The organism is Marinobacter psychrophilus, from assembly GCF_001043175.1.
GTDB lineage: Bacteria > Pseudomonadota > Gammaproteobacteria > Pseudomonadales > Oleiphilaceae > Marinobacter > Marinobacter psychrophilus.
Genome location: NZ_CP011494.1, coordinates 1,959,015 through 2,016,685 on the forward strand (window position 1 = coordinate 1,959,015; position 57,671 = coordinate 2,016,685).

45 protein-coding genes and 4 pseudogenes (2 of these 49 cut by a window edge) are annotated in these 57,671 nt (G+C 50.8%); 27 read left to right on the forward strand and 22 right to left on the reverse strand.

What is annotated here, in order from left to right; all coding sequences use genetic code 11:
• Nucleotides 1-1,863, reverse strand: partial view of an ABC transporter permease gene (locus tag ABA45_RS08800; RefSeq protein WP_048385423.1) — the 5' portion only. The gene continues 762 nt to the left of window position 1, outside the view; only the first 1,863 of its 2,625 coding nucleotides appear in the window; the start codon lies at nt 1,861-1,863; the stop codon falls past the left edge of the window.
• Complete coding sequence (locus ABA45_RS08805) at nt 1,853-2,506, reverse strand: ABC transporter ATP-binding protein (RefSeq protein WP_048388864.1); 654 nt, start codon at nt 2,504-2,506, stop codon at nt 1,853-1,855. The genes ABA45_RS08800 and ABA45_RS08805 overlap by 11 nt, the downstream gene beginning before the upstream one ends.
• 492 nt (nt 2,507-2,998) lie before the next feature.
• Here ABA45_RS08805 and ABA45_RS18500 point away from each other — a divergent pair, with 492 nt between their 5' ends.
• Together ABA45_RS18500 and ABA45_RS08815 are read left to right on the forward strand one after the other, a co-directional pair.
• The gene (locus tag ABA45_RS18500; RefSeq protein WP_084708301.1) at nt 2,999-3,178 is read left to right on the forward strand and encodes a DUF1289 domain-containing protein; all 180 of its coding nucleotides are present in this window, start codon (nt 2,999-3,001) and stop codon (nt 3,176-3,178) included.
• A 41-nt stretch (nt 3,179-3,219) separates the two neighbouring features.
• Nucleotides 3,220-4,260: pseudogene (locus tag ABA45_RS08815) on the forward strand (CobW family GTP-binding protein).
• Here the strand turns inward: ABA45_RS08815 and ABA45_RS08820 are convergent.
• The 3 genes from ABA45_RS08820 to ABA45_RS08830 all read right to left on the reverse strand — a co-directional run bounded on the left by ABA45_RS08820 (nt 4,253) and on the right by ABA45_RS08830 (nt 7,233).
• The gene (locus ABA45_RS08820; RefSeq protein ID WP_406564658.1) at nt 4,253-5,512 is read right to left on the reverse strand and encodes a peptidoglycan DD-metalloendopeptidase family protein; all 1,260 of its coding nucleotides are present in this window, start codon (nt 5,510-5,512) and stop codon (nt 4,253-4,255) included. The pseudogene ABA45_RS08815 and the gene ABA45_RS08820 sit on opposite strands and share 8 nt — an antisense overlap.
• Nucleotides 5,513-5,689: 177 nt before the next feature.
• Nucleotides 5,690-6,496 (reverse strand): metal ABC transporter permease, encoded by an 807-nt coding sequence (locus tag ABA45_RS08825; RefSeq protein ID WP_048385429.1) that lies wholly within the window; start codon nt 6,494-6,496, stop codon nt 5,690-5,692.
• Nucleotides 6,496-7,233 (reverse strand): metal ABC transporter ATP-binding protein, encoded by a 738-nt coding sequence (locus ABA45_RS08830; RefSeq protein WP_198147096.1) that lies wholly within the window; start codon nt 7,231-7,233, stop codon nt 6,496-6,498. Before ABA45_RS08830 ends, ABA45_RS08825 begins: the two co-directional genes overlap by 1 nt.
• A 139-nt stretch (nt 7,234-7,372) precedes the next feature.
• On the opposite strand from ABA45_RS08830, the gene ABA45_RS08835 reads away from it, so the two are divergent.
• Nucleotides 7,373-8,377 (forward strand): zinc ABC transporter substrate-binding protein, encoded by a 1,005-nt coding sequence (locus ABA45_RS08835; RefSeq protein WP_048385431.1) that lies wholly within the window; start codon nt 7,373-7,375, stop codon nt 8,375-8,377.
• Nucleotides 8,378-8,402: 25 nt separating this feature from the next.
• Here the strand turns inward: ABA45_RS08835 and ABA45_RS08840 are convergent, their stop codons facing one another.
• The 3 genes from ABA45_RS08840 to ABA45_RS08850 all read right to left on the reverse strand — a co-directional run bounded on the left by ABA45_RS08840 (nt 8,403) and on the right by ABA45_RS08850 (nt 13,943).
• Complete coding sequence (locus ABA45_RS08840) at nt 8,403-9,665, reverse strand: tyrosine-type recombinase/integrase (protein WP_048385433.1); 1,263 nt, start codon at nt 9,663-9,665, stop codon at nt 8,403-8,405.
• Between the two features lie 115 nt (nt 9,666-9,780).
• A complete protein-coding gene (locus ABA45_RS08845) occupies nt 9,781-11,952 on the reverse strand; it encodes an EAL domain-containing protein (RefSeq protein ID WP_048385435.1) in 2,172 nt (723 codons plus the stop codon).
• A 17-nt stretch (nt 11,953-11,969) separates the two neighbouring features.
• On the reverse strand, nt 11,970-13,943 hold the full coding sequence (locus ABA45_RS08850) for an HDOD domain-containing protein (protein ID WP_048385437.1): 1,974 nt from the start codon (nt 13,941-13,943) through the stop codon (nt 11,970-11,972).
• A 357-nt stretch (nt 13,944-14,300) separates the two neighbouring features.
• Here ABA45_RS08850 and ABA45_RS08855 point away from each other — a divergent pair, with 357 nt between their 5' ends.
• On the forward strand, nt 14,301-15,620 hold the full coding sequence (locus ABA45_RS08855) for an AAA family ATPase (protein WP_048385439.1): 1,320 nt from the start codon (nt 14,301-14,303) through the stop codon (nt 15,618-15,620).
• Between the two features lie 112 nt (nt 15,621-15,732).
• Here ABA45_RS08855 and ABA45_RS08860 read toward each other — a convergent pair whose 3' ends face one another.
• The 4 genes from ABA45_RS08860 to ABA45_RS08875 form a co-directional block, all read right to left on the reverse strand.
• Nucleotides 15,733-16,695, reverse strand: coding sequence for a Brp/Blh family beta-carotene 15,15'-dioxygenase (locus ABA45_RS08860; protein WP_048385442.1), 963 nt, complete (start codon nt 16,693-16,695; stop codon nt 15,733-15,735).
• Between the two features lie 195 nt (nt 16,696-16,890).
• Nucleotides 16,891-18,459, reverse strand: coding sequence for a phytoene desaturase family protein (gene crtI / locus ABA45_RS08865; RefSeq protein WP_084708302.1), 1,569 nt, complete (start codon nt 18,457-18,459; stop codon nt 16,891-16,893).
• A 19-nt stretch (nt 18,460-18,478) separates the two neighbouring features.
• Nucleotides 18,479-19,477 (reverse strand): polyprenyl synthetase family protein, encoded by a 999-nt coding sequence (locus ABA45_RS08870; RefSeq protein ID WP_048385444.1) that lies wholly within the window; start codon nt 19,475-19,477, stop codon nt 18,479-18,481.
• A 162-nt stretch (nt 19,478-19,639) separates the two neighbouring features.
• Nucleotides 19,640-20,452, reverse strand: a complete 813-nt coding sequence (locus ABA45_RS08875; RefSeq protein WP_048385446.1) for a bacteriorhodopsin-like — start codon at nt 20,450-20,452, stop codon at nt 19,640-19,642.
• Nucleotides 20,453-21,106: 654 nt separating this feature from the next.
• Between ABA45_RS08875 and ABA45_RS08880 the strand changes: the two genes are divergently transcribed.
• A complete protein-coding gene (locus tag ABA45_RS08880; RefSeq protein WP_048388870.1) occupies nt 21,107-22,507 on the forward strand; it encodes an aminotransferase-like domain-containing protein in 1,401 nt (466 codons plus the stop codon).
• A gap of 180 nt (nt 22,508-22,687) precedes the next feature.
• Nucleotides 22,688-24,094, forward strand: coding sequence for a cytochrome c oxidase accessory protein CcoG (ccoG, locus tag ABA45_RS08885; RefSeq protein WP_048385448.1), 1,407 nt, complete (start codon nt 22,688-22,690; stop codon nt 24,092-24,094).
• A gap of 83 nt (nt 24,095-24,177) precedes the next feature.
• Here ccoG and ABA45_RS19325 read toward each other — a convergent pair.
• Nucleotides 24,178-24,324: pseudogene (locus ABA45_RS19325) on the reverse strand (IS3 family transposase); the annotation flags it as partial.
• 233 nt (nt 24,325-24,557) lie between these two features.
• On the opposite strand from ABA45_RS19325, the gene ABA45_RS08890 reads away from it, so the two are divergent.
• A complete protein-coding gene (locus ABA45_RS08890; protein WP_048385450.1) occupies nt 24,558-25,061 on the forward strand; it encodes a YgjP-like metallopeptidase domain-containing protein in 504 nt (167 codons plus the stop codon).
• A gap of 184 nt (nt 25,062-25,245) precedes the next feature.
• Here ABA45_RS08890 and umuC read toward each other — a convergent pair whose 3' ends face one another.
• Nucleotides 25,246-26,523, reverse strand: coding sequence for a translesion error-prone DNA polymerase V subunit UmuC (gene umuC, locus ABA45_RS08895; RefSeq protein ID WP_048385452.1), 1,278 nt, complete (start codon nt 26,521-26,523; stop codon nt 25,246-25,248).
• A gap of 22 nt (nt 26,524-26,545) precedes the next feature.
• Nucleotides 26,546-26,989: a LexA family protein gene (locus tag ABA45_RS08900; protein WP_048385454.1), complete on the reverse strand. Its 444-nt coding sequence runs from the start codon at nt 26,987-26,989 to the stop codon at nt 26,546-26,548.
• Nucleotides 26,990-28,231: 1,242 nt separating this feature from the next.
• Between ABA45_RS08900 and ABA45_RS08905 the strand changes: the two genes are divergently transcribed.
• Nucleotides 28,232-29,011 carry a hypothetical protein gene (locus ABA45_RS08905; RefSeq protein ID WP_048385456.1) on the forward strand — a complete coding sequence of 260 codons (780 nt, stop codon included), beginning with the start codon at nt 28,232-28,234 and terminating at the stop codon, nt 29,009-29,011.
• A 645-nt stretch (nt 29,012-29,656) separates the two neighbouring features.
• On the opposite strand, the gene ABA45_RS08910 is transcribed toward ABA45_RS08905, so the two are convergent.
• Nucleotides 29,657-30,784 carry a zinc-binding dehydrogenase gene (locus ABA45_RS08910; protein ID WP_048385458.1) on the reverse strand — a complete coding sequence of 376 codons (1,128 nt, stop codon included), beginning with the start codon at nt 30,782-30,784 and terminating at the stop codon, nt 29,657-29,659.
• A 135-nt stretch (nt 30,785-30,919) separates the two neighbouring features.
• On the opposite strand from ABA45_RS08910, the gene ABA45_RS08915 reads away from it, so the two are divergent.
• The 4 genes from ABA45_RS08915 to ABA45_RS08930 all read left to right on the forward strand — a co-directional run bounded on the left by ABA45_RS08915 (nt 30,920) and on the right by ABA45_RS08930 (nt 36,338).
• Nucleotides 30,920-31,351, forward strand: coding sequence for a hypothetical protein (locus ABA45_RS08915; RefSeq protein ID WP_053076151.1), 432 nt, complete (start codon nt 30,920-30,922; stop codon nt 31,349-31,351).
• Nucleotides 31,352-31,655: 304 nt separating this feature from the next.
• Nucleotides 31,656-34,730 (forward strand): EAL domain-containing protein, encoded by a 3,075-nt coding sequence (locus ABA45_RS18275; RefSeq protein WP_227506209.1) that lies wholly within the window; start codon nt 31,656-31,658, stop codon nt 34,728-34,730.
• A gap of 539 nt (nt 34,731-35,269) precedes the next feature.
• Nucleotides 35,270-35,899, forward strand: a complete 630-nt coding sequence (locus ABA45_RS08925; RefSeq protein WP_048385460.1) for a hypothetical protein — start codon at nt 35,270-35,272, stop codon at nt 35,897-35,899.
• A gap of 64 nt (nt 35,900-35,963) precedes the next feature.
• Entirely contained in the window at nt 35,964-36,338 is a 375-nt protein-coding gene (locus ABA45_RS08930) for a hypothetical protein (RefSeq protein ID WP_048385462.1), read from the forward strand.
• A gap of 236 nt (nt 36,339-36,574) precedes the next feature.
• Here ABA45_RS08930 and ABA45_RS19690 read toward each other — a convergent pair whose 3' ends face one another.
• Both ABA45_RS19690 and zapE read right to left on the reverse strand, forming a co-directional pair.
• The gene (locus ABA45_RS19690) at nt 36,575-36,781 is read right to left on the reverse strand and encodes a tyrosine-type recombinase/integrase (RefSeq protein ID WP_088558288.1); all 207 of its coding nucleotides are present in this window, start codon (nt 36,779-36,781) and stop codon (nt 36,575-36,577) included.
• 240 nt (nt 36,782-37,021) lie between these two features.
• Nucleotides 37,022-38,503, reverse strand: coding sequence for a cell division protein ZapE (gene zapE, locus ABA45_RS08935; RefSeq protein ID WP_048385465.1), 1,482 nt, complete (start codon nt 38,501-38,503; stop codon nt 37,022-37,024).
• Nucleotides 38,504-38,695: 192 nt separating this feature from the next.
• Between zapE and ABA45_RS19775 the strand changes: the two genes are divergently transcribed.
• The 13 genes and pseudogenes from ABA45_RS19775 to ABA45_RS09000 all read left to right on the forward strand — a co-directional run bounded on the left by ABA45_RS19775 (nt 38,696) and on the right by ABA45_RS09000 (nt 51,764).
• The gene (locus tag ABA45_RS19775) at nt 38,696-39,337 is read left to right on the forward strand and encodes an IS30 family transposase (protein ID WP_157035536.1); all 642 of its coding nucleotides are present in this window, start codon (nt 38,696-38,698) and stop codon (nt 39,335-39,337) included.
• Between the two features lie 1,790 nt (nt 39,338-41,127).
• Nucleotides 41,128-41,330: pseudogene (locus ABA45_RS18525) on the forward strand (IS21 family transposase); the annotation flags it as partial.
• A gap of 416 nt (nt 41,331-41,746) precedes the next feature.
• Nucleotides 41,747-42,991 (forward strand): transporter substrate-binding domain-containing protein, encoded by a 1,245-nt coding sequence (locus ABA45_RS08950; protein WP_048385471.1) that lies wholly within the window; start codon nt 41,747-41,749, stop codon nt 42,989-42,991.
• A 59-nt stretch (nt 42,992-43,050) separates the two neighbouring features.
• Nucleotides 43,051-43,944, forward strand: coding sequence for an urea ABC transporter permease subunit UrtB (gene urtB / locus ABA45_RS08955; RefSeq protein ID WP_048388876.1), 894 nt, complete (start codon nt 43,051-43,053; stop codon nt 43,942-43,944).
• Nucleotides 43,944-45,065: an urea ABC transporter permease subunit UrtC gene (gene urtC / locus ABA45_RS08960; RefSeq protein ID WP_048385473.1), complete on the forward strand. Its 1,122-nt coding sequence runs from the start codon at nt 43,944-43,946 to the stop codon at nt 45,063-45,065. Before urtB ends, urtC begins: the two co-directional genes overlap by 1 nt.
• Nucleotides 45,062-45,817, forward strand: coding sequence for an urea ABC transporter ATP-binding protein UrtD (gene urtD / locus ABA45_RS08965; protein WP_048385475.1), 756 nt, complete (start codon nt 45,062-45,064; stop codon nt 45,815-45,817). Before urtC ends, urtD begins: the two co-directional genes overlap by 4 nt.
• Entirely contained in the window at nt 45,817-46,512 is a 696-nt protein-coding gene (gene urtE, locus ABA45_RS08970) for an urea ABC transporter ATP-binding subunit UrtE (protein ID WP_048385478.1), read from the forward strand. The genes urtD and urtE overlap by 1 nt, the downstream gene beginning before the upstream one ends.
• Nucleotides 46,513-46,533: 21 nt before the next feature.
• Nucleotides 46,534-46,989, forward strand: a complete 456-nt coding sequence (ureE, locus tag ABA45_RS08975; RefSeq protein WP_048385480.1) for an urease accessory protein UreE — start codon at nt 46,534-46,536, stop codon at nt 46,987-46,989.
• Nucleotides 46,990-47,014: 25 nt separating this feature from the next.
• Entirely contained in the window at nt 47,015-47,707 is a 693-nt protein-coding gene (locus ABA45_RS08980) for an urease accessory protein UreF (RefSeq protein WP_053076153.1), read from the forward strand.
• Nucleotides 47,708-47,745: 38 nt separating this feature from the next.
• A complete protein-coding gene (locus ABA45_RS08985; protein WP_048385482.1) occupies nt 47,746-48,444 on the forward strand; it encodes an urease subunit beta in 699 nt (232 codons plus the stop codon).
• Nucleotides 48,445-48,447: 3 nt separating this feature from the next.
• A complete protein-coding gene (ureC, locus tag ABA45_RS08990; RefSeq protein ID WP_048385484.1) occupies nt 48,448-50,160 on the forward strand; it encodes an urease subunit alpha in 1,713 nt (570 codons plus the stop codon).
• Nucleotides 50,157-50,828 (forward strand): urease accessory protein UreG, encoded by a 672-nt coding sequence (gene ureG / locus ABA45_RS08995; protein ID WP_048385486.1) that lies wholly within the window; start codon nt 50,157-50,159, stop codon nt 50,826-50,828. Before ureC ends, ureG begins: the two co-directional genes overlap by 4 nt.
• A 213-nt stretch (nt 50,829-51,041) precedes the next feature.
• The gene (locus ABA45_RS09000; protein WP_227506210.1) at nt 51,042-51,764 is read left to right on the forward strand and encodes an urease accessory protein UreD; all 723 of its coding nucleotides are present in this window, start codon (nt 51,042-51,044) and stop codon (nt 51,762-51,764) included.
• 160 nt (nt 51,765-51,924) lie between these two features.
• On the opposite strand, the pseudogene tnpC reads toward ABA45_RS09000, so the two are convergent.
• The 4 genes and pseudogenes from tnpC to ABA45_RS09020 form a co-directional block, all read right to left on the reverse strand.
• Nucleotides 51,925-53,450, reverse strand: a pseudogene (gene tnpC / locus ABA45_RS09005) (IS66 family transposase).
• Between the two features lie 149 nt (nt 53,451-53,599).
• Complete coding sequence (gene tnpB / locus ABA45_RS09010; protein ID WP_198146947.1) at nt 53,600-53,863, reverse strand: IS66 family insertion sequence element accessory protein TnpB; 264 nt, start codon at nt 53,861-53,863, stop codon at nt 53,600-53,602.
• Nucleotides 53,863-54,213 carry an IS66-like element accessory protein TnpA gene (gene tnpA, locus ABA45_RS09015; protein WP_048385488.1) on the reverse strand — a complete coding sequence of 117 codons (351 nt, stop codon included), beginning with the start codon at nt 54,211-54,213 and terminating at the stop codon, nt 53,863-53,865. The genes tnpB and tnpA overlap by 1 nt, the downstream gene beginning before the upstream one ends.
• A 282-nt stretch (nt 54,214-54,495) precedes the next feature.
• Nucleotides 54,496-55,038, reverse strand: a complete 543-nt coding sequence (locus tag ABA45_RS09020) for a helix-turn-helix domain-containing protein (RefSeq protein WP_048388883.1) — start codon at nt 55,036-55,038, stop codon at nt 54,496-54,498.
• Between the two features lie 501 nt (nt 55,039-55,539).
• Between ABA45_RS09020 and ABA45_RS09025 the strand changes: the two genes are divergently transcribed.
• Both ABA45_RS09025 and ABA45_RS09030 read left to right on the forward strand, forming a co-directional pair.
• Nucleotides 55,540-56,325: a formyltransferase family protein gene (locus tag ABA45_RS09025; RefSeq protein ID WP_053076155.1), complete on the forward strand. Its 786-nt coding sequence runs from the start codon at nt 55,540-55,542 to the stop codon at nt 56,323-56,325.
• Nucleotides 56,322-57,671, forward strand: partial view of an amidase gene (locus ABA45_RS09030; protein WP_048385490.1) — the 5' portion only. The gene runs 207 nt beyond the window's last position; 1,350 of the gene's 1,557 nt are visible here — the first part of the coding sequence; its start codon is at nt 56,322-56,324; its stop codon lies off the right edge, out of view. The genes ABA45_RS09025 and ABA45_RS09030 overlap by 4 nt, the downstream gene beginning before the upstream one ends.

A 57,671-nucleotide genomic window follows, 5' to 3' on the forward strand; every position in this document is an offset into this window, starting at 1 on the left:
TAGATCTTCCGGATTTCCTGACAAATAACTGAACTTGTACTCATCACCCATGGCCTCGCGTCTGGCTTGCGCGTTGTCTGCCAGAACAGCCGCGATTGGCTCGTTGTTGATCGCTGCCAGGCGGCCACGAACCAGTGGCAGGAGTTCAATCCGGCTGGCCGGATCAAGGGCTTCGAGGCCAGTCTTGAGCGGGTCAATCTGATCAGAAAAAACCTCATACAGAATCAGGGCAGGGGCTTCAGTCGGTATTGTGGATTCCAACGCTCGAAGTAGGGTGCCCACAAGCAGAGTGCAAGCCACCACAAGTGTCAGCGCTGTACCCAGCGAGAGCAGGGTTGCCCGCAAGGGTGAATCTGGCCGGTGCAAATTGGCCAGCGCCAATCGGCGGGCAAAATTTCGACCGGCAAAGCCGCGGTTTTCCAGCGCCCTGGCAGCGCGTTGCAGTCCTTTGATCAAACCTTCAAGTAAACCCCAGAGCAGAACGACAGCCAGCAAAAAAAGAAGCCCCAGTTGCGGAGAGGGCAACCAGAGTAGAGTGGCCGCAATGTAGACCGCTAGCAGAATATAACTCGCTACCCGCCAGCTGCGAGGCTCATGACTGGCCGCCTGAACCCGGCCTCGGAACAGCCCGGCCGGCGACGCAGCGAGTGCTCTGGCCAGCTCCGGAAGTGCGAAAACATAGGCCGTCAGCACGGCAAATAGCCAGCTCAACAGCAATGGCGCAAGCCAAAGTGCTATCCACTGGCCAGTCATTCCAGTATCGCCAGATCCGGGCAGCGCAAAGGCATCGCCGGCTAAACCAAGTGCAGCAGCAGACAGTGCCAACCCGATGGCGCCGCCGATGATGCCTGCCAGACTGCCCAACAGGCCGATCTGAAGAAGGTAAATGGCCACCAAAGGCCTGCGCCGTAAACCGAGAGTTTGCAGTGTGGCGATGGTGCCAAGCTTCTCGGTCAGGTAGGCGTGGATGCTGTTGGCGACACCTAGGCCGCCAATGAACAGCGTAGTAAATGCGATCAGAATGAGTGCCGTTGCGATCTGGTCAAGCCGTTCAGACAGGCGCTCGCTGCGCTCGGCAAAGGTTGTGGTATCCCAGCGGGTTTTGGGAAACGCCTGCTCGAATTCATTCAGCCAGACGTCCAGGTCGCGGTCAGTCTGAACCCGGTATTCGTAATCAACACGGCTACCAGGCCGAATCAGCCCGGTTGCCTCTACCGCTGCTTCGGAAATCATGATCGGCAAACCGCGCCAGTTGGCCATCAAGCTACGATCCGGCTGCAGCTGAATAAGGCCGCTGATGCGAAAGATTGCAGCGCCAATCTGAATTTGATCGCCAACGGACTGGCCCAGACGCTCAGCGAGCATAGGGTCAATAATGGCCCCCCAAAGACCATCTTTGCGTGCTGTGAGTTCTGCCAGTGGTTGGTCCGGCATCAGTTGTAGCTCGCCGTAAAGCGGATAGGCGGCATCAGGAATCAGTATCTCGGCTCTGACAAAGCTTGCGCCGCTATCATCACCCGCTTCATCAGCACCACTGACGGTTACCCCACTGACCGCCACTCCATTGACCATAGTGTCGAGCTCTCGAACCAGCGAAAGGTTGCCCGTTGCACGGATCCATGCAAGCACTTCATCCGGCAGAGGCTCACTGGCTTCTAACTCGACGTCGCCGCCCAGAAGCGTGCGGGTATCCGCTAGTAGACTCTGCTCGATAACCCGGTAGAGACTGGCCGTGGCAGCCACCAAGGTAATGCCCAATATGAGGCAGGCCAGAAAAACCTTGAGCGCAGAGATACGCGAGCGTAGATCCGAAATCGCGAATGTTAGCATCCAGAACGGTCTGGTGGATTTTTCAGATTTCATAGAGGTGCCCTCCGTCCATCTGAACCCTGTGCTGACAGCGCTCCGCGACACGCTTGTCGTGGGTCACCAGCACCAGTGTAGACTTGCTTTTCTTATGCAGGTCGAATAGCAGCGAAAGCACTTTCTCGCCGGTTTCCTGGTCCAGATTGCCAGTAGGCTCGTCACCCAGCAGCAAACTCGGCTGATGTACCAGTGCTCTGGCAATCGCTACACGCTGCTGCTCGCCACCAGACAGCTGTGCTGGATAGTGCTGCAATCGATGGCTCAGCCCAACCGCTTCCAACATGGCACTCGCTTGCTCACGGGCTTGGGCTTGCCCGGCAATTTCAAGCGGTAGGCTGACGTTACCCAGCGCGCTGAGGCCCGGCAGCAAATGAAACGACTGAAAAATAATGCCCAGGTGTTTGCTGCGCCAGTCGGCCAGTGCATCTGAGTCCATGTCGCCAAGGCGCTGGCTACCAATCAGGATCTCGCCCTTGTCTGGGCGCTCAAGACCAGAAAGAAGCAGAAGCAGGGAGGTCTTGCCGCTTCCAGATGGGCCCATAATCGCCAGGGTCTCGCCGGGTGGAACCTTGAGTGACGCGTTATTGAGCACAGCGACAGCACCTGAATCCGTTGGATAGGTAAGGTGAATGCCGCTCATTTCGACGCTGGTGGACACAGAGGCTCCTTGTTTTTTGATTAACGCGAATCTGACCCGTTCATCATGTTACTGTATAACACTATGAAGCCTAATAAACGTGAACTTAAACACATGGAACGCCAGTTCGTTGTGGCGCTTACCGAAGCCTGCGAGGCCGCAGAAGCTGAAGTACCCGGCTTTTGTTGGTTAACCCACGATAACGGTACACATCAGTTTCCGGCGGGCCTTCGGGTGACCTGGATTTTCGATACCCGGGCTAACCTTGAGTACGCGCTTGTCGATGGTTTTAAACAGTACGCGCATGAGCGGACCCTTGACGCGCTTGAACAAACCGGCCTGGACCGAGGGATAATTTCTGATTGTCTTCAGTTCGACAGCGAGGAAGCTTGCACGAACTCCCAAAAGGGTAACTGGTTAGCACGGCTGACGCAGTTACGGCGCTCCAGACATTAGGAAGAGCAACACCTGACTATTCACAGGCACATAACCCCCATGGCGAAGGAAATAGAAAGCCCCTGTAATTCTGTTTGTCAATTGGACGGCGGCGTCTGCCGGAGTTGCGGCCGCACACGGGCGGAAATCAAAGCCTGGAAAGGAATGAAGCGGCCCGAGAAACAGACGACGACAAAAACGGCTGCATTGAGACTGAAAAAACAGCGGAAGGTTTCATAGGAAGCGCCCCCTGAGCCGGCAGTATTAACGAGAGTGCAAGTATGAAAATAACCAAAGCAGTGCCAACCAATATCATCACCGGATTCTTGGGGGTGGGCAAAACCACTGCAATTTTGCATCTGTTGGCCAGTAAGCCTGCCAATGAACGTTGGGCGGTATTGGTCAATGAGTTCGGCGAAATAGGTATCGACGGCGGTTTGATGGCTGGAGGCCAGGGCGCTCAAACTGGCGTTTTTATCCGTGAGGTACCCGGCGGCTGCATGTGTTGCGTTTCAGGTTTGCCCATGCAAATGGCGTTGAACAGATTATTGATGGACGCAAAACCAGACCGGTTGCTCATCGAACCGACGGGGTTGGGGCACCCGCAGGAGGTGATTGAGTCGCTGAGCTAGCCGCATTACGCCGCCGTTATTGATTTGAGAGCGACGCTGACCCTGGTAGACCCCCGGCGCACACGAGATTCGCGTTATACCTCAAACGCCACCTTCATCCAGCAAATTGCGGTAGCCGATGTAATCGTGGCAAGTAAGTCCGATCAGTGCACAGATGAAGACTTTTCTTCCTTGAATGCTTACCTTGTGGAAAAATCCTGTCACGAAAAACCGTTGTATCGCGTGCGTTTCGGGCAGATTCCGTTCAAGGCCCTTTCGGCCCCTTCTGCCCACGCAACGTTCGAGCCTGACCCTCCCCGGCGCTTCACGATGCCCGCGTTATCAAAAAACGCCTTTGGGCAACACGAATCCACAGAGCGCCCAGATCACAGGCCCTTGGCTGCTGGTGATTACATGACAATCAAAAAACAGGCTGATGGTTTTACGTCGATTGGCTGGCGTTTTCACGCCAGCATTTTGTTTGATAGAGGCCGGTTGTTTGCGTTCTTTTCCGGTCTTACCCCACAGAGGGTAAAAGCCATATTCATTACGTCAGACGGTGTTTTTGGCTATAACTTCAGCGACCAGGCGTTAACTGAGGTGGAGTTGGACGAGGCCAAGGAGAGTTGCATCGAAGGCATCGACAATGACGAAATGGTTTTTGAAGGCTTCGAAGCGAGCCTTCTAGCCTGTAAGGCCTGCGTCAGTTGATGTCGTGAAGCCCCTCATTTTCTTTAGTGGTTCGAGTGGGTTGCGGCGAACCGGTTGCCAAAATAACATCTAAGCTGATTTGGGACTGCATGGACGCCAGTTGTTTGCTGACTTGTGCTTTAAAGGAAGCAAGTTTGACGTCAGGCACTTTGGCGGCCGTCGGAATATCCGCGGTCAGCGGATCAACGGGTTGGCCGTTCACATGAAACTCGAAATGCAGATGGGGCCCTGTTGAGCGCCCCGAATTGCCTGTTAGTGCTATTTTTTGGCCCCGCTTTATTCTTTGACCCTGTTTAACCAGAACTTTGCTCAAGTGGAGGTAGCGTGTTTCAAAGGTTCCGCTGTGATTGATATCGATATACCGCCCGGCAAAGCGATGGTTGCCAACACGCGAAACGACGCCATCGCCGGTGCTTACAATGGGTGTTCCAACAGGTGTTGCGAAATCGACACCGTTATGGGGTGATCGTCTACCGGTAATCGGGTTGAGACGATCAGAACTGAACGAGGAACTTATTCTGAAACGTTTTTCGGTGGGCCAACGCAAAAAAGCCAGCAAAACGCTCTCGCCGGTCTCGTTATAGTAGTTGCCATCGTCGAAGAGAAACGCGTTGTAGGCTTTAAGCCCGCGGAGCAGGGATACCGCTTCAATTCGTTGGCGGCCTGTTGGCGAATCGTGAGTCATCTCGCGACCCGTGATAACAGTGAAAGTATCCCCGGACCTGAGGTCGCGCCGAAAATCAATTTTGCTTTTTAGAAGGTTAGCCACCTCCGCCACCTCGGCGTCACTGAGTCCAGACTTGACAGCAGAGGCATAAAAACTTCCCTTTATAGCCCCGCGGGTAATGGCAGAGTACCAATGGGTCTCGGATTCCTCTTTGCGGGCAACAAATGCGCCATCGTCCTGGATGGCAAAGGTAATGGTTCTGGCCGCATCAATGCGCAGTACTAATGCCTCAAGCGCTCGGTGTCTGTCGTACTTGAACGTGACCCGTTTTCCGGGTTGCAGTGTTTCAAGGGATAGATACTCGACGTCAGCTTCAAGAACCTGGTGCAGCACAGACGCAGGAATACCTTTTGATTCGAAAATGTCACTCAGGGTATCTCCCTTTTTGATTAGGTAACTCTGTGTTTCAGGCTCGCTGGCCGGCGGAGATTGTGGAGATTGTGGAGATTGTGGAGATTGTGGAGATTGTGGAGATTGCGGAGATTGCGGAGATTGCAGAGATTGCAGAGATGTGGGCTGAGACACGGCGGCCAAATTCCTATCTGGCTTAGCATTCAGGGTGTCTGGGTTGTCCAGTTGGATTAATAGGGCGACGGCAACGAAAAAAATTGCCAAGGAAAGAATGATCTTGTGGGTACGTGTAAAAAAGTGTCGAAATAACATAGTTATGAACTGTCTCCGCGAGCTGCTCAGAATCGCCGGTCAGGCATGAGTTTTTTGTGGCTGGATGAAGTATCGGAAAGCGCTGGACACACCGAAGAGCACTGCAACAGTACAAACGATTGTTGGGCCTGTCGGGGTGTTCATTAGGTAAGACGCTTGCAAGCCGGCAAGTGAGGCACCGCACCCGATAATCGCTGCAATGATAGCCATTGCTTCTGGCGTTCTACTAAAGGGTCGAGCGGTCGCTGCCGGTATGATCAGCATGGCGGAAATCAGCAATACACCCACAACTTTGATGGCGACAGCTACAACAACCGCTAACGATAAGGTGAGAATCATTTTCTCTCGCTTAGGTAAAATGCCACTTGCGCAAGCGAGTTCAGGGTTAACGGTTGATGTAAGCAGAGCTGACCAGCGCCAACAAACCAACGTGAGAACCAGTGCAGCACCGCCCCAAATCACGCCAAGGTCAAGGGTGCCTACAGACAGGATGTCACCAAACAGATAAGCCATCAGGTCGATGCGGATACCCGACAAAAATGAAACTGCCACCAGGCCGAACGCCAGCGAAGAGTGCGACAAGACACCAAGCAGAGTATCCATGGCGTAACCGCGTTCACTCAGAGTTGTAACGGCCAGAGCCATTAATAGCGATACCACCAAAACCCCTGCAAATATTGGCATGGATAACGTAAGTGACAAAGCTACCCCTAAAATGGCGGCATGTGCGGTTGCATCGCCGAAAAAAGCCATACGCCGCCAAACAATAAAACAGCCAAGCGGCGCTGCGGCGATTGCGACACCAAGGCCGGCAAGGGTAGCACGGAACATAAAGTCTTCGAACATTAAATCGCTTCCTCGTGCCGGGGAGTCGCAGGGTCATGATGGTGGTAACTAGCGAACATTTCGGCATCATCGAGGCCAAATAATAATCGATATTCGGGGGCGACCTTAACAACCTCAGGCGCGCCTTCGCAACAAATGCTGCCATTAAGGCAGATAACGCGATCTGATGTTCGCATCACAGTGTGCAGCTCATGGCTTACCATCAGGATGGCGCAACCCAGTTCCTGCCGCACCCGCTCAATCTGTCGGTAAAAGTCTGCTGAGCCAGAATGGTCCAACCCCTGGGTGGCCTCATCCAACAAAAGCAGACTCGGTTTCTCTATTAGGGCTCGGGCCAGCAAAACGCGCTGGAACTGCCCTCCGGACAGAGTACTTAACGGCTGTTTGCCAAGGCCGGACAACCCCGCTTGCTGAAGAGCAGCGTCCATGTCACCTGGTTGCTGGCGCCTGGGCAGCGATAGGAACCGATAGACCGTCATTGGGAGGGTTTCATCGATATTGAGGCGTTGTGGTACGTAGCCAATAATCTGCTTACTGGTAATTTCAACCTTGCCGGACGTAGGTACCTGGGCACCGATAATCGCGCGCAGAAGCGTCGATTTTCCTGACCCGTTCGGCCCGATAATCGTCACAATTTCGCCTTGCTCTATATGGATATTAATATCTTTCAATACTTGGTTCCCGCCAAAACTGACGGACAGGTTTTTGGTGGCAAGGACTCTCATTTGTTTTTCCATTGAAAACAGGTCACACACATCCGCGCAGGTCTGAAGCATTTTTCAGCTTTCACAACATAAACCTCTTTTCTAGTTAAATAGGATGTTATAACATATCATTAAAGCAATAAAGCTTCCATTAAGAAAAGGCAAAAAGAACATGAGTAAGCGGGAAAAATTAATGGCTACCGCGTTTATAGCGACCTTGCCGTTTAGTGCAAATGCTGTGCCCAATGTTGCGACTGACATCACACCCATTCACTCCCTCGTGTCGCAGGTAATGGCTGGAGTAGGCAGACCGGATCTGCTTGTTCAGTCTGGCGCTTCGCCGCATAACTATTCGCTCAGCCCGTCGGAAGCTCGGGCACTACAGGAAGCGGACGTCGTGTTCTGGGTAGGAGAGGGCCTGACACCCTGGCTTGAAAGGTCTCTGGATAAACTGTCTCCCGATTCAACGAAAGTCGAGTTGTTGGAGGCGATGGGCACAACGACCTATGCCTTCAGAGAAGGAGCCACTTTCGATGCTCATGGTGATAGCGATCACGACGAGGAAAAGGAGGGTGAACACGACACTCATGATGACCTCCAAGATGGGAAAGAGAAAGACGATGAGCATAATGAAGGCCATCATCACGAACACAGTGGTACTGACCCGCATGCGTGGTTAGACCCCGCCAACGGAAAGGTCTGGCTTGATGTGATCGCAGCGGCTCTGGCTGAAGAAGATCCTGAAAATGCCGCTCAGTACCTTGAAAATTCAGCGATTGGAAAAGCTGACATTGATGCTGCGGTCAGTCGTATTGAAATCACCATAGCGCAACTCGAAAATAAACAATTCATTGTTTTCCATGATGCTTACCAATATTTCGAAAAACGCTTTGGCATTCTGGCAGCAGGGGCAATCTCGATCGGGGATGCATCAAAACCAAGCCCGGCCCGGATTGCAGAAATCAGAGCAGTTGTGACAAATTTAGACGTAAGCTGTGTGTTCACTGAGCCACAATACAACCCAGGTATCGTTAAAGCGGTTTTTGGCGGAACGGGTGTTAACACGTCTGGAGTTATTGACCCATTAGGATCAGGCCTGGCGACCGGCGCCAACCTGTACCCAGACTTATTGATCGAGATCGCGGACGGGCTCCAATCATGCCTTGGAAAGAAATAGGGGGGTTACAAACCCTCAACTTTTCTCATACTTTTCGCTCGCGGCCTTGAAACCGCTTGCGGGCCTGATCCGAGTTAACGTAAACCGACTCGGTAAAAGCCGCGCTGGCATGGCCGAGTTCTTCACTGATGTGGCGAATATCCGCGCCGGATTCGATCGCCTGGCTGGCGCCGGTGTGGCGCAGGTAATGGGTTTCTGACCTTATCGCTTCAAGCTGTCGGGCTTCGTCGACAAAACCGGCTTCCTCCATTCGCGTAACAGCGAACATAACGGCCTGCTCGTAAATGCGTTGAACCTGACGTTTGCCCAGCGCTATGCCATGGGTTGAGGGTAGGATAGGGTGATAATCGCCCGGGTCTGGCATAGGCGATAGTAAGTCCAAGTAGGCACGCCAACGTTTCAGGTAAGGGAGATAGGCATCGGGTAGGGTGACTGAACGGGCTTTGTCGCCTTTACCAAACACAAAATACGACCAATATTGCTCGCCCTGAATGACTTTCCGGCGGAAATCACCAAAAACTGGAATCCGGTCTGCGCCATCGTCAAGAGGACGCGGCGCCAACTCGCCAACCCGAAGAAACAACGATTTCATGGTAACAATCACAAACAAATGTCGTTCACATTTGGGGTTTTGATCTGCTTCGGTAACCAAGGTTTCTAGCAACCAGGACCACTGCCAATCGGTTAGCCGGCGCACAGCGACTTCGAGATCTTTGGCCATTTGCGGTTTGGCGCGACGATCACGGCGGCGTAAGTCGCTAAGCGGGTCTGTTAGCAGATATTGTCGGTAAACCAGATATTTAAAGAATGTTTGTAAAGCCGTTCGACTGGCGTTCAGGCTTGCTTGGCTGGCATTGTAAACGGCGTTTTCATCGCTGGAGCGCAGCGCAAACGGACGCCATTGGCGGTTTGGTAGGCGTAAACCGTTGGCATGGGTGAAAGCCGAAAATACACCGCGGGCAATCCAGCTATGGGGTGGATTCTTCAAGGTCTTGAAATACGCGGTCACAACATCGGCATCGGTTTGCGCCAACGTGCGTTTGGTGGTTACCCAAAGATAATTCAGAAAACGCTGAACCTCACCACGAAAGCGTGAAAACGTTCCCGGCACATCGGCGTATTTCATCAGAAATTGGCGACTAATTTCATAATCATCGCGCAGTGTAGTCAAGGGCTGCGGTAGAGACGCCAGAAATGTCGGTATGGATGGGTGGCAATGAAAGTCTGACAGATCTTCAAGATAGTGAGCAGTATCGAACAGCGGCTCACCGGTAAAGGGTACTGACACGTTAGTCCTTGATAGTGATGATTTTTGGATTGGACCGCTAATCTAATCCTTTTAATGTTCGATTTGGCCATTATTTTCAATAACAGCTGTTTTTACCACCTTGATGGGACATTCGTCAGACTACGGCTCTTACTCGCTGACCATCCAACATCCTTGAAATGGCTTCGGGGGGCTGAGCAGGACCGTAGAGGAAGCCTTGTATCTGCTGGCAGCCAAGCCCTCTCAAATAAGCCAGTTGCGCATCTGTTTCTACGCCTTCTGCAATAATGTCCAACCTCAGGCCGTGAGCCATGGCCACGATAGCATTGACGATGCAGGCGTCGTCTTCTCCATTTCCAATTCCGCGGATAAACGACTGATCTACTTTTAACGTGTGGATAGGCAACTGGTGAAGGTAGTTCAGCGAAGAATAGCCGGTACCGAAATCATCGATTGCAATGCGGACTCCATGGTCGGCCAGTTGTTGGAGCTTTTGGCTGATCTGCTTAAGGTCATTCATAATGACATTTTCGGTAATTTCGATTTCCAGATGGCTGGCTGGGAACTCTTCATTTTTGAGTTGCCTGATTAGGTTTTCGACAAATCGCGGGTGCTCTACTTGAATCGGCGACATGTTTACTGCCAGCCTCAAATCCCTGTTGCCATCCAATATCCACCCTTTGACATGCCGGCACGCCTGGGCCAGTACCTGCTCGCTAAGCGCTACAATCAGTTTGGTTTCTTCGGCCAATGGAAGAAAATCTTTGGGGTAGAGCAGTCCTCGATCCGGGTGTTGCCAGCGAACCAGCGCCTCCAGTCCCACAATGCGTCCGCTTTTGGCGCAAACTTGCGGCTGGTAGTAAACCCGCAGTTCGTTGTTCTCGAGAGCCTGCCTGAGATCCCTTTCCAGACTGAGACGGTTGACGGTGTCGATGTTCATGGATTCGCTGTAAAAGCGGTAGCCATCCTTGCCCCGGGCCTTTACGTGATACATGGCAATATCTGCGTTCTGGATCAGCTGATCCATTGAGGTGCCGGCCTCCGGGTAAAGGGAGATGCCGATACTAACTCCGACAAAGACTTCGTGTTCGCCCAATTGAAAGGGTGCTTTGAGGGCATCAATCAGTTTTTTGGCAATACGCCGGGCATCGTTACTGCTGTTAATGGCGGGCAGCAACAGTGTGAACTCGTCACCGCCAAATCGTGAAAGTGTGTCACCTTTGCGGAGACAACTTTCCAGACGTTGGGTGACCACTTGCAACAAAACGTCACCCATGGCGTGGCCTAACGTATCGTTAATTACTTTGAACCGGTCCAGATCCAGAAACATGACTGCGAGTTTCTGTTTGCTGCGACTTGCTTGGGTGATTGCAAGGCTCAACCGGTCGGTGAACAGTGCCCGGTTGGGCAACCGGGTTAACAAATCGTGGTAGGCCTGGAAATTTATGAAGGCTTCCGCTTCCTTGCGTTCAGTCACGTCTCTCGCGGTGCCGTAAAACCGCGCCTTGGGACCAGAGGTGCGGGCATTGAAATCGGCCCCCAGAGGCAAGGTTCCGTGATCAATCGGAAACGCAGTGATCTCGAAATAGCGATTGGCTTTTTGGCTACCTCGGGTTTTGAGTTTCACTTCGAAGGTGCGGGGATTTTCAGGTGTAACGCTTGGGTCTCGGAGGGGATGAGTACCGCGAGCAATGTCCTGTTCGTCAAGTAGGTGCCGGAAATGCTTTCCGTTGAGCTCTTCACTGTTGTAGCCCAACAACGATTCAATCTTCCTGTTGATGAAACAGAAGCGCCCTTGGTCATCAAGCATGAAGACAATGTCTGGGGAGTTGTTGACGATGTAACGGTGCAGTGCCTCGGACTTTTCAAGTCGCTGTTGCACATCGGTATGAGCTCTGACCAGAGACTGTTTGCCCAATACAGCTTCCAGCGTGGTAAGCATTTCGTCCGGGTCAAAGGGTTTCTTGATGTAATCTTGAGCTCCTTTGCGCAGCGCACGACTGACAGAGCTGAAAGAACTCTCTCCACTGACGACGATAATGCCGCATTTGGGCTGAACCTTTGCGGCATGGGCCATGACCTCAAAGCCGTCTAATTCAGGCATTCTCAGGTCGAGCATGGCGAGGTCAAAGGTGCGCGTGTTCAGCTGTCTGCAGGCTTCTCTTCCGCCCAACGCCGACGTTACAAGATAACCCTGTTGCGCCAGCAGAGAGGAGAGGCTGCTCAGCAGCCTCGGGTCGTCATCGGCGACAAGTATCCTGGCCACGATAGAGTCAGTCACTGGCGAGTGGATTAGTTGCCGTGTCATCGCGCGCCGCTCATGATTTATGTCGGACCTTTGCTGGAATCGGATGCTGCAGGCAGGAGAACCCTGAAACTGGTGCCAGAGTTCCCCGTGCGGTATCCAATGATGCCCTCCATGTCATCGATGAGTTGTTTGACAATGCTTAACCCTAGCCCGCTGTGGGTCACGCCCTTACTGGACTTTACAGGCTTGAACAAGCTGCTTTGTATGGCTTTCGGTAAACCTGGGCCGTTGTCTTCGATCAGCATTTCGATCCACTGCCGGCCTTGTTGCCATACGGGCGAGGCGCTTTCAAGCCTGAGCCCCCCCCCATCTGGCATGCACTCGACCGCGTTTCGGATCAGGTTCAGAATCACCTGGCGTACCGGCGCCCTGCCAGCAGCTAGGTCTGTTGATTCTTCGCTCAAAACTAGATCGCAATCAACATCGCCATCTCTGAACAAGCTATCTTGAAACAGGGCGTGCAGGGCTCTCAACTCTTGATTAAGATTTGTTGGCTCGTCGGTGTTCAGGTTGGGTTCTTGGCTCTCACCCATCTGCACCAATAGATTGCCGGCGCGCTCAAGCTCTTCCCGGATAATATCCAGCTGTTCCCGAATCTGTTCATTTTCAAGCCGTCCCCGCAGTTGAAAAATGTACTGCCGAATGATGGTCAAAGGATTGCTGATCTCATGAATGTGACGCCGTATATTGTCACGAGCAAGGGCTTGGTCAATATCAGCTGTTGTCACGTCGTTCTGATTTTTAGCCTCTTTGCTCTCACTGAGATGTGACAATCGCGCGCAGAACATTTCTGCCAGTTCCAACGTTGACACGCTGTTTTCGGCATCGGTGCCAATCACAAAAACGCCCTGACAAACGTCTTTGAACAGCACCGGAACAGCCATGAGGGACGATGTGTTAAGTAGCGCCAATAATTGTTTGTCGAGCACGTTGGGCGAACGTTCAGCCAGCAGTAAAGCTTTTTGATCCCTGAAGCTTTGCGTCAGCACACTGCCTGTGGAAGCGGCAACAATCGTCATGTCGGGCGGTTCGCCTTGACTATCCGATGCCAGGATCAGAATGCCATCGTCAACTCTGAAAAATAGGCTGGGGCAACCTGTTAGTAGAGTGAGGTTGACCACTGTGTTCGCTAGCGCCGGGCCTGAATCGTTGGCCGGGCTGAGAGCCTGGTCGGTCATTGCTTGGCGAAGAACGGTATTGCGCAATGTCTGGCTTGCTTTGTGGCCGTCATAGATATGTTCAAGGGTGACCCCCAACGATTGCGCGAGGGCAGCAACTTCATGATTGATACGCAGTGATAATTCCCGGGTAAGATCTTCACTGAGACTGAAAATGGTGCCTGCTGCAGCAATACCGGCCGCATCGGACTGAGCCAACCGCGTTGACAGATTAATCAACTTGACCAGATGGGCCGCATCACGGATTTCAGACGCCGGCGCCTTTTGATAACGCATGGCATCTGCTGCCATCTGCCCCAGCCCCCAGGCCTGAGCAAGCTGCGCTCCGATCTCTGCCTGATGATCGAGATACTGCTGTTGAAGATCACCCGGAGTCATTTTCAGAGCAATCAGTTCGCCAATGTTATGGAGCATTCCTAACATAAAGGCTTCGTCCGCCGAGGGGTAGCGGGTAAGCGTGGCGAGGGTTTTGGCGGTCAGTGCGGTGGTGAGAGAGTGGCGCCAGAAATCACGAAGTTGCTGCCACTGGTCTGCACCAAGATCGAACATCAACTGCCGGAGTGCGGCAGTGAGAATCAGTGTGCGTAAACGTTCAGTGCCAAGCCGGAGCAGTGCTTGCTCAACCGAGCGAATTTCTCCTGACCGGCCGTAGAGTGATGAATTAGCCATGGCCAGTACTTGCGTGGTGAGGGCAGTGTCGGCCGAGATAATATTGCTGATATGACGGTAGCTGTCTTCCTTTCGACACGCTTCCAGCGCCCTGAGGGTGACTTCGGGGAGGCTGGGTAATTCTGTATTAGGAGATATTTGCATAGAATTACCGGTCATTTACATCTGACACTTCATTTATAATTACCATAATTATGAGAGTTTAAACAATCAATTCCATAAAATAAATACAGGCTATTGAAAATTTTCCTAAATTCTGAATGGATTAAAATCCGATTTGAGTCTCACAATTTTGGCAATCGAAAATCCGCTAATTAGACTTATGCTGTGTGATCTACCTGATATTGCCACTCAAAAGATTGTCAGAAATACAACGAAAGTACCCGAAGTGTCGTCTCGCTGGCTATATTGTCTTGCATGTTCGCGGTAGAATTAATGTCATAAATTAGTCTGTTTTACTTCTTTGGCCGTGGTTTTGAGGTCAGTATCAAAGAGAGGCCGATGACGGATTCGAGGCATGTTTCAACCCAGCCCAGGGTTATTGCTGTCACCGGCGGTAAAGGTGGTGTCGGTAAAACTTCTGTTGCCATCAATCTTGCGTTGGCCCTCACGCGCGAGGGTCACCGCGTGCTGCTGCTCGATGGAGACTTGGATCTTGCCAATGTTGCCATCATGCTGGGTCAGTATCCGAGACACACTCTGGAACACGTCCTTCGCCGGGAATGCACACTTGATGAGATTATCATGGAGGCACCGCTGGGACTGCATGTGATTCCTGGTGCATCGGGTGTGCAACGCTGTATGGACTTAGGTGTTGCCGGCAGTCTAGATTTGCTCAAAAGCCTTGCGGCACTTGAACGCCGTTACGATTATGTTCTTATTGATACTGCCGCTGGCCTGCAGCCAGTTGTACTTCACATGATTGCCTCCGCTGCTATGGCATGTGTGGTGGTTACTCCTGACCCGGCTTCTCTAACCGATGCATTTTCGCTCATCAAGGTGTTGCAGCGGCAAGGCTACCGGCGTACCCCGAGTGTGCTGGTTAACATGGCTCATGGTGCCAGTCAGGCACAATCGATATTTCAGCGCTTTGCAGCGGCATCGCAAAGTCACTTGAACGTGCAGCCACACTATCTGGGCGCCATCTGGCGTGACGAGACACTGCGCCGATCAGTGATCACGCAGCGCCCGGTGGCCTTGCTGGCTCAGTCAGACCCGTCCTGTCAGCAGTTTCATTCACTGGCAGACAGGGTGAAGATAAGGTTGGAACAACTGCCGCCCAGAAAATCCGGAATTGCAGCCTATTGGTACAAGGCCGTTCGGAGATCGGAACAGGATAGACCAACAGCAACGCCCTCTAGCGAACCCACGCCGCCGAAAGCAGACCTTGGGACCCGGGTTCGGCAGGCTGTTGTCGAATTCGATGACCTTGTCTCTGATCCGTCATTACCGCCAATACTTCGTAATGAGGCATTGTCGGCTTGCTTTGCATTGCTTGGGCGCACGATGGACGACGACACTATAGAAATTATCCAGACTGGACTGGCAGCACTTGACTGGGAAGCCCTTAGCATTACTCAACGAGCCCACTTGGCCACCTATTTACGAGATATAGCAAGCCAGGTTGCGCCCGGGTCTTCGAGGCCGGGAAGCGTCCCATCTGTAACTCGAGGCTACGACCGTGAGCCGCGTTACGATCAGGTCATATTTGGCGACCAGGAGTGTCTGCTGAAAGCCCTTCGCGAACAACCCCGCAACATTTCTCTGGACCACTTTTTGCGTGGATTGGCAGGTAAGACGGACAACCAGTTCGAGGGTTGAAATCCAGCATTTCTTAAATAGATTAGCGGAACAGGTTGAAACTGTTTGCGGAGAAAATTATTTGGGGGGCAGTAACCAAAGGGGACAGATTTCAAATCTGTCCCCTGCTTTCTTACTCAGCAGGCCGCTGATCCCACCACAGTCTGACGATGATCGCATGCGGAAACGTTAACGCTGCCAACGCCCAAAACATAACTCTGATTGCCTCGGTCAACAAGCTCGGGGAAGGCTCTATCCATACAATTATTCCCCAAGCAACAATAGCCAACACGAGGGCACCCAGTGTTGACGGTATAATTTTGCGGGCTGGAAAAGCCTTAGCCAGGCTTTTCTGATTCGATAATAAGCAATGCTCTGAAATTGCCAGAAAGTGACGCATGCTGTGAATAACGCAGAAGTAAAACGCAAAGCTCAGAAGCGGCGGCAACACAATCAAGGTCGCTCCAACCAGACACCATTCAGCCAGAACTCTCAGCGAGGGTCGATTGGATTTTCTGAGCATCATATATGCGAAGCCCAGCAGCCAAAGTCCTGCCAACAAGGGTCCCATCCATACCAGTACGTCAAGCACCGCCGACGTTTCTATTTTAATCAGCCAGGAAAATAACTCACTTGTTTGCTGTGGATGCCCAAGTATCGGGCCCAGAACAGCCATGCTTCCGCTCAAACAACGCAACAGAAGATCTCGTTCGGAGCTTAAGAAAGCTTCGTCGGTGTAACCAAAGTGCCAGACCGACATTCCCAGAAACACCAACAGTGCCACCAATGGCAAGGTCCAGATGAGCGCAACAAACGCTAGTGAGGCCAACATATAAGCGAGCAGAAGAAGTAGCACGTTGCTCTTACTCGTTGCTGTCAGCTTTTTAAGAATAGACGTGTCAGCGCCGCCGTGGGACAGTCCAAACACACCGATTGGCACGATTACAATCCAGAACTGCTGCTCAATTGACAAGACCGGCAGAAAAAAACTGCCGCCCAGTGCCAGACAGGCAATAACCAATATTGTGAACTGGTAAGAGCGCCCAGCAGAACTCCAATAAAGCAGATTTCCACTGTTGGCGGTGTTCGTTACCATGGTAGTACTCCTTTCATGAATGGTTCTAGCGGAAAGGCACTGGCACTGGCCGTGGCCGGGTCATCTATGTTGCGGCGCAGTGGGTTAAGACTTGCCGCACTCCCTAGCTGATTTTCGGTCAACAGCTGGCCAGCGCAATAAAAGCTTTAAGCTCTACGCCGCAAAACATCAGCGCCAGTTTCGGATGAGTCTGACTCAGTCAAAGATCCGCTCATTTTTTTTGCCGCTTGCGCCTGACTTGCTTGCGTATTTGCCTGTGTCGGCTTCAAAGGTTCTGACGACCAGACGCTCAACCACGCCGGCTGAGCACACCACCCCGGGCACACCAGCGCCGGGGTGAACACCCGCACCCACGAAAAACAGATTTCGGTAGCGTGGAGACTGGTTATGAAAACGCAGCCCGGCCGATTGGGTAAGCGTGGGGGCAATCGAAAATCCACTGCCAAAAGGACTGTTCAGTTCGGTGTGGAAATAGGTCGGCGAAATGCTGCGTTTGGCGCGAATCTGCTGCGGAAGATCGGGCATCAGTCGCTGCGTTAGTATGCGGATAATATGCTGTTCAACATCCGGCGTAATTTTGTCCCAATCCTGGTCGCCCTGAAGGTTCGGCACCGGCGCTAATACATAGAAGGCGTCACCGTTTGCAGGTGCCATAGTCGGATCTGTTGCCGCGGGGCGATGCAGGTACAGGCTCAGATCATCAGGGATCTGACGCTGCTGAAAAATCTCGGTCAGAATTTCGCGAAAGGTTTCACCAAACACTATCGTATGGTGCGCAAGGTCTGAGTAAACTCGTTCGGTGGTGAAATACAGTACGAACAGCCCCATCGACTGCTTTAACCGCCCCCTATGACTGTCAGCCAGGCGTTGGCGAGTAGTTCGTTCAATCCACTGATCGTAAACGTACAGTGGATCTGCGTTGCTTACTAACAGGTCGGCGCCAAAGCGTTTGCCCTGGTCGGTTACTGCGGCACTTACATTCAGGCCATCCATTTCCAGATACTTCACCGACTGCCTCAGGTGCAGACCGCCGCCGTGCCGCTGAAACAGTTCCGCTAATGCCGTAACAAGCGCACCGGTTCCGCCTTGTACATACCATACGCCGCTTTTGCGCTCCAGTGCATGAATCAGAGCATAGAGCGCTGAGGTATGAAATGGATTGCCGCCAACCAGCAAAGAAGGTACCGAGAACGCCCTGCGCAAACGTTCATCTTTAAAAAACCGGGACACAAATTGATAAATACTACGGTCGGCCCTGAGCTTGATAAGGTCTGGCAAAACCTCCAGCATGTCTGCAATACGCGTAAATGGCCGCTGCGCCAGTTCGGTAAAGCCACGATCGTACATGGCGTCGGCAGCTTTCAGGAAGTGCAAATATTGCTCGCCCTCGCCCGGCGACAAACGCTCAATTTCCTCAATCAGCGCCTCGGTGGTGCTTTGATAATCGAAGTGGCTGCCATCGGCAAAGTCCATGCGGTAAAACGGTGAAACCGGCAACAGCGTTACGTGGTCTTCAAAAGATTCACCAAAACGCTCGAACAATTCTGCGAAAAGAAAAGGTGCCGTAATAACCGTTGGCCCGGCATCAAAGCTGTGGCCATCCAGCGTTAAGGTTCGGGCCCGCCCGCCCATATCGTCGTGCTTTTCCAGCAGGTCAACGGTATAGCCCCGCGCCAGCAGGCGCAGCGCGGCAGCCAGCCCGCCGAATCCGGCACCTACGACAACCGCTGTTTTCGCGGCATTTACCTCAGCTGTTTGTTTCATGGCACTGTTCTCCGCATAACTAAAAAGAGTGGCTGTGTGCTTGCACTCGGTGCTCTAATTTCATCAGCAATGGGCCTAATGTCGGCGTAATGGGCACGGGTATCTGTTGTTCAAGACGCTCTAGCTGACGTTGCCCACGCTGCAATAATGCTTGCGCGTGGCGGGTCGCTCTCAGAATTCTTTGCCGCGGGCTGTCGCTTACTGCAGCGCGATGGTGGTGCCACGCATGAAACGGATGAAGTGCTTTTGACTGACTGCGTACATCGGTGCCAGGCTCTGCCAGATCGTCAAGGTCATCGATAATCTGATAGGCCAGACCTACGGCATCTGCGAACCGCTGTATGGTGTCAAATACGGACTGATCTGCGTTAGCAGCTATGGCGCCGGTCATCATCGGAAGCTGAATCAGTGGTACCGTTTTTGCCCGCGCTGCTTTTATATAGGCCATAAACCGGGGCCGGCTATTGGGGCTGAGCGGAGCTATTTCGATGCTTTGTCCAACAATCACTCGGCTGGTCATTGTGGCTAGTTGTCGCGTCAAAACCCGGCACTTTTGAGGATCCTCAAGACCAGCGGCCAGAGTAAAAGCCGCGCAAAGAAGCAAGTCGCCGGCGCACAGAGCGACACCTTCGCCGTGCTTTTTCCATACTGTCGGGTGTCCCCTGCGAAGCTGGTCGCCGTCGAGGAGGTCATCGTGTACCAGAGACGCATTATGGATAAGTTCGCAAGATGCCGCAGCGACAAGCGCGTATTCGTGTGAACATTGAAAACTTCTGCAACTGGCAAGCGCCAGACGCGCCCTTATCAAACTACCGCGGGTGCTGATTTGATACAGACTGGCATCGCTCGCGGGCCCTTGCATGACGCCCTGCAAACCGTTGAGCATCATTGCTCTGACTTGCACCAGTTCCTGGGCATAAATAGCTTCATCGGCCGATGTGGTAACCTGGGCCGAAACAACAGCAGCGTTTGTATCTTTTTTCAAAGGTACACCGGCGACTAAGGCAGAAACCGCCATCGTTATTCTCCCTACGCGGGGATGAGCGCTGTCAGTTGGTTGTTCAACTCCTTCCATCTGTCAGGAAAGAAGGCGTGGCCGGCACGGATACAAGCTCCGTGCCGGTTTGATCACGATAGCTGACAATTAGTGATCACTTGTCAGAACGTCTTCCAACTGCGTTCAGGAGCCTTTTTTTACCGGGCTTGCCTGCTCTGCTGGAGCAGCTTCTACTGCGTTTACGTCTGCTTCTGCTTCGCTCTTGCGAATGGCAATAACAAAGATCAGCAATCCAAATACAGCCTTTGCCATAATGTCGGCAATCGTATAACCCGTTTCTACAACAACAATTGCAGATCCACCTGTTACGCCAAGCAGCGGCAGCAGGTACACAATTGGGTAGAAAGCCCAAGACGCAACAACCAGAATAGCTGCCTTGCTGATCAAGCCTTTAACGTTGTCTGGCTGCTTAGAAATCGACTCTTTCAGGCCAATAACCAGCTCGCGTACAATGTAAATAAACGGAATCATCGACAAAATCCAGAAGATCGCGCGGGTTCCCACGTTTCCAGCTACTTCACCGGGATAGCCAAGAACGATCATCAGCGCGGCCGCACCGCCAAGCCTAATTGAACGGCTCAGTGTCTCAGCCTTGCTAAGCTTCATAACCAGAATCAGTTCAACTAGCAGCAACGGTACGGTCAACAGCCAATCTACATAACGATAGGCGCGGTTGAAGCCTTCTCCAGAAACAACCACCTCACCCGACGCTACCGACGCGGCACCGTCCCAAGACAGCATAATTTGGAGATAATGGTAGGCTGCGATAGCCGTTACCAGACCGCTGATCGTTATCGCCATGCGATACGTCGGCGCAGCCGACGACATCATTAGCCACAAAAACAGCGTTGTCGAAGCCATAACGGCCAGACCAAAAGAAAAAACATTTCCTATGAAACCATACTGATCAATCGATAAACTTTGGAGTTCTAACATGTTTCTATTCCTTTTACATACCGTGCAAGGAAACTAGCAATTGCCTAACTCTAAAAGCCAGTAAACATAACTACTAACCTCAAGAGCCAGACATTCCTAATACTACTATAGTGCAATGCTTTTTCGTACATATCTGAAGCATATTGAATGTTTTATTTATGGAATTTATTTACCATATGAGAAGTCGATGTATTATTATTTTAATATTAAATTATTTAGTAATTAACCCTGAATTTTTATTTAAATGCTTGATGCAAGTCAATATCAATGACAGCTAAACATGGTTCAGGTGGCGCCCTCAAAACATACTTTGACTGATCAGAGCCATCGGGCTGTTCAATCTGATCGAGAAACCGCGATGATGCAGTTCAGTTGCTCGAAACGTGCGAGCCGATACACCTTCCCGCGTTGGAAGATTCCATGCAGGCAATTCTAGAAATTGCACGAAGCGGCAACGATGGAACTGTGGCCGTGTTCAAAGAAGAACAGTTTCACTACCGTAAGAGTGCTTGACCTGTCCCGCGGGCACGTCACTTATGTGTCAGTAACATGCTACGTTGCACGGTGAACGCGTCGGAAAATGATCAATAATAGATGAGTTTTTCGAAGTTTTCGGTTGATTTCAAAATGAATTTTTCCAACGGGCGAGATCAAATGGCGTCGCAATACCGCTACCAAGAATTAGAGAACTGGTTACTGCGGGGTATTTCTGAGCACCGTTGGCGACTGGGTGAGCGTTTGCCATCGATTCGTACATTATGCATCGAGCAAAATCTATCGAAAGCAACGGTTCAACACGCTTTACAAAGGTTGGAGGCGCAGGGTCTAGTAGAGGCTCGACCTAAGACAGGTTACTTCGTTACTTTACCGCCTACCCATGTAAAAAAATCTCTCAACGTTGGCCAAGTTGAGGCGCCTCGCCCTGTCACTGTGAGTGACCTGTTTCTCGATATTATGAAGCGCAGTGCTGCTTTTGACCTGTTGCCTGATCTGAGTCCCGGTCGACTCCCCCCCGGAATCGTGAGTTTAAATCGTTCAATTGGCAGAGCTCTGCGGCGTCAACAAGGCGAGCATCACCAGTATTACGATGCGCCGGCGGGGGTGCCTCGTTTTCTTGAGCAGCTTGCGTCTAGCTACGCTAAACGGGGCTGGGCTGCAAGACCTGAACAGCTGTGCGTAACTTCCGGTTGTCAACATGCGTTGTTTTTAGCGTTGATGGCGTGTTGCCATCGTAATGATGTAGTGGCGGTTGAGTCACCAGGATTCTACGGCGCTTTACAGCTCTTGGAGCAATTGGGCCTTCGCGTGGTTGAGGTACCGAGTTCCATTGAGACGGGTATGAATATTGATGCTCTTGAGGAAGCTCTGAAGCGTTGGAAGATCAAAGCCTGTATTGTATCGCCGGCTTACGCCACCCCCGGTGGCGCATTAATGCCCATCAACGCGAAAAAGCGTCTGATTGAGTTAGCAGAACGTCACGACTTCGCAGTGATTGAGGATGACATATACGCTGACACCGCGCTAAATGGCACGCCAGACCCTCTCAAGGGAATGGATCCGAATGAACGAGTCATTCTCTGCAGTTCATTTTCCAAAAGCGTTTCCCGTGACCTCCGACTGGGCTGGGTGTCAGGGGGGCGTTGGCATGACCGTATTGTGCATCTTAAGTTAGTGACCCAGTTGGCCACCAGTCGCTATCTGCAAGAGGGAGTGGCAGAGTATATGGCTGATGGAAGTTTAGGTTCACACCTTCGCCGTCAACGCAACGAACTTCGAATCAATCGGGATTGTTTGATCGCATCTCTACAGACTTGGCCCTGTGAAACGCGCATTAGTAGTCCTCAAGGCGGGTTGGCGATTTGGGTCGAGTTGCCAGAGTACGTGAACACGTTGTCTGCGTATCTTCCAGCGTTGGACAACGGCATCGTAATAACTCCAGGACCGCTGTTCTCAACCTCTGACCAGTTTCGAAACTGTTTGAGAATTAGCTATGCACATCCCTGGAATAGCGCCCGTTTGGGGGCGTTGGCCAAACTGCGAGGCCTGCTGTTGTAGACGTGAATCAAACCATACCTTTTTTGTTTCGATCTCCCCTTCTTAAAATCAAGCTCATTGCCAAAGTAGTTGAAACCAATCTGTACCTATTGAATTTTAAAAAGTTGAGCCTGTACCGGTCTTGATCCCGAGCGTATTCTCATCGAATTAAAATTGGCGTTACGCCGGAGAGAGTGCCCAATGAGTAAACCCATTCAAGTACATAATATTGAAACGCTTGAGGTTAAGAGTCACATTAGCGATAAGGTCTATACTCGGAGTTTTAAAGGAGTTTTTCGGCGCCTACGTATCGGAGGCGGGGCGCTCCTCTTCCTTCTTTACTTCGGAACGGTTTGGTTAACCTGGAATCAGCGTCAAGCTGTTTTATGGGACTTATCGGCAAAGAAATTCCACATTTTTTCGAGCACTTTCTGGCCTCAGGATTTGGTTCTGTTATCGCCAATTTTAATCGTTTGCGCGTTTGGTCTGTTTTTCTTGACAGTGTGGGCGGGCCGAGTTTGGTGTGGTTATACCTGCCCACAGAGCGCTTGGATGTGGGCATTTATGTGGGTAGAAAAGATTTCAGAAGGTGACAGGAACCAACGTAAAAAGCTGGATCGAGCTCCTACAAGTCTTCAAAAAGTATATAAAAAATCGAAAAAACATGGGCTTTGGTTGCTTATCAGCGTGGTCACCGCTGTTACTTTTGTTGGTTATTTTGCGCCTATTCGTGAGCTAGTACCCTCGTTACTGACTTTTCAAGCAGGTGAGTTGGCCACCTTCTGGGTGTTTTTCTTTACGCTTGCTACCTATCTCAATGCAGGCTGGTTACGAGAAAAAGTGTGCCTTCATATGTGCCCATACGGACGTTTTCAATCGTCTATGTTGGATAAAGACTCGTTGGTTATTAGCTACGATGTGGCTCGCGGAGAAGCGAGGGGGGCCAGGAGTTCAGGATTGGATTATAAAGCTGAGGGATTAGGCGACTGTGTCGATTGTCAGATGTGCGTACAAGTATGCCCTACAGGAATTGACATCCGAGACGGCCTTCAAATGGAATGCATCGGCTGTGCGGCGTGCGTCGATGCTTGCGACTCCGTTATGGAGAAGATGGGTTATGAAACAGGCCTCATCAGGTACACCAGTGAGCGAGAACTCAGTGGCGAGCCTTTGAAAATTGTTCGTCCCCGGCTCGTAGGCTATGGCGCCGTTCTGATAGCGATGATAATAACGTTGACCTGGGCCATAGCTTCGAGGCCTCTCGTGAGCTTGGATGTCGCCAAGGACAGAGGCCTATATCGCTTAAATACGCAAGGCGAGATAGAGAATAGCTACACATTGAAGGTCATCAATAAAAGTCATCAAAACAGAAGATATAATGTTAGTGTAAAAGGATTCGAAGGCTTGAATCTAATTGGCCCAGCGTATGTCAACTTAAACCCCGGAGAGCAGCTGACGTTTCCATTATCCGTGAGCGTAGCGCCTGGTGCTCTAAAAGTTGATGTCACGGAAATTGCATTTTATCTGACTCAACTTGGGCAAAACGATTCAAGTTTAATGTCGACAAGCAGGTTTACGGGTCCATTAGACAACCACAGAAAGTACTGAATTTCTGGAGTCTGTAGGCGTGTGGACCTAACTGTTTACAGATCAGCCCCAGCCCACTCATCAATCGGCGAACCTTGAATCGCCCGTTCCGGCCGCTCACAACGAGCCTCCAATTCCTGAATTCGCTGCTGCTCCAGAGTCAGAGCTTTGGATTTGGGGGTAAAGGCGTTTTCGCCGACATCTAGGGAGCGGCTGGCTTTGGCAATAGAATGCCTTTGGTCAAGCGCCAGACAAGCCGCTTCCTACTTGAACTCCGGCGTAAAAGATCGTCGTTTCCTGGTCATCAGATACCTCGCTTATAGCGGCAATATTACCAGCTACGTGGTATTCGGAATCGTTGAACCACTACAATATCTATCCTGCACGAGGAAAACGTGAACAGAAGGTGTGAGGGAAATACGCTACAATTCGCAGATATTGCTTTTTCGACTCACTCCATATGCCTAATATAAAGGATTAGTCAGTGACTACCTTAAAGTATATAGCTCATTACTCTGAGCAAATTAAAACACAAGCAGGTTTGCTGATTACTAGTGGTCGATTAGGTAATTATCTCGAAAAAAAATATCCAGACCTTCATGAAATACAAAGCGATAAGATGCTGTACCACTACGTAATTGAGCTAAAAAATCAGTATATGCGTAAGGGTGATCCTATTTCTCAAGTCAGCTACAACAGCAAACTCAAGGTGCTTAAAAATGCGCTAGGTGTTCATACTTATCAATCACGAGTGCAAGGCAGTAAGTTAAAATCACATAACAGCATCATGGTGGCCAGCTTATTCAAAGAGGCGCCGCCTGAGTTTTTGCGAATGATCGCAGTGCACGAGTTATCGCATCTAAGACAAAAAGAGCATAACAAAGCTTTCTATCAATTGTGCTGCCATATGGAGCCTGATTATCATCAACTTGAGCTAGATACCCGTTTGTGGCTGCACTGGCGTGAACAACAATCTATCCGTTTCTGAACTTATAACAATCACAAAAGGAGCTGTCTCCAGGACAATGCGGAATTTTTCTTCGCTACTCCATTTGTCAAGAATGGCTGAATTGGTTGGCAGAACGGGTGGTGTTCTAGCTTGTTAGTAGATACTACTCTCGACATTCGGAATAACTCGACCTAAATCCTCAAGCAAGGCCTCTTTATAAGTTTCAAGTTACCCCGGGTAACTGCCTCCAATCTGTCGTGTAAGCCGGCGACAAATGCTCTTTTCGCATTGCATAAGCCGCGGGGCCTGCTTGCCTGGCACTGCACACCTTTGTCCGTGATCTTCGGTTGATCTCGTCCATCACGGACATCAACCGGGCGGCTCTGTCATCCTGATCAGGTGACGGGTTGGCAAAAAAATCCTCTTGGATGATCGCCTTGTTAACTAAGTCACTCAACATCACGCCGGCTTTCGCATAGCCGTAACCCGGCCGATACATAGGCCTGAGTAAACTTAGAACCTGCTGAACGATGACTCTCGAGTCTTGTGTGGGTGTGATCAGCCCTACGGATGCGCTATTGGAATACTGAGGCAGCTCCGTTCGGAACGAGTTGGTTCGAAAAAACACCATCAGTGTGCCGGCGTACTGTCCCCCTTTCCGGAGTTTTTCTGTCGCTCTCGATGCAAACTGGACAACGGCTTCTTCCAGGTCGGGTAAGGCTTTTACCGGGGAACCAAACGAACGGGAGCACATAATCTGCTTTTTCGGCTGAGGGGCATCCTCCCAGGGTATGCAGGCAATGCCATTCAGTTCACGAATTGTGCGTTCCAGTATCACGGAAAACTGTTTACGCAACGTTGCAGGGTCAGCGTCAGCGAGTTTGAGTGCGGTAGTGATCCCCATTGCCTGGAGCTTGGCTGATATTTTCCGGCCAACACCCCAAACTTCATCCACGGGCGCCAGAGCCATTAATCGTCGCTGCCGTCCAGTATCGGTCAAATCTACAACACCCTCAGTTGCCCGGTATTTTTTAGCCGCATAGTTGGCGAGTTTCGCTAGAGTTCGAGTGGGCGCGATGCCAACACAGACTGGCAGGCCGGTATTCTGAACAACGATGTCTTTCACCTGGTGCCCAAAATCTCTCAGGGGCACAACCCGCTCAACGCCTGAAAGATCCAGGAAAGCTTCATCAATGGAGTACACATCTACCCGCGGCGCCAAAGCTTCCAGGGTCGTCATTACACGCCGGCTCAGGTCACCGTAAAGAGTGTAATTGGACGAAAACAAGTGAATGCCATGCAGTCGAATTTCCGACCGTATGTGGTGTACCGGAACGCCCATTTTAATGCCAAGCGCTTTAGCCTCCCGTGAGCGGGCAACCACGCAGCCGTCATTGTTGGACAGTACGATCACTGGGGTATCCCGCAAATCTGGTCGAAATAGCTTTTCACAGCTGGCGTAGAAGTTGTTGCAGTCAACAAGGGCGAACACCGTTTTCATGCAGTTGTCTCGGTGGACGTCATTATGACTTCCGTCCTCGCTTAAGCGATCGGACGACATTGGTGACCACACCAAACACTTCTAACACCATGCCGTCTTCGATAAAGATTGGCTGATAAGCCGGGTTTCTTGGAAGCAGGCACACTGGTGGAGGTGTGAGATGTAGCTCCTTAACCGTCATTTCTGACTCCAGGCTGGCGATAATGATGTCACCGTGTTGTGCTCGCAGAGATCGGTCAACCACCAGGACATCGTCAGGAAAAATGCCGACACCGATCATGGACTCCCCTTGCACACGCACAAAAAAAGTCGCTGCAGGGTGTTGAATGCACAACTCATTTAAATCGAGAGTCTTCTCAATGTAGTCCTCTGCGGGTGAGGGAAAGCCAGCGGATACTCGCTCCAGAAAGAGCGGGATGCGCAAGCGGAGGAAGGTTTGGGCGTCACCAAGCAAGATGCAGGACATGATTTACACCAGATACTGTTTATTTATACAGTAGTCTGATGGGATTCGATCGCCAGGTCAAACGAGTTTAGAAACAATTTGGCTACAAAAACACCAAAGTCCGGATTGCTTGGTTCGCGAGGCCCGCCTCAATCTCTGGGCCTCGCCACAGGATATCGATTACCAGCACACGCGTAATCTCAAGAGCGCGCCGGTGGTGCAAATGGCTTAAAACGCAGAAAAAAGGGGCAGGGCGGCCGAGCAAGCGTAGCCTCCAGTTTTCACCCAAACGCTTTATTCCGATCAAATACTGAATTCGTCGGCTAGATTCAGAAACAGGCGGTAACGGTCTTTGCCTTGTGTGTCAGTCAACCTCAGTCCATACACCCGGTCTATGAGTTAACATAGATTTTAGGACGCGGATTGAGGAGTGTAAGCAATGCCAAAACCTGAGTCACAAATACCCGATAATCACATTCTGCCAGACAGTTAGTTGGAGAAGCGGACCGTCGTCGGCTTTCTACGAAGTACAAGCTGAGAATACTGGCAGAAGCAGATCAATGCGGCCACGGGGAACTCGGCCCTTTATTGCGCCGTGAAAACCTCTACAGCAACCAATTGTGGAATTGGCGTAAGCAGCTGAAAGCCGGGGACGAGGCTGCTTTATCCAAGTCTGCACCGGGGCCTAAAGCATCAAAAAAACCGGATCAGAAACGCATTGAGCAGTTAGGGAAAGAGCTGGCCAAGACGCAGCACCGTTTGCGGGTGACGGAGGACTGTGTGGATCTCCAAAAAAAGCCTTGTCGATGCTCGATCTGTCGAACAATGGAAGCGATCCATCATGACGGTCTTTGAGGCGCGCCCGGCGCACATTCCGTTCCGCTTTGCCTGTGAGGCTTTGGGGCTGAACCGAAGCACCGTATACGCATGGCGACGACGTCAGAGCACCGCTCCAGACCCGGCCAGGCGCTCTCGTAAAACGACGCCGCAACAGGAAGCTGTCCACATCAACCCGATCACTTCGGAAGCGCTCGAAGGTGAGACAAGTACCACTGTGAACTTCTCAACGTTACCGGCAGCACGAAAGACGCTGGAGCGGGCAAGTAGAGGTTAACGTTTTAAAGAGTTGTCCATATGAGGTTGACATGTTCCGCAGTCTTTAGAGGGAAATGTAGTGAAAAGCCAGAAAAAGTGTAACTAGCCCAATATGCAATTTATTCAATCAGTTATGATTTTTTCACATGTAACGAGGGGACTTGAGGGATGAACAACTCCATCATCAAAGTGGCCGACACATTCTGGAATATTCGCGGGTCGTTCAAGCTCGGGAGGCGTATTGATATCGGAACGCAGGCCTCCCTGGTACAGCTTGCCAGTGGCAACTTCGTGTTCCTGGACGCTTACGCTTTCGATGCTTATCAGCAGGAGACGATCAACTCGATTGTTGGCGGTGCCAGGGTAGAGGCCATTCTCAATGTACACCCCTTCCACACCGTTAATGTCGAGAGAATGCACGAGCTTTACCCTCATGCGAAACTCTACGGCACAGCCCGGCATCGTAACCGGTTCCCGAATTTACCCTGGGAATCCGAATGCACCGAGCACGATGCCCTTCATGAAAAGTACCGTGATGACCTGGAGTTTTCGGTGCCCCGGGGCGTTGTGTTCATTTCCGACAACGAAAATGTGCACTTCTCATCCGTGCTGGTGTTTCATCCCGAATCGGGTGCGATCCACGTGGACGATACCTTTGGGTACGCAGAGCTGCCGGGTTGGCTCCCAAGGCTGGGCGCGAAAGGCCTTGTGAGTCTGCATCCCACGCTGCCGCTTGCGCTGGAAAAACGTGCGGGAGCGGCGAGGGAATTCCGGGAATGGGCACAGACCCTGTTTTCCGACTGGGGTGCGGCAACAACGCTGTGTGCCGCGCATTCGGCACTACTGCAGGTGGAGGCTGGTGCGCCATCCCTTCAAACACGACTCAAACGGGCGCTAATGGTTAATGAACCCATCCTGCGAGCCCATCAAATGCTGTATGGCAAATAAGAGGTTTTACCCCGTTACTGCTGGCATTTCTAAAAGGAGGCTCTATCAGGCCCTGCTTATGCAGGCGTTGGAGCACCTATCCAGGCCACCTTAAATAGCCCGTTTGGGCGCGGCAAAAAGGTCCACTTTTTAATGGTCGCAACGCCTGTCGAAGAGGTTGGCCGCGACCATGATTCTAACTGGGCTGTTATCGAACCTTTCAGTGCTGCTTAAATCGTTCAGATGTCTGACCGAGTAAACCGCCATCGGAAGGCTTCACTGAATAGTGAAGTCTGGCCCTTCTGGATCGTAATTTACGCTCACTCAAAGGCAAAACCGCCCGTTTCATGTGCCCCGGTACTGACCTGAACTACCCAATAGAACAGCAACCATCGTCGGAGATACTTCGAGACCTTCCAGTGAAGTACTCTAACGGAACATTCCCGACCAATTCCATACTTCCATTTGGTTACCAAGGCGTGAAGCTACGTTTAGCTGCCGACGCCGAGAATTGCTGTTGGGAGAACAAAGCCTCGGCGACTGCACCGGTCTCTAACAACAGACTGACCTCAGCTCGTATCTTAAACGGCACGAAAAGAGATTCCGGCTGCTGGAGTCAGTCTGACTCCAGCAGCCTAGGATGGCCTTGCGGCCAAAGATCAAACGTTAGCTCTGTGGTTTGATTAGGAACTTCTCTCCGGTAGCCTGTTTGCCGTAAACCGCGATCGCATCCAGTTGTAAAGCATCGGCCAGGGATACTTCGTGAGTGTAGCGGCTGGCGAACGTGGTTTTGATCTCGGCGGCTATGCGTTTGCGCATGGCGATGGTGGTTTCCTTGCCCAGTTTTCCTAACGCATTAAACAGTAAAAAGCCGTTCACACCCCAGGCAAAACCAAAGCTGCGGTTTAGCGTGATGGGACCGCGATCAAGCCCGCCATAAATATAAACCTGTTTATAGATGTCAGATCCATACACGCTGTATTCAGTGATGTTGCGAGCGACGGCGGCTTCCATGCAGGTGAGAATATTACTAGCCAATTTACCGCCACCGATAGGGTCGAACGCGATAGTCGCGCCGGTTTCGATCAGTGCTTGGGTCAGGTCTGCCATAAAGCTGTCGCTACTGGAGTTAACCACGTATTTGGCACCCAATTCGCGCAGCAATGCTTCCTGTTCTGGCTTGCGGACGATATTGACTAGGTCGATGCCGTCGGCGATGCAGATCCGGTTGAGCATTTGTCCGAGGTTAGAGGCGGCGGCAGCGTGAACGATAGCCTTGTGACCTTCAGCGCGCATGGTTTCTACCATGACCAATGCCGTCAGCGGGTTAACAAAGCTTGAAGCGCCTTCGGCTGCAGTCGTACCCGGCCCTAGTTCCAGACAGCTTTGCACATTGGCACAGAGATATTTGCGGTAGCTACCACCGCCAATTACCGCAACGGTTTTGCCCATCAAGCTTTGCGCAGCGGCTGATGAGCCCGCAGCGACGACTGTACCGGCCCCTTCGTTGCCTACGGGTATAGGCTTGCCAACCCGCTTTCTAACGGCACCCATGAACTTGGCCGGGACATCGGCACTGATGACTGGGCGATCGGCGCTACCGGATTGGCTCGCAGTCGTCATATCGGCCGCGCTGAACATCACTCCCAGATCAGATGGGTTAATAGGGGCGGCTTCGATGCGGATGACCACTTCGTTTTCGCCGGGCTGGGGGATCTCGATCTCGCGCAGGGCAAGTTCCAGTTTGTTGTCTTCGCTAATGGTGGAAATAAGTTCGATGTTGGTGTCCGACATTTTTTTCTCCTGAAAAAGTTAGGTGGCCTGGCACTTCACTAACCGGTCTTACCTCATAAAATGAGGGACAAGCCCTTAGCGCCTGCGTGACCCGGGTCGCTGGACTGTCTGATCGTAGCGGAAAACTGGGGTCAGATGAGCATTTCACCAAGCAATAATGTTCATCTGACCCCCAATTACACCGATAATGAGCCGGCCGCTGAATATTTGCGGACCCAAATTGGGCCACATGACGGTTTTGTTGAAGGGATGGCATTGCGGCCCAACGGTTTGATTGATGAAGCTGAAGTATCTGAGTACGGAGTGCATGCATCGCCGACACGAAGCGTAATATTTGATGCTGGCAAGGCCAGCCGAATAAACGTGGGTTATTTCACGACCGAGTTGATCACTGATGACGTTACTTGGAGCAGATGGGTGGGACAGATGCCGGTGATTTATAGTGTTTTATCAAGTGCAGGCACGGCGACTGCACCAGTCTCTAACAACGGACTTTCCGAATTTTTGCGTACCTTTCCTGCTGTAATCGAGCTATGGCCTAAGCCCCTAACGATTCAGGGACTTTAAGTGTAGTTTACGCCGGTGATGGGCGCTACTTACCCCCTTTTGACCTTTGCACATAGTTCGGGCACTGGTTTTGCCAGTTCTGAACTTGAGCTGAAATAGCTTGGCACAGTTATATTTCCGAACGATGATGCACATCGGTGTAAAATCCAACTCTACCAGTGTTCAACGGGAAGCCCCCCGCTGCGCTTTGATTTATCCTGATATAGGCCTGAGGTCAGGCTCATAATCGATCTCCAAGGACGTCGTTATCTATCCAATACTGCGTACATTGATTTTCTGCTCAGCACTGTTCTTTTTGACATGGATGTCTCCTGCCGTTGCAGCACCCGCAGGGCAAGAGGATATTGTTGATCTGCAATTGCGCTGGCATCACCAGTTCCAGTTTGCCGGCTACTATGCTGCCGTTGAAAAAGGTTTCTACAAGGAGGAAGGGTTACAGGTTCGCCTCCATGCCGGAGATCCTGAGCATCAGCCGGTGTCTGAAGTTCTATCCGGGCGAGCCCAATATGCAGAGGGTAATAGTGAAGTCCTTTACCAGCGCCTACAGGGGCAGCCACTCGTCGCTCTCGCCGTGATATTTCAGCACTCTCCCTCTGTTCTACTCACTCTCAAGAGTTCCGAGATCAGTTCTGTACACGACCTCATCGGCAAAAACGTCATGCTGGCGAACTCAGATGAAGACGCCGATTTTTTGACCATGCTGCTCAACGAAGGTATCTCGTTCTCGCAGCTCAACATCATTCCGAGTAGCTATCAGCTTGATGACCTCATCTCTGGCAAGGTCGCTGCGTTCAACTCCTACACCACTAACGAGCCGTACTTTCTAAAACTGCAAAACATTGCGTACAACATTATCGATCCGGGTAGTTATCGAGTTGATTTCTACAGTGATATTTTGTTTACGTCCGAGGCTGAACTGCGCGACCATCCAAAACGGGTCGAGGCGCTACGCCGCGCGACGCTGAAGGGCTGGCGTTATGCGATGGACAACCCGGAAGAGATTATCGATCTGTTGATCACTAAGTATCAGGTCGATAAGACCCGCGATCATCTGCGCTTTGAAGCCGCTGAAATGCGCAAGTTGATTTTTCCCGACCTGATCGAAATCGGCCATATGAATCCGCAACGCTGGCAACATATGGCCGAAACCTTCGTTAAAGCCGGGCTAGTCTCGGAATCCAACTCTCTTGATGGTTTCATCTACAACACCAACCCCAGTCGTTTGCCCGGTTGGGTACTCCCGGCACTCTTCGCAGCACTTTTATTGCTAGCCGCGACTGGGTCCATCACCTATTACCTGCACCGCTTTAATCGCCGCATGGCTCATGCTCAAGACACGCTAAGAGAGAGTGAAAGGCGCTTCAAAGCACTCAGTGAGGCCTCTTATGGCGGCATCGTCATTCACAACAAAGGACTGATTCTCGAGTGCAACCAGGGCTTATCCGATATCACTGGTTTCAGCTATCAGGAGCTCGTCGGCATGAACGGTCTCGGGCTCATCGCGCCAGAATCTCTCGAGACCGTTCTGGGCAATATACACAGCGGCTATGACCATAGTTACGAAGTTGTCGGCGTGCGCAAGGATGGCTCGAAGTACCCCCTAGCCATTAAGGGAAAGAATATCGTGTACAAGGACTACGATGCACGGGTCATCGAGTTTATTGATATCACCGAACGTAAAGTCGCCGAAGAGCAACTCAGACTAGCGGCCAGCGTGTTTACCCATGCACGTGAAGGCATAATGATCACCGACAGCAGCGGTAACATCGTCGAAATCAACGACACCTTCAGCCACATCACGGGCTATAGCCGCAGCGAAGTACTCGGCAAAAACCCACGATTACTCAAATCAGATCGCCAGAAAAAAGAGTTTTATACCGACATGTGGGCCTCATTGCTCAGCAAAAAACACTGGTATGGAGAGCTGTGGAATCGGCGTAAAAACGGTGAGCTATTCGCCGAGCTGATGACGATCAGCGCAGTCTCAGATGCCGATGGACAGACCAAGAATTATGTGGCTTTGTTCTCTGATATCACGCTGATGAAGCAGTACCAGCAACAGCTCGAACATATTGTCCATTACGATACTCTCACTAATCTACCCAATCGTGTGCTGCTGGCAGACCGCCTTCTTCACGCCATGAGCCAGAGTGAGCGACGAGGGCAATCGGTGGCCGTCGTTTACCTTGATCTGGACGGCTTTAAAGCCGTCAATGATGCCCATGGACACGAAGTGGGTGATAAATTGTTGATTATGCTTTCACAGCGTATGAATGAGGCTCTACGTGAAGGAGACACGCTGTCACGCATCGGCGGTGATGAGTTTGTCGCTGTCCTGGGTGATTTGGAGATGATTCAACATTGTGAGCCATCGTTGAAGCGGCTGCTTCTTGCGGCGGCTAGCCCTGTCACCGTAGGGCGCGTAACGTTACAAGTATCCGCCAGTATCGGGGTCACGCTCTACCCGCAGGACGGTGCCGATGCCGATCAGCTCATGCGTCATGCCGACCAGGCGATGTATGTTGCCAAGCAGATGGGCAAGAACCGTTACCACCTGTTCGACGTCCATCACGACGAATCGGTCAAAACCCAGCGCGAGAGTATCGAACATATCCACCGAGCCCTCGATGACGATGAGTTCGTGTTGTATTACCAGCCCAAAGTGAACATGAAGACCGGTGCGGTGATCGGCGCCGAAGCCTTGATCCGTTGGCAGCATCCTGAACGTGGCTTAGTCCCGCCCGGAGACTTTCTGCCTATCATTGAGGACCACCCAATAAGCCTGGATATAGGGGCATGGGTGATCGATACCGCCTTGTCGCAAATGGCCGAATGGCTCGCTATGGGACTGAATATCCCCGTCAGCGTCAATGTGGATGCCCTGCAGTTACAGCAGCGAGACTTCGCCGCCAAACTGTCAGAGGCACTGGCCAGGCACCCGGAAATAAAACCCTGTTGGTTGGAGCTGGAGATACTGGAGACCAGCGCTCTGGGTGACATGGCCGACGTTTCAGCCATCATGCACGCCTGCCGCGAAATTGGTGTGAGCTTTGCGCTGGATGACTTCGGTACGGGTTTCTCCTCGCTGACATATCTCAAACGCTTGCCCGCCGATCTGCTGAAGATCGATCTGAGTTTCGTCAAGGACATGCTAGAGGACCCGGATGACCGTGCGATCGTGATGGGTATCATTGGCTTGGCTGCGGCCTTCGATCGTCAGGTCATTGCCGAAGGAGTGGAGACTACGGCCCACGGAACTCAGTTGCTAGCGATGGGCTGCGAGCAAGCTCAGGGTTATGGAATTGCACGGCCGATGCCAGCAGCTGAGATCCCCGCATGGGTAGCTCAGTGGAAGCCAGATGCCGCTTGGAATGGATGAAGGCTCATTCGTCGAGCAGGCAGTCTCAGAGAGGACACTCAAAGGACGTATACGGCTAGTTTATTGAGTACTGCAGAGTTATTCGCAATTCATCCCCTATGGCTTTGCCGTGAACGGCCATTAGCTGACGGCTAAAGACTCAGGGCTCTTAATGACCGGTTTGTTCTCAAAGCGGACCTTTCTTACGGTGCCGCGACTGACCGTGTTGACCACAAAGCGGACCTTTTGCGCTGCCCAAGATCCCCATGACACTATTTCTAACCGCTCGTGTTTTGCTGCAGATTTCCATATGTGGTCTTATTAAGGTGCAGATAAGTCGCAGCGCATTTTTACGCAGAGGAAAGTCGCTGCTTCAGAAATGGAGAATTTGGCAGATCACTTTTGCCTTTACGAATTTACTTGCCAGAAAGGGTCACATTTCAGCGATAGCAAGTAACCAAATAACAAGACGCTTAGATTTGCTCCCGGCCTAGCGGCCGTCCACCAGACGCCCCTATCGGGCCGCTGCTTATTTCAGCATGTGTTTCAAGGAGGTAGTTTTGCGATCACCACAATCTGTGAAGGCGCTTGAGGAACTGGGTCGAGTGCGCTTATCTAACTCGTTCTTCATGAGAGATTTTTTATACTCGGAAATCTCTCAAATCGAGCGGATCCCGAATATTCCAGAATATCCTGATAGAGCAATTGAGGCGGGACGCGGCCTTTGCCGGGAAGTCCTTGAGCCAATTCAAAGAGCTTTAGGCCGCATTTCAATCAGATCTGGATACCGCTCTCCCGCTGTGAACGGAAAAGGGGCCGAAAATAAAAATCAATATAACTGCTCCAGCAATGAGTCGACCTATGCTAATCACATTTGGGATTACCGAGACAAGAATGGCGAGATTGGAGCAACTGCATGTATTGTCGTTAATTCGTTTGTTGACTACTACGAAAAGACGGGGAATTGGCAAGCGCTAGCGTGGTGGATTCATGACAACGTACCAGCGTACTCATCACTATACTTCTTTCCCAAGCTTGCAGCGGTAAATGTTAGTTGGAGCCCGACGCCTAAGAAATGGATAAAAAGCTACGTTCCACCGAAAGGAACTCTGACAAAGCCAGGAGAGAGAACCCACAATGAAGGGCATGAGGCGCTTTACATAGATTTCCTGCACAGCATCAAAACATAGGCAAGGGATGCTCCTGACGTTGCGCCCCTGCTGTTCGCATTAACAATACAAGTGGAGAGAGCTCGTGATAGCAACCAAGGAAGAATTTCAGCAAGCCCTTTTAAAACTGCGGGATAAAAGTCGCTTCCGTAACACCAAGTATCTCGACCTACTGAAGGCTCAGTATTCATCTCCGAACCACACAATTACGGCAACCAAGTTGGCCCAGGCAGTTGGCTACGAGAACTATAATGCAGCCAACCTGCAATATGGTTCGCTAGGCCATGAGCTGGCAGAAGTTTTGGGCTATAAGCCTCCCGAGAGAAATAACGGAGAGCCGATGTGGTTCTGGACAATTTCGACAGGCAGCGAGGCAGAATCTGATTCGGCTGGGCATTATGAATTTGCGATGCGTCTAGAGCTCGTTCAGGCATTGGAAGGAATGAAGTGGGTCAAGTGATCGTTACGAGTCGCAGCTTCGGCATTGGGGCTGTTCGAAAAATAGAAACTCCCATTGATCAGTGTGCTGTTTGTAGCATCATCCAGGCCTTCCTAATAGTCCTTTCGGCACTGCAACAGGTCCGCTTTTATCAGAATCAAGCCAGAGTAAAAGATCCGCTCCTAAACAAAAGCGAACATTCGCGACGATCAAAAATGATGGCTTTTTTCCCACCAAAACGATCGAAATGAAGCGCATTATGAACCTGGCAATCGATCAAAAGGACTCACGGTTCCCGCCCGTCGATCGCCCAATATATGCGTGTAGATTTCAGTTGTTCTGATATCGCTGTGCCCGAGTATTTCCTGCACCGTTCGAATATCACTTCCAGATCTTAATAACTCTGTCGCAAAGGCATGCCGAAAGGTATGTGCCGTGACTCGTTTATTAATGCCACTGGCTATAACTGCCTATCTTAATTGCCGCGAATAGGTTGAATGGTGAAGATGATGTCGGCACACATAACCGGCTATTGGATGAACGCATCGGGTTGATGAAGGAAACAAATATTGCCATGCGAGGTCTTTCATTACGGGCCCCTACTTTTTGTGCAGAGAGGCAGGAACTGAAGTGAGCCCAAATCCATCGGCCAGATCAGATTCATGAACTGCCCTGACATAGGTTTGCAAGATAAAGACCTTTAGTCATTGCCGTCCCCATTCATTTCCTCCCATTTCAACCAACCGAGAAGCGGCTCGTCGAAAGGAAAAGGCGAGATCATTGGCAGACGATAATTGTGCCAGCGACACGCCAATTCGACCCGTCGCCGACCACTCATAATATTCTCCCTCTTTGGTGCGAATCATGGTGGTCGCAAAGGAACTTGAGTTTCCTCCCTTTTCATTGACGATCAATTCTTCATCTCCGTCGCTGCTTTCGGCTTGCGCTTCAAAATCAACAAACAACTCGTCGAGCGGGACTTGTGCCGCCAGCACCAAGCGGGTGCGAGATTCATAACACGCGTCAATGAGGGTCACGAATCGTCGTGCTTCGTTGAGGTGATTGGCGTCCAGTTGGGGGACGCGCTCCATGATGATGACCGGAAATCGGCGGCAGAGAGAAATATAATCGGCCGCCCCGAGCGGTTGGTAGCACAACTCGGAAAAGTCAAACCAGGCGCACCGGTCATTCAATCGGGTCACCTGGACGGTGCGACCAAAGAGGACGGGAATGATCTCGGCCTCAGTTCCGGATGCAGTGCTACCAAATATTTTTTCCAACTGCGCTTGCATGTTGTTTTTATTATTATTATCACTATGAACTTTCTTGTTTGACCAAAAATAGGATTGACCATCCGCTCGATTTTCAAGTCGATAATCCTTGCTGGAATCCTCCATGGAAATAATGTCGAATGTGTGTTTTAAAATGTCTATGAAAGGCAAAAAGAGGGAGCGGTTAATGCCTCCCTCATACAAGGCATCGGGAGAGCGATTCGAGGTAGCCACTACCACCACATTTAAATCCAATAATAATGAAAAAAGTCGCTTCAAAATCATGGCATCGGCAACGTCTGTCACTTGAAATTCATCGAAACACAGGAGTTGGGCTTCTTGTGCCAATTGTTGCGCGATGATGGGAATCGCATCACCTCGTGGGTACTCCTGTTTGTAGGCAAAGATGCGATGATGGACGTCTAGCATGAACTCATGAAAGTGGACGCGGCGTTTGGTTATGTTTATGTGTTTGTGGCTGTCATTAGTACAGCAAGAATTATCATCAGGAACAGAAACCGATGCGTAAAAGATATCCATTAGAAAGCTCTTGCCGACCCCGACCGGTCCATGAATGTACATGCCTCGCGGTGGTGGACCAAAAGACCACAAATGGAACTTCTTTCGAAGAAAAGACTGAGCGTGTGCCAAGGATCGCGCCAGTAACCGTAACAGTGGACTGCTGTTTTTAAAGCTGCTCTCTGTCGGTTCGTCGCTGCGTACTGATACTGGTGGGAGCGAGGTAAGAGACTCGTGCAGGGCATCGAATTTTGCCGCCAGAGCGACCTGCGCGTCATCTCGTCGCACCTCCCCCGAATCCACCATGCGTTTATACGCTGCTGTCACGGGGCCTGGCGGGAAGGACCGCCAAGCGACGCGATGTTGTGCTGTCATATTATTGATCACAGTCTTCATATTGGAACTGATGAGTTTATTAACATGGTGGTATGGTACGCTAGGTCTCTGTATGGGTATCAAATTAACCCTGACACACCTCCTCTATTCGTGAATTCAGATAATAACTGCAGCATTTTGGCGTAACCAGGTAGAGGCGGGAGGGCTGTCGCCGGTACCCTCACGGGCTTTACCGACCAAAGTGAAGCAGTGATGAAGTACCGACAACTGACCCAAACACAACGATACCAGGTTTCGGCCCTGCGTGTGGCCGGCAAAAGCCAACGACAGATCGCAGCAATGCTTGGCTGCCACAACAGCACGATCAGCCTCGAGTTGCGACGGAACAGCATTCGAGGCTACGAGCCCGAGAGGGCTCAACATCAGGCAAACACCCGGCGTAGAACCGCCTTCAAGCGTCACAAACGGGTGCAGTGGCTGACGGACTGGGTAACTGAACGACTGAAGGAGCATTGGAGTCCGGAACAGATTGCAGGCTTTATGCGCCGCAAGAACATTCCAGTGCAAGTCAGTCACCAGTGGGTCTATGACTTGATCCATCGGGATCGTCTCCTGGGTGGTCGCCTCTGGAGCTTCTGTCGGCACCGGAATAACCGTGGTCGAAAACGCAGAGCGAAGGAAGCGGGCCTTGGTAAAATCCCGAATCGGGTCGGAATAGATTGCCGCCCCAAAGAGATTGAGCATCGTGCCGCGCTTGGCCACTGGGAAAACGACACAGTACTCCAGGGCCACAAACAATCCGGCTTGGTGACGCTGAGTGGTTACCTACTCGCAGGTCGCCTGAAGCGGTTTACGGCCAACCAGACAACGCGCACTGTGATCAGCGTCGTCTGAATGTCCGCTTTGCGACCTCAGCGTGCCTTGTTTCCGAGTAGCGGACCGGGAAAACGACCGTTTTCTGAAAAAAGGTCTGCTTTTATCAGAAAACGGTCGTTTTCTGAGCGCTAATTTTGCACTCTTAAAAACTAACTTTTCTTGTAGTTTTTTGATAAACAATTGCGTCTAAAAATCTACGACTAGAAAACGGTAGGGCAGCTTGGCAGTCGGCACACTACCTGTAGCGACGAAAAAGTTACTTTAAGAAAGCTTATGCCTGTAAAAACTGACCGTGAAGGGTGGGTGTCGCCAGTAGCGGTCAAATTTGACCGAAGAGCGCAGGGATTGGGAGGCAAAAAGTGGTAGCCGGCAGGGCGAAAGCAATTGGTGTGCGCGCACACAGAATGCGGTGAATGGAGAATCGGCAGTTGGAAGCGGGGCATGGCGCGGTCAAATTTGACCGTCACCCTAGTTGGAAGTTATGTATAAAGGCCAATGTTCTATATATGTCGGCACGAATATGTATAGAAAATTGAGAAAAGTATACAGGCGTGACCACGCGTGCTTGGCCGATTTTGCTCATCAGAAAGGCTCCGAGTATGCCGCAGAGATAAAAGGAGAGGGCGAAAACAAAATCCGTAATAATGTTCTTTTAACGGATTTTTGGTCAAAGAGCGGTAATAACGTAGACCACGGTTGGGGTTTTATCTTGCAGAGTCACAAACAAAGCTTATTAACCAATGCATTTCGGATATTCAAACTCGGTAACGTCTCCAATATTGGCTCGATTTGCCTTTAGGTTATGATTCGTGTTCCAAGAGTGCAATCAGCGTCCTAAGCCAATCAATCCCATCGCGAGTTTCTAAACACTCCGCAGGAGTTTTATGACCGGGCCTAGAAAAGGGCTACGCAACCAACCAACTCGGATAGCTTTCGGTTGTGAGACGGTAGTACGCCAGATTAAGTACTTTGCGTGGAAATTAAGTACTTTGTGTTGAAAAATTAAGTACTTTGTGTGGTCGTCCATGTTGAAAAATTAAGTACTTTGTGTGGTTAGATGACCACACAAAGTACTTATTTTCTGGGACTACAAATCAATAACTTAGGGTCATAATTCCACGCAAAGTACTAAAGAAACTTAATGTAAATTCTAGTATACGGGGTCCGGTTAAATTTCCACACAAAGTACTGAATTCGTCGGCTAGATTCAGAAACAGGCGGTAACGGTCTTTGTGGAAACGAAACTAATTTAACTCTACTTGGATACAGTTTCCTTTCCTGGGTAGTCCATTGCCACATTGGGACTCAGAATAGGATAACTGCATTACTTGGGATGGAAGCAACGGCAGATGACAGGATTCGAACCTGTGACCACTGCCTTCGGAGGGCGGTAATCTTAAACGGTGAGATGAGATTTTAGTCGGCATAAATTTTGTTTTTCAACAGCTTATGGCCGCTGGGCTAAAAAGTTTAAAACCTCTTTAAAACCGATATTTACACGTTTTGCGCCACTTGTGGGCACACGATTGTCCGGTTTCTGGTGTCGAGCTTTGCCCAATTTGAGTTCTGCCTAAATCAATACTTCTCGATGAATTTGCCGAAATGCAGGGCTCAGCGACTCTAAAAATTGTCTGGTCTCAAGTATCGCATTTTCGCCGAGGGTTCTGGCCACTGATTCCAGGCGCAGCCTGCTACTCATTCCACGCGAAAGCTGCCATCCCGGCAGGCTGCCTGACTCACCCCATCGAAGCCGTTCGGCACGGAATAACTTAACGGTACTCTGAGTCTTTTCATCCGGAGGAGACCAAATGTCTGCGGAGCGGTTATCCAAGCGCAAGATCAAAGCAGTTCTTCGCCTGAAATGGGAGCGAGGGCTGAGCAACCGACAGATTGCGGCGCCAGTCGTCCCACGGTAAGCGAGTATCTTCGGCGTTTAGCCGAGGCCGGTCTGAGCTGGCCATTGCCGGAAGATATGGGTGAGCCTCGCCTAGAGCTGCTTTTGTTCCCGCCTAAGTCAACAGTGACAGTTTTAAACGGTTGGAAGAAGGCCGCAACTTGGTTTTGTCCTATTCAAGGTTGGCTAACACGGAGAGTCAACGCTTCCAAGCCGCGCTTGAATCAGCCGACCGTGTGCATCATTTTGAGCCCTCAAATCAGCAATGCGCACTAGTTTGGCCCGCCATATAGCATGCAAACCCCTTTATTTTCAGCTAACTCTATAAAAGTAAGCCAGTAATTTATTTGGCATGCATCGTGCATTCTTTCTTATCAGGACTAATTTATTCATAAGCTGCAAGTTTTTGGTCCATGCCCGAAAAATCTCTCCCGTCGTTAAGTCAAAACGATGGTCTGTATGGTTTTTCAGGATATGAGTTGATTCTCTGAATATCACTGAGTTATTCAATTTACGAGCTAGAGGGTTACAACATGAAGTTTACAAATAGAATCAGCTGCAAACTCAAGCTTGGCGCTTTTTTAGGTGCTGTCAGTCTTTTAACGTCCGGGTTAACGCATGCTGCCAAGGAAATTGAGGTGGGGGTTCTTTTCTCTCAGACAGGTGGCCTATCAATCGTAGAGAAGTCTCTTGCCAGTGCGACTCTTATGGCTATTGAAGAAATAAACGCGAAAGGCGGTGTAAACGGAATGGTGATCAAGCCACTAGTTGAGGACGGCGCTAGTGATCCAAAGACGTTTAACGAGAAGGTGAGCAAGCTGGTGATTCGTGACAAGGTAGCCACGATTTTTGGCGGTTACACCTCGGCGAGCAGAAAAGCGATGCTACCAGTGGTCGAAAAACGCAATAGTTTGTTGTTTTACCCTACTTTTTATGAAGGGTTTGAATGCTCAAAAAATGTAGTCTACACCGGCGCTGCTCCCAACCAGCAGCTAAACAATTATATTCCGTGGCTAGTCAAAAATTTGGGGAAGAAAAAATTCTTCATTGTTGGTTCTAATTATCTGTATCCCAAAGAAATGGCAAAAGTTGCCAAAACGTTAATTGAAGAGAACGGTGCCGAATGGGTGGGCGACGAATATCTAGCTCTCGGGCATTCTGAGTGGAGCTCCATGGTCAAAAAGATTAAAGATAGCGGTGCTGACATTGTACTTTCCAATGTCGTTGGTGGTTCGATAATTTCGTTTTATCGTGAATATGCCAACCAGGGCATCTCGCAAAAGGATATTCCGATTGCTTCAACCGTAACATCCGAAATCGAAGTGGCGGCTATGGGCGGCAAGTTTGCTGCGGGTAGTTACACATCGTTTCCTTACTTTCAGGCGGTCGATACCGAAGCCAACAAAGCATTCATCGAGCGCTACCGCGCTTATACCAAGGATGAAACTGCAGTCACGCACCATGCGATGGAGTCGGCATATTCAGGAGTTTATCTCTGGGCCAAAGCCGTTTCTAAAGCAGATGGTATTAAACCAAATGAAATAATGGAAGCGACTAAAGGCGTAAGTTTTGACGCTGCCAGTGGAACAATGACAGTCAGTGCGGATAATCTCCACACATCAATGACACCGCGTATTGTGCAATGGAATGAGGATGCTCGGGGCACAATCGTTGACGAATTCAGCGCTCCAGTAATTCCACTTCCATATGCAGCTTACGGCGAAACTGCTGGCAATCTGTTTTGTAGCGAATCTGGTTTGGATAGCTCCAAATTGTAAAGAGGATCCAGGAAGACATGCGTTTAAAAAGACGCATGTCATTTTTTCAGGGGATTAAAATGTTGGATACGATTTTAATTGGTCTAAGTCTCGGATCAATACTGTTGTTGGTCGCTCTTGGGCTGTCCATTATCTACGGCTCGATGGGCGTTATTAATATGGCTCATGGTGAGTTAGTGATGATCGGGGCGTACTCTACTGTATTGGCTCAGATCCATATGGGATTAAGTCTTTTCGCGGCCATACCCCTTGCATTTGTTGTCTGTTTCGCCCTTGGTCTGCTGATAGAAAAGTTCGTGGTTCGCAGGCTTTACGGTCGACTGTTCGATACGCTACTCGCAACTTGGGGTGTTGCAATACTTTTGCAACAAGCCATTCGGCTTGAATTCGGACTGTCTTTTTTCGGCATTCATATAGCTGGTCTTGGGCCAGGCTTGCAGTCAGTCAAGGTTCCAGATTTGTTGTCTGAACCCATTTTTATTGGTGAGTTTTTGATTCAGCCATATCGCGCATTTATTATTATTATTTCCATTCTTCTGGCTGTCATTACGTGGTTACTGATGTACAAAACCAGGATGGGCCAGCAGATTCGAGCAATTATGCGAAACAAGGATATGGCCGCTGCATGCGGTATCAATGTCAGAAAAGTGAACGCATTGACTTTTGCCTATGGCGCAGGATTGGCTGGAGTTGCTGGAGTCATGATGTCCGGGTTCAAAACAGTGATGCCCGATATGGGCAGTTCACTGGTGGTCGATGGTTTTCTTGTTGTTGTGGTAGGTGGGGTTGGTAGCCTTGTCGGGACTATCGTTGCGTCAGGTCTTCTTGGGCAGGTCAACGGCATCTTCGCCGCACTGAGTAACGATATTATTGCGCGAGCAATTGTTTTCGGAGTCGTTATAGCAATTATCATCTGGCGCCCTCAGGGGCTGCTTAACTACAAGGGGCGATAATGTTGAAACACGATCATTTGAGGATTGCTGCTTACGCTATTTTTATTGTGACTGTTTTGTCGCTACCGGTTTTTTTCGATGAATTCTGGCTGAATAGGGCGTCCAAATATTTGGTTTACGGCATGCTAGGTATTGCAATTTCGTTGTGCTGGGGTTATGCGGGCATTCTCAACCTGGGTCAAGGTCTATTCTTTGGTGCTGGTGCCTACATGCTGGGTATGTCATTGAAATTGGCAAGTCCAACTAGCTTGCAGCAGGGAGGCGCAGGTCCTGTCCCGGACTTTATGTTGTGGAACGCTGAACCTGGCGCTGTCACCGACCTATGCTGTATCAACAGTGGTTCCTATCTGTGGCTTCCGTTTCAGTCGCAAGCATTTGGTTTTATTATGGCTATTGTGTTGCCCGTATTGCTGGCCTTCATCTTGGGTTCCGTCATGTTTCGCAAGGGAGTGTCAGGTGTCTTCATCTCTATTATCACACTTGCCTTGGTACTCTTGGTGCGGCTCCTGGTTGTTGATGCTCAGGCACTTACCGGTGGCTTCAATGGCTTAACGGATTTGGGAGGGTTGACTTTTGGAGGTTACGAATTTGATCCATACAGTGTCGCCACATATTACTTGGCTGCCGTATCACTCATTTTGATCCTGCTAGGTACCCGTCTTTTAGTCAACTCGCGGGCGGGTCTTGTGATGCAGGGTATCCGTGATGACGAGAATCGTGCCAAATACTTAGGATTTGACGCTGCAGCTTATCAGACATTTTTCTTTTGCGTGTCAGCTGCTATTTCCGGTTTTGCTGGCCTTTTATACGTCGTTACCTCTGAATTCGTATCGCCTACATTCATGGATCTGGCTTTCAGTATTTCGATGGTTATTTGGGCTGCGGTAGGTGGGCGTGGCTCGCTGCTCGGTGCCTGTATCGGAGCGATCGTTATCAATATGCTGGGGGCGACGATTAGTGAAAGCGAAGTATTTGTCGAATCTTGGCAGGCTATTGTTGGGTTGTTTTTTGTGTTGGTAGTTCTGTTTATGCCTAACGGCATGGCAGGTGTCGTCCATGGATGGTGCCGACGTTTGACTACGAAATCTTCTAAATCAGAGATTGGAGGGCAGCTTCAATGACTGAAAGTAACTATGATTTGGTAATTGATGGTGTTGGGGTTAACTTCAGTGGTTTTCAGGCCGTAAGTAATTTCAGTATGGTCGTAAAGCAGGGCGAAATGCGGGTGTTGCTAGGCGCAAATGGTGCCGGAAAGACTACGCTTATGGATATGATATGCGGAAAAACAGAGTCTACCGAAGGGCGCATTTTTATTGGCGATACTGAAATTACCAATAAGCCTCCACATACCATTGCCCGTATGGGTGTGGGTCGAAAATTTCAGATTCCAAGTGTGTTCAAGAAACTGACGGTTCGGCAAAACCTATCGGTTGCTGCGATGAAGAACACATCGGTATTTGCAAATTTGGGAAGCCTCAAGCGATGCATTCATCTCGATAAGCTTGAAGAAACTCTGGAGCTGATTAATTTAACTCGGCGGGCTGACGAATTAGCCGGAAATCTTTCTCATGGCGAGACTCAGTGGTTGGAACTTGGGCTGCTAGTTATCCTTAATCCGAAAATAATTTTGCTCGACGAACCAACTGCGGGCATGACGGCCGATGAAACGCTAAAGACCTCCCGTATCGTGAATGACCTCAAAGGGAGGCACACTATTGTTGCTGTAGAGCACGATATGGCGTTTGTACGTGAGATTGCAGACAAAATAACTGTTATGCATCAGGGAAAGTTCCTCGCAGAAGGACGAATCGGCGATATCGAGAAGAGTCAGGCAGTGAAAGATGCGTACCTGGGTAGTGGAGGAATTGCCTGATGCTTGAGCTTCATTCGATAAACAGCTATTACGGCGGCAGTCATATACTTCATGATATCAATCTCAAGATTAAAAAAGGGGCAATCTTTTCTGTTCTGGGTCGTAACGGGGTAGGTAAGAGCACGTTGCTGAAAACCCTCGTTGGCCTAACCAGTTCAACGGAAGGCAAGTTATTACTCAACGACGAGGATTTAAGTAGACAACCAACTTTTGCCAGGGCGCGTGCCGGGATAGGTTACGTCCCGCAGGGCCGAGAAATCATTCCGGATTTCTCAGTGCGAGAGAATATTCTAATGGGATGCTTTGCTGATCCGAAAAGTAAACCTGTGATTCCAGACCTGGTGTCCGAACTGTTTCCATATTTAATGGAAAATCTGGGCCGAGCAGGGGGACTGTTATCTGGCGGGCAGCAACAACAGCTAGCGATTGCAAGAGCTATAGCTACTAATCCACAAATTTTACTTCTAGACGAACCTACTGAAGGTATTCAACCCAATATTGTTGAACAAATCGAAGAGTGTATCTTGACCCTGAACAAGGAACTTGGCTTGACGATCATACTTGTAGAGCAGAATGTTCGTTTTGCACAACGCGTTTCTGATCAATTTTTAATACTCGATAACGGCCGAGTGGTAGCAGCAGGTATGGGTAAAACGCTCACTGATGAGTTAGTTCAAAAACATCTGACAATCTGAATCGGCCCAAAGGTGCTAATAATGTTAGTAATAAGTAATATCGTTGGTAGCGCCAATGACATTGAATTGTCCGAGCGTCTACACCAGCTCAGCCACCATGGAGTCATTGAAACTATCCGTATTTCTGCGGCGGACACTTCTCGAAGCCGACAGCGCGTAACAACAGACCACGGTACCAGTTGTGGTATCGCTTTACCCCGCCAGGTAAAACTCTACAACGGAGCAGTGCTGCATATTGATGAAGAGCGCGCTGTCGTATTGCGTGTTAATGAAGAGCATTGGTTGCGCTTAAGCCCGACTAGTAATAGCTGTGCACTCGTTCTGGGCTACAACGCTGGTAACCTTCACTGGCGAGTTCGATTCGATGGCACGGATCTTTTGGTGGCGCTGGAAGGGCCGGCCCAAAATTATCTGGATCGAATACTGCCTCTGATCGAAAGTGGCGAGGTGAAAGTGGAGCTTCCAGATGGTATTTAGGAACAATGAGTCAGCACTCGACTCTATGGAGAAAGAGCAAGCTTTGTTGCTGAGTACCTTGAGTTTGCTTCAATTTGGAGATAGTCAGTTTCCTTCTGGCAGCTTTGCTTTTTCTGGCGGACTGGAGGCGCTATTCAATGATCAAAAAATACGAACTCCCGCTGAAGTGATGGACTTTATTTCGGCACAGCTTCAACAGCGCTGGGACAGCCTTGATCGTGTGGCGCTGTGTCGCTGTTATCGTCTTGGGGATGATTTGGATGCAATTTCAGCGATCGACCACGAAGTTGATGCAATGACGCTAGCTGCAGGGCTCCGTGTCGGTTCTTGTCGCAATGGTGCAGCATTATTGAGCACTCACGCGCGGCTAGAAACCCGTAACAGCGCTGAATACAGGCGCCGAATTCAAAGCGGCCAAAGCCCCGGCCATATCGCAGTAATACAGGGACTGTTGTGGGCGCATTGTGGGCTCAGTGAAATTCAGTCACAAGCAGCATCTGCACATGCTATCTGCTCTGATTTACTGGGCGCAGCTATGCGATTGGGCAAGCTTGGGCATTTGCACGCTCAGCTCATTCGGCAACAGCTTACGCCGGTTATTGCCACGCTGCTGGAAGTCCCAGTATCTGATCACACTGAAATGCACAGCTATTTACCTGCGACAGAAATTGCAGCGATGCGACATGAAAGCAGTAAGTTACGGCTATTTTCGAACTGAATCAAAAACACGAACGGAGCTATCTACAGGGGATTGCGATGTACTTGACGCCGACAGAACTGGAACGACTAACTATCTACACTGCCGCCAAACTTTCCCAGGAGCGTCGGGAGAGAGGGTTGAAATTGAGTTACCCAGAAGCTACCGCAATTATAGCCAATGAGATTCTTGAAGGGGCTAGAGATGGACGTTCCGTGGCTGATCTTATCAGTCATGGTAGCACAATCCTGAACACAGATGATGTTCAACTTGGCGTGAGCCAAATGATGAACATGCTACAGGTCGAGGGAGTGTTTCCAGACGGTACCAAACTAGTCACAGTTCACGATCCTATCAGGCCGGGTAAAGAGGCCATTCCTGAGAATAGTGTTTTCCCAGGTGAGCTATTCCCTGCAGAGGGGAGGATCGAGATAAATGCCGGTCGCAAAACAATAACCATGAGCGCACTGAACACCGCTGACAGACCTATACAAATTGGCAGTCACTATCACTTTTTTGAAGCCAATAAGGCACTGCAGTTTGACCGAGAGAGTGCCTTTGGTATGAGGCTGGATATCCCTGCTGGAACGGCAGTACGCTTTGAACCTGGCCAAGATAAAGAGGTTACGCTGTGTGAGTTCGGAGGAAATAAGGAGATTTACGGTCTCAACAACCTCACAAATGGCAAGATCAGTGATAAATCAGTACGCGTAGCTGCTTTGAAAAAAGCAAAAGATAACAGTTTTTTAGGAGCATAAACCATGGCCACGATGTCTCGAAGAGAGTACGCAGAAATGTACGGCCCTACTACTGGCGACGGCATCCGCCTCGGCGATACGAGCCTGATAGCTGAAGTGGAACATGATTTCACAGTATATGGCGATGAGTGTCTTCACGGTGGAGGCAAGACTCTACGGGATGGCATGGGCATGACTTCGGGTCTCAATAGCGAGGATGGCACTCTCGATATGCTCATTTGCAATGCACTGGTGATAGATCCGGTGGTTGGTATCGTCAAAGGGGATATTGGTATCAAGGACGGCAAAATTGTCGCCATTGGTAAAGCTGGCAACCCTGCTGTGATGGATGGCGTCGACCCTAGACTATTGGTTGGCCAGGCAACAGCGGTTCGTGATGCGGAAGGGCTGATTGCAACTCCTGGTGGTATTGACGTCCACGTACATTTCGACAGTGCGCAAATATGCGATCATGCTATAGCCTCAGGCATTACCACCTTGTTTGGCGGATCGCTGGGACCGATTACCGTTGGAATCGACTGTGGTGGCGTTTTCAACGTGGGTAAAATGTTGCAGGCTGCAGAAGCGTTTCCGGTCAATTTTGGGTTTTTAGGTCGAGGTAACTCGTGCAAACCACGTGCATTGTATGACCAGATCGAAGGCGGCTGTGTTGGCTTGAAAATTCATGAAGATTGGGGTGCGACGCCGGCTACGATCGATACCTGCTTGACTGTTGCAGACGAACTGGATTTTCAGGTTCAGCTGCACACCGATACCCTGAACGAAAGTGGCTTCGTAGAGAATACGCTGGCTGCGATCAAGGGCAGAACTATTCATATGTACCATACTGAGGGTGCAGGTGGTGGACATGCGCCTGATATTATTTCCGTAGTCCAGCACACGAACTGCCTGCCGTCATCGACCAACCCCACTAATCCGTTCACGGTCAATACCTTCGATGAACATCTGGACATGACCATGGTCTGTCATCACCTGAACCCTGCCATTCCTGAGGATGTGGCTTTTGCCGAAAGTCGGATCCGCGCCCAGACCATAGCCGCTGAAGATGTTCTCCACGACATTGGAGCTATTTCCATGCTGGGTTCCGACAGCCAGGGTATGGGTCGTATCAACGAAGTCATTACTCGGACATGGCAGCTGGCGAGTAAGATGAAGGATCAGCGCGGGCGTCTGGAAACTGAAACCTCACGCATTGGTGATAATGAAAGAATCAAGCGCTACATCGCCAAGTACACCATTAACGCCGCAAAGAGTTTTGGAGTCGATGCACATGTCGGGTCGCTTGAACCGGGAAAAATGGCAGATGTGGTGTTATGGAAGCCGGCAATGTTCGGGGTTAAGCCGGAGCTGATTGTTAAAGGAGGTTTTATTGCTTTCGGCGCAATGGGAGATAGCGCTGCGTCTCTGATGACCTGTGAACCAATCATGTTGCGCCCTCAGTGGGGAGCTTTCGGTATTGCCAGCCAAAACTTGAGTGCAAATTTCGTTAACCCACTGGCGATCGAAAAAGGCTTGGCAGAAAAACTCAATCTTAAAAAAAAGCTGCTGCCTGCGACCGGCACACGCAATCTGCAGAAAAGCGATATGTTGCATAATGACCTGTGCCCAGAGATGCGTGTTGATCCCCAGACTTTCGACGTATTTGTTAACGGTGAGCTTGCAACCTGCGAGCCGGCTACTGAGCTGCCACTGACACAAAGGTATATGCTGCGATGAAAAATTTGGAGTTGTCACCATTGACGGGTCCGGCGAGAGTAGGTATCGGTGGGCCCGTAGGGTCTGGCAAGACCGCGCTTTTAGAAAGGCTGATTCCTGCTTTTCAGAAGCGGGGTATTGAGGTCGGCGTCATTACCAATGATCTGGTCACCACTGAGGATGCTGATAGATTGCGCAAAAGCGGCCTGATAGCCCCGGAGCGCGTGATGGCTGTGGAGGCCGGTGCATGCCCGCATACGGTGATTCGAGAGGATCCTACGCTTAATATCGAAGCGGCAGAAAGAATGGCAATCCAGTTTCCGGAACTGGAGATGATTATGATCGAAAGTGGTGGTGACAATCTAGCTTCTACCTTTTCGCTTGATTTGGTCGATCTGTGGATGTTCGTGATTGATGTTGCAGGCGGGGATGATATTCCACGAAAACGAGGGCCAGGAGTTTTGCAGAGTGACCTGCTGGTTATAAACAAAACCGATTTGGCACCCTACGTGGGTGTCAATTTGGACGCGATGTTAATAGAGGCGAAACGGGTTCGCCAGCAGCGGCCTGTTGTGTCCATTAATTGTAGAGCTGGAGAGGGTATTGACTATATCGTCGATTACCTCATCAGGAATCTGCTGTTCAAAAGTTCTGCAGCCTCAACTCAGGCTGCAAATTCTGACGAGTAACTCATGAATAGTCCTGTTGCATCGACAAATAAAACAGACCTTCCGCAAGTTGGAGAGAGACTGAAAACAGCGTCACTAACTCAATCCAGATGCGCTCGAGCGGCTCTAGAGTTCAAAGTCGATCCACGTGGCAAGACTTTCCTCGGCAGGCAACGAGCGGAGCACCCATTTCACCTGACGCGGCCCTTCGTGCTAGAGGGTGATCCTGACGGGATGATAACCCTGTATTTGCAATCTTCCTCAGGAGGGTTGTATCGAGGGGATGACCTCACGATGAACGTTGAGCTTAACTCACGTGCTCAGGTACATCTGACGACTCAGGCCAGTACAATTGTTCACCATACCCGAGGAGGAGAGGCGAAACAGTCCCTCGTTTTGAGTCTGGCGACGGGCAGTTACTGTGAATATATCCCAGACTCGACCATTCTATTTAGCGGCGCTTCTTTTTACTCTCGTATTCGCGCTAACCTTTCTCCAGGTGCACGTCTGCTTTTGGCTGACAGCTTTAGCTGGCATGACCCTCAGCTGACCGCAGCGTCTACATGTGGCGGCGAGCCTGACCTGGTATTTACTAGATACCATAGTGATATTGAAATTTACGACTCTGGTGGAAACGCTTTGGTTTTGGATCGGCTACGACTCGATGGTGAAACCGTTCTGGCAAAAAATTGTGGTATTCATGACAGGTACAAAGCTCAAGGATCACTGATCCTTATCCAGCCTGATTCACATGAGCCAATTCTGCATGCACTGAGAGAGCTGTTGTGCGAATTTCCGGGAAGTTACGCAGGTGCTTCAGTGTTGCCGCAGAGCTGCGGCATTTTGATCCGTTTTCTGGCTGAGGACGGAGTTGTTTTGAGGCGGCTGATTACGCAATGCTGGATTGTGCTTCGGCAAATTTTATTTAGCGGCATGCCGTCAATACGCAGGAAGTAGATGTCATCTTTTCCCAATCTTGACTCCTGAGTATTCAAGTAAACCTTCTTTTTTTGCTCCAGGACATTTTGGTAGCTTGCGAATGGCTGGCCGGATTTCCTAGCGTGTTTAACTCCGGATAGACTGACACGGAAGGGTTTTCGCCATAAGCGTCCGGCCATCACACCTTGCTAATGATCGCCGGAGTCCAGTTGTGCGGTAGCGACTCATCAATGGCGCTATTCTTTTGTGTCGGCAGTCTCGCCAGCACGTCTTTCAGGTAAGCATACGGTTCGTGCCCGTTGAGCTTGGCTGACTAGATTAATGTCATCACCGCAGCATTCCGCTGGCAACTTCTGAGTGAACCTGCGAACAGCCAGTTTGAACGTCCCAGCGCCCACGGACGTATCTGGTTTCCCATCCAGTTATTGTCGATAGGTACAGCGCCATCGTCTAGATAGCGCGTCAGCGCTTTCCAGCGTTTAAGATTGTAATCCAGGGCGTTGGCTGTGCCGGAGCCCTCCGGCAATTTCTGTCGGTGAGCCACCATCCATTGGTGCAATGCATCAGCAATGGGTCGGGCTTTTTCATTTCTGATGGATTGTCGCTTATCCGGTGGCAGGTCTTTGGTTTCTTGCTCGATCATATACAGTTGGCCGATGTATTCGAGAGCTTTTGCGGCCAACTCGCTTTTGTTGGCCTGGTGCAGATCGTAGAACTTACGCCGGGCATGGGCCATGCATCCGATTTCGTTGCCGAAGCCCGCTTTATAACCTGAGTAATCGTCGCAGACCAGCTTACCTTGCCAGTCTCCCAGCAAGGTGCGAGCGTGCTCGCCGGCGCGGCTTGGAGCGAACTTGTAAACCACCTCGCGGAGATCTGAGAATGGTGTCGTGCAGTAAGCCCAGACATAGGCTCGGTGGGTTTTCTTCTTGCCCGGGGCCGGCATGCTGAACGGTGTTTCGTCAGCGTGAAGGACGTAGTGTTGTAGTGAAACGTTTCTCAGTGCCCCCACCAAGGGCTGTAACTGCTCGCCGCAGGTTCCCACCCAGGCGGCCAGCGCGGGATCGTAAGACCGGCGCGACCGAAGATGCGTTCTTGGTGGTACAGAGGTAAATGATCGGATTACTTGGCCACTAGCACTTGGGCAAGTAATCCGGCGGTAGGGATGCCTTTATTAATGACCTGGGGTGGTACGGGAGCCTGGGTGAGGGTTTCGCATTGTTCGCAGGCCCACTTGCCCCGGATGTGGCGTTCCACCGTGAACTCGCCAGGTACGTAATCCAGCTTTTCACTGATGTTTTCACCGACACGCTTGAGCTGGAAGTCGCAGCGGCATTGAGTGTTCTCAGGCTCATGATGGATCAGGGTGCGGGGCAGTTCTGGCGGCAGCTGAGCCCGCTTGGGCTGTTTCTTAGGTGGGGTCGGTGCTTCATCGGCTGTTAGCTTACCGAGTTCGGCATCGATGGCGGCAAGGTCGCTATCGATAAGCTCATCCAGCAAGTTGCTCTGAACTGCGTCTAGTTGTTCGCTGCGTTGAGCGAATTTGTGACGTTTCAGGATCGCCACTTCGTGGGTCAGCTTTTCGATGACCGCATCACGGTGGATCAACGCCCGATCTTTGTTCTCCATGCAATCGAACAGATCCGCCGTCAAGGCGCGGAGTTGTTCGTTAGAGAGTTGATTAAGATCGGGGCGATGTGACATACCGAATAGTATGCCAAGCCCCGGCAACCATGACGATTCGCCATTCTGATGATGGTCTGGGTGGCCAGCTTGTGGTTACAGAACCGAGATGACGCCGGCGACACCCAGCCGCTGCCAGCGGTAGACCCTGAACCAAGGCAGATAAATGCTCATCGGTTAAACGCAACTGATCGCTGCGCCAGCGATTCACCCCAGTGGAACTTGCCACGATTCAGTCGGCGGGCGCAGAGCCAGATGCCTAAACCAACGGAGATCAACACTTTCATGCGATTACCTCGTTTGTTAGTAAACAGATAAGCGCAGTGGGGCCTGGCCGAGCCGAACACCTGAACGACACGCGCCAGCGCCGTATCTGGCCCGGCTCGCATGTCTAACGGTTCTGTGGCTAACCAGATTTTATCAATGCGGATCATTACAACAGACTGCGCAGAAGCGCCACGCACTGATGAGCCTGATCGACGGGCCATTCCACTACAATCGGGTCGCTGGCTCGGGGAATTTCGATGCAGCTGGAGCTACTCTTTTTTTCGACTGGAGTCGCTGCCGGCAAACTGATGGGCACAAAGGCTGGCGATTGGCCTTTACCTGTTTGCTTCGACTCGCCGATCCAGCGCCGCAGCAAGTTGGGGTTCAGGTCATTATCCAAAGCAACGCGGGAAACAGACGCACCAGGGATCTGGCTTTCAGCCACCAATTGGGCCTTGAATTCTGATGTGTATTGACGGCGTTTTCGGTACGGGCGGGTTACGCTTACGTTGTTCATGACAAGTGTCCGCTAAGGAATAAATGGACACTATCTTGACGGCTGGGGCATCGGGTTCAAGGTGGGTTTACCGGACGCCTACGGTTATACGGCTAATCTGTTAGTTGAGCAGAATCCCCCGGTAACCCCCCCACTGTGGGCGTTAGCACTAGTGAACACGACAAGCTGCGGGCTTTTGATCTGAAAGGAAACTGGGTTAGCGAGCGCTCCAAGGTCAGAGCTAGCTGTCAGGCGTCTAGGATGTCGGGGGTTTACCAAATATTGTTCAATATCATCATATTGCTAATCATCATAGTGAATAATCGAGAGTAACTTTACGGGAACCTTCTTGAGTGCTTCTGGGCCATGGGGAATGGCCGCATCGAAGGACAGGGTGTCGCCGGGTTCCATTTCATAAAGGTGATTGCCGTGACGGTAGAGTATCTCTCCCTCTAAGAGATAAATGAACTCCAGCCCGGGGTGAAAAAAGGTTGGAAAAACCTCAGACGCATCGTCCATTGTGATCAGAAACGGCTCATAGTTTTTTTGACTATCGCGATGGTAGTTGAGTAATTGATAGGTATGACCCTTGTCCGTGCCTCTGCGGACGACCTCCATGCCTTGCCCAGCCTTCGTCAGTTGTGCTTCGCCGTCAGGGCGGTCGTAGTCACTGAAGAGCTGTGATATTGGTAAACCAATCGCATCACATAGTCGGCCCAGAGTCTCCAAGCTTGTGGAAACCTGAGCATTCTCAATCTTACTCACCATACCTTGGCTGAGCTCTGCTATCCGAGCCACGTCTGTAATCTTTAACCCTTGTTCGTGCCGCTTACGCTTAACCCGCATCGCGATATATTGCCGGATCTTCAGGCGAGGGTTGTATAGCTCGTTGCTGAAACTGATGGAACCCTCTTCCAGCGCTGCTATATGCCGGGAAGGTGGAAGGGGTATGGGCATTGGATTCTCCTGAGTCATCGACTTAGTTTAGCGGGATTATGCCTATTAGGAGAATACCATTCGTTTCTCGTTTGCTGTCGAGTCATACATTGCTGCGTGATTTTTGATGTTTATTGGTGCAAAGGCGCTCTGGTTTGGCACAAATTGGTGCGGAGCTTTTGGAGTTAAAGTAACGACCAACCCCTTGCCTATTTCCGAAGAAGGGGCATAGATTCTTGATTTTTTTGGAAACTGTCATTCATTATCAAATTCCCGGCCCAGAGCGTTCGAATTGGCAAGCATTGTGCTTTATTTAGAGGAAACATATTTTCCCGCAGGAAAAGTCGAAAAAATGATACTTAATCCAGAAACATCCGCCGCTACCGATTTATCAGCTCCTGTCCGGATGCCGTGGGCATTGTTGCGGAGGTATTGAATCTCATTACTGACCACAAAGCTTGCATTAGTAAAGCTCTTCAGTTCGGTGAACTTGAAATCTGCCTGTTTTTCATGCGATACGAGGCGGTTGTGGACTCTGCCCCCTTTGACCTCGAGGAACTGAAAGAGAAATCTGTTGATGTGGCGGAGAAGCACGAAATGCACTGGATGATTACCGGCGCTAACACAAAGAAGCGGTTTGTGATGATGGTCTCCCAGAAAGATCACTATCTCTCGGATCTGCTTTACAGATGGCGGGCAGGGGCGATCAGTATTGAAATCCCGTGTTTGATTCCCAATCACGATACGCTCCGGTCTTACGTTGAATGGCACGGTATTCCCCTCTTTCATGTGCCGGTGCATAAATCCAACAAAGTAGAGCACATTCAGACCGTTGAAGAACAGATCGCGGCGGCGAAGTCAGACAGTACTATTCTTGCCAAGCACATGCATATCATTCGTGAATCCCCCTGCGAGTTGTATTCCGGCCGCATTATCAATATTCATCACAGCATTCTGCCTTCATTTATTAGCGCTCGGCTTTATCGCCAGTTGGCGGCGCGAGGCGCCAAGCAACTTGGCAATAACTGCCATCACGTAACACCGGATCTCGACGCCGGAAGAAATTGCGAGGGCGGTGTTGCTGGTCATCTCCGCATCTTGCCTTACCAGCGTCACCAATCTGATGATCGACGGCGCATTGTCAAAAGGTGTCCAGCTTTAGGAACACCACCAAAAACGCTACAGGAGAGACCATGAAAAGCGATTTACTAAAGACTGCTGCAGCCCCCGCAAACTTGCCAGATTTGGGAACGCTGACCATCACGATCGTCCGCGATGGTTTAGCCGCAGGGGTGTTTACTACCGAGGAACTTACTCGCGCGTGTTTGGCGCAAATTGACGCCTTAAATGCGCGGTACAACGCCATCATTTTTATGAATGAGGAGGCACTTGATACAGCGCGTAGTATCGATCGGCGGCGTGCGGCCGGCGAGACATTGGGACCGTTGGCGGGCGTGCCTGTCGTAATCAAGGATCCGATGGATATGGTTGGCTTTCCCACGACGGCTGGGTGGAAACTGCTGTATTCCAAAACCGGTGGCGTCGATTTGATGCCGGGAACGGATGCGCCGGTTGTTGCACGGATGCGAGCAGCCGATGCGGTAATACTTGGTAAAACGAATGTCCCTGTCCTGAGCCATACCGGCAGTCATGCAAATGACAGCTGGGCAGGACCGACCCTTAACGTCGTGCTTGAAGATCGCGTGCCCGGTGGCTCCAGCGCGGGAACGGCTGCAGCGGTGGCCGCAAACATGTGCGTTGTGGGCCTTGCAGAAGAAACGGGCGGATCAATCCAAAATCCTGCCTCGGCTCATGGGTTGGTCGGTATCAAACCCACAGTAGGGCTGGTGCCGAATGCCGGTGTGGTGCCGCTGTCTGGCAACCGAGATGTGGTTGGACCGATAGCTCGCAATGTGACTGATGCCGCGCTTTGTCTAGATGTTCTGGCCGGTTACAGCGGCGAAGACCCTAAGACGCTGGCAAGCGTCGGCAAAATCCCTGCGAAGGGATATGCAGCGCATCTGTCGAAGGAAGGGTTAAAGGGCAAACGGATTGGTTTGTACGGCCCCGGCTGGCGTGAACAGCCCCTATCGGCCGAGACCGCCGCGCTTTATGAACGAGCGCAATCGGAGCTGATTGATGCGGGCGCAATCCTTATTCCCGATCCATTCGAGGGGACTAATTTCGCAAGTTTGCGTGAGCCAACATCGCCACTGCCGAACTTCGATGCACGGGGTTTGGAATCTGTTGCCTATGACCTTGGTGTATATCTCCGACGTCTCGGCCCAGACGCAGCACTTCAAACCTTCGAGGACTTCGCGGCTGCTACTCGCGCCGAGGATCCGTTCGGCCCAGGCGGAGTGCTTTCATTTCTACCAAACCTGCCTGATTTCCGCCTTGCCATATTGGATCCGACAAAGGCACCTGCGCTTCCTGCGTTTATTGCCGCCAAAGCAGCTTATCTGGCCTTGTTTAACGCTATTTTTGAGCACAACGCGTTAGATTCGCTAGTGTTTCCGCAGATGCGTGAGGAACTACCTGGT

Coding starts and splice junctions, on each gene's coding strand:
- ABA45_RS08805 (WP_048388864.1), bottom strand. CDS start 2,506: ATGAGCGGCATTCACCTTACCTATCCAACGGATTCAGGTGCTGTCGCT.
- ABA45_RS18500 (WP_084708301.1), top strand. CDS start 2,999: ATGGCGAAGGAAATAGAAAGCCCCTGTAATTCTGTTTGTCAATTGGAC.
- ABA45_RS08825 (WP_048385429.1), bottom strand. CDS start 6,496: ATGTTCGAAGACTTTATGTTCCGTGCTACCCTTGCCGGCCTTGGTGTC.
- ABA45_RS08830 (WP_198147096.1), bottom strand. CDS start 7,233: ATGGAAAAACAAATGAGAGTCCTTGCCACCAAAAACCTGTCCGTCAGT.
- ABA45_RS08835 (WP_048385431.1), top strand. CDS start 7,373: ATGAGTAAGCGGGAAAAATTAATGGCTACCGCGTTTATAGCGACCTTG.
- ABA45_RS08845 (WP_048385435.1), bottom strand. CDS start 11,952: ATGACACGGCAACTAATCCACTCGCCAGTGACTGACTCTATCGTGGCC.
- ABA45_RS08850 (WP_048385437.1), bottom strand. CDS start 13,943: ATGCAAATATCTCCTAATACAGAATTACCCAGCCTCCCCGAAGTCACC.
- ABA45_RS08855 (WP_048385439.1), top strand. CDS start 14,301: ATGACGGATTCGAGGCATGTTTCAACCCAGCCCAGGGTTATTGCTGTC.
- ABA45_RS08860 (WP_048385442.1), bottom strand. CDS start 16,695: ATGGTAACGAACACCGCCAACAGTGGAAATCTGCTTTATTGGAGTTCT.
- crtI (WP_084708302.1), bottom strand. CDS start 18,459: ATGAAACAAACAGCTGAGGTAAATGCCGCGAAAACAGCGGTTGTCGTA.
- ABA45_RS08870 (WP_048385444.1), bottom strand. CDS start 19,477: ATGGCGGTTTCTGCCTTAGTCGCCGGTGTACCTTTGAAAAAAGATACA.
- ABA45_RS08875 (WP_048385446.1), bottom strand. CDS start 20,452: ATGTTAGAACTCCAAAGTTTATCGATTGATCAGTATGGTTTCATAGGA.
- ABA45_RS08880 (WP_048388870.1), top strand. CDS start 21,107: ATGGCGTCGCAATACCGCTACCAAGAATTAGAGAACTGGTTACTGCGG.
- ccoG (WP_048385448.1), top strand. CDS start 22,688: ATGAGTAAACCCATTCAAGTACATAATATTGAAACGCTTGAGGTTAAG.
- umuC (WP_048385452.1), bottom strand. CDS start 26,523: ATGAAAACGGTGTTCGCCCTTGTTGACTGCAACAACTTCTACGCCAGC.
- ABA45_RS08900 (WP_048385454.1), bottom strand. CDS start 26,989: ATGTCCTGCATCTTGCTTGGTGACGCCCAAACCTTCCTCCGCTTGCGC.
- ABA45_RS08905 (WP_048385456.1), top strand. CDS start 28,232: ATGAACAACTCCATCATCAAAGTGGCCGACACATTCTGGAATATTCGC.
- ABA45_RS08910 (WP_048385458.1), bottom strand. CDS start 30,784: ATGTCGGACACCAACATCGAACTTATTTCCACCATTAGCGAAGACAAC.
- ABA45_RS08915 (WP_053076151.1), top strand. CDS start 30,920: ATGAGCATTTCACCAAGCAATAATGTTCATCTGACCCCCAATTACACC.
- ABA45_RS18275 (WP_227506209.1), top strand. CDS start 31,656: ATGTCTCCTGCCGTTGCAGCACCCGCAGGGCAAGAGGATATTGTTGAT.
- zapE (WP_048385465.1), bottom strand. CDS start 38,503: ATGAAGACTGTGATCAATAATATGACAGCACAACATCGCGTCGCTTGG.
- ABA45_RS19775 (WP_157035536.1), top strand. CDS start 38,696: ATGAAGTACCGACAACTGACCCAAACACAACGATACCAGGTTTCGGCC.
- ABA45_RS08950 (WP_048385471.1), top strand. CDS start 41,747: ATGAAGTTTACAAATAGAATCAGCTGCAAACTCAAGCTTGGCGCTTTT.
- urtB (WP_048388876.1), top strand. CDS start 43,051: ATGTTGGATACGATTTTAATTGGTCTAAGTCTCGGATCAATACTGTTG.
- urtC (WP_048385473.1), top strand. CDS start 43,944: ATGTTGAAACACGATCATTTGAGGATTGCTGCTTACGCTATTTTTATT.
- urtD (WP_048385475.1), top strand. CDS start 45,062: ATGACTGAAAGTAACTATGATTTGGTAATTGATGGTGTTGGGGTTAAC.
- urtE (WP_048385478.1), top strand. CDS start 45,817: ATGCTTGAGCTTCATTCGATAAACAGCTATTACGGCGGCAGTCATATA.
- ureE (WP_048385480.1), top strand. CDS start 46,534: ATGTTAGTAATAAGTAATATCGTTGGTAGCGCCAATGACATTGAATTG.
- ABA45_RS08980 (WP_053076153.1), top strand. CDS start 47,015: ATGGAGAAAGAGCAAGCTTTGTTGCTGAGTACCTTGAGTTTGCTTCAA.
- ABA45_RS08985 (WP_048385482.1), top strand. CDS start 47,746: ATGTACTTGACGCCGACAGAACTGGAACGACTAACTATCTACACTGCC.
- ureC (WP_048385484.1), top strand. CDS start 48,448: ATGGCCACGATGTCTCGAAGAGAGTACGCAGAAATGTACGGCCCTACT.
- ureG (WP_048385486.1), top strand. CDS start 50,157: ATGAAAAATTTGGAGTTGTCACCATTGACGGGTCCGGCGAGAGTAGGT.
- ABA45_RS09000 (WP_227506210.1), top strand. CDS start 51,042: ATGATAACCCTGTATTTGCAATCTTCCTCAGGAGGGTTGTATCGAGGG.
- tnpB (WP_198146947.1), bottom strand. CDS start 53,863: ATGATCCGCATTGATAAAATCTGGTTAGCCACAGAACCGTTAGACATG.
- tnpA (WP_048385488.1), bottom strand. CDS start 54,213: ATGAACAACGTAAGCGTAACCCGCCCGTACCGAAAACGCCGTCAATAC.
- ABA45_RS09020 (WP_048388883.1), bottom strand. CDS start 55,038: ATGCGGGTTAAGCGTAAGCGGCACGAACAAGGGTTAAAGATTACAGAC.